Source organism: Priestia sp. YIM B13486, from assembly GCF_042787865.1.
GTDB classification, from domain to species: Bacteria; Bacillota; Bacilli; order Bacillales; family Bacillaceae_H; genus Priestia; species Priestia megaterium.
In genome coordinates this window covers 57,672-112,364 of the sequence record NZ_JBHZOZ010000013.1, presented here as the reverse complement: position 1 = coordinate 112,364, position 54,693 = coordinate 57,672, and the positions used below count along the sequence as shown (strand labels likewise).

Below are 54,693 nucleotides of genomic sequence, written 5' to 3'. Positions count from 1 at the left end.
GTCACCGGTACAATACCGACAACTGGCTGTTTAAAAGGTGTTTTGATCCCTGTCTCGAAATCAGGGGTCAGTCCCATAAAGAGTTAGTCTTTTGCTTGATGAAAACGATCAATATTCAAAAAGCTGCCTCAAAGGATTGCTTTTTATATCTATTTTAAGAGTTAGGTTTATTGATTCTATCCATTGCTTCTTGAACTGCATTTACAACAAAAGGATCTTTTTCCTTCAAATCATTCACGCTGATTTCACCTGATTGTAAACCTCTGCAGATTTCATGGATATCTTCTTCAATTGTAATCGGCAGCTTATTTTCTGTAAGCATGTTACTTAATTCATTTGCTAACATTTTTTGTTGATCCATGGGATGCCCTCCTCGTCATGTAAAAGTATAAATTGATCAAGCTTATTTCTTTTCTTTTCCTTCTTGCTGATTCTGTACTTTTTCAATTCCAGTGTTTGATTCAAATCCAACTCGATAAGTTCCAGATTTTTGTTGTTTTACTGAATCTGGCATTTGATACTGCTTTAAATCATCCTGAAACTGTCTTGTGCTTGGATTTCCTTCCACTTATATTCCTCCTCAGTAAAGTAAGTTTTGACGCTTTAGTTTCCCCAGTTCGTAAAACAATTAAGCATGTTGTACATGGCTCTTTGCAACAAATATCTAATTAATTCTCGGGAAATAAAAATATAACTTAACCTTCCACTTATTTTATCTTCAAATTTTCAAACAATAGGGCTAGGAGGTGTTTTTATGCCAAAGAAAGACTTTACAGGCGTTGATAATTCAGGAATTGCAGAAAGAGTTGATTATAACAACTATAAAAATAAAGATAGCAATAATGACCCTACGCTTAACCGTATTGTCGAAGAAGATGGGCGTGCTCTTGATCCGAGGGAAACCTTAGAAAATTTCTTCACTGACCTTGAAGGCGAAGATCCACAAGAAATTACAACTTAATAAAAAAAGTAGAAAACGGCGGATCTTTTTAAGCGAAAAGACCTATGAAACGCAGATATTTTCATTAAAGAACCTGCTGTAAACGAGTTAACATGATTTGAAAAAATGAGGGCTATTAATAGAGGTGAAGTTAATGTCGCACACAGAAACTGAACGAACAACGTATATGTATGATCCTTTCACTATACAAGGTCTTGAAATGAATATACCTAAAGAAGGCGAAGGCAGCCAACCGCTAATAAATCGTTCAGGACTGAGTACCTCTACGTTCAAAACCAACATGAATAGAAAACATTTTGAACGTTATATTTATTAGCAGGAATATCCTGCAGCTTTTTATCTTATAAAAAGATCCTTCTATTTTATACGCTAGAAGGGTCTTTCCACTAAATATTCTCATTTCAGTATAGTAAATCAACTGCTTATTCCTAACGTATTGGAGATTTTATCTTAGTTTTAGGTGTGAGTAGGTAACAAAAATGGTTAGTGTTTTTTCATATATACTGTCTGTACATCCATTGTAGAAAGGATTTAACGAAATGCAGAAGCAAACCTTACTTTTTAATTTAGACGATACGCTTGTTCACTGTAATAAATATTTTAGAGACACCATAAATGCTTTTGTGGCTCAATTGCAGGGATGGTTTGAGAATCTGACTAAGGAAGAAATAAAACAAAAGCAGTTAGAGATAGATTTAAAAAGTATCGAAAAGCATGGCCTTCACTCTTCCCGTTTTCCAGAATCATTAGTAGACACTTATTTATTTTTTAATGAACAAAATCATCAAGATATCCATGACGATAGAGTTGAAAGAGTCAAAAAAATTGGTCAAAGTGTATTTGAAGTACCGATAGAGCCTTTGCCAAATATGTATGAAGTATTAGATAAGCTTAAAGAACAAGGACATGATCTCTACTTGCACACAGGTGGAGACGAGGAAAATCAAGGTAGAAAAATTGTTCAGCTAGAGCTAGCTAAATACTTTGAAAAAAGGGTATTTATTTCTGAACAAAAAGATACATGTGCATTAAAAGAAATACTAAACCAAATTAAGTACGATCCAAAAAAGACTTGGATGATTGGCAATTCATTAAAAACCGATATAAGGCCGGCAGTAGAAGCTGGAATACATGCGATTCACGTACCTTCTGAACTGGAGTGGAGCTACAACCAAGTTAAAATTGATGTTGCGCCAAAAGGTAAATTGCTAACTGTTAATTCATTGCTGGAAGTTCCAGAAATCATTCAAAAGCATGCTCAAGAAACGGTTGTGTCCACCTAATATTAGGTCATATGTAAACACAATATACAGAAACAGCCAACCGTTGATTAAACCTTACCCAACGGTGGCCAGATAAAATTCTTATGTTTTTTCTAATCAACTCACATACTACACAGAGGAGGTGACTGATATGGCAGATCAATCCAAAGAATCAGAAAAGATGATATGTGAAGATCATAATTCTCCAGTTGACGAAAGAAGCTACGATTTATACGAAGCGACGCGTAATTCACTTTTACGTAATGAATTAGACGATAAAAACAAAACCATTTTAAATAATATTGATAACGCAGCGATGGATGTTAATCTTGAGGAATAATGGACATTAAAAAAACTTCTATTTCTTAGTCTCATAGCTATGTTACTAAGGATACACGTTTCTTTTTCTCTTAGTAGAAAAGACCCTAAATAATTAGGGTCTTTTTTAGGTATTTGTCCAAACATTCTATGGTTGTTTCACATACAGTAATAGGAGTCTACTAACAGAAAGGAGAAGATTTTTAATATGAGAAACAACTATCCTTATCAGCACTCTAATTACGGTGGTTATCAAGGGGCTATGTATCCTCAGCAAGGCAGCTGCGGTTATCCTCAAGCTAAACCTTGTGGCCAAGTGCCTCCTCAAACCATGCCTGCTCAGTATGACCCAGTTAAACAAAATACATCTTTTACTGGTCAAGATGTGTTTGTACCAGTGATGCACCCTAGTCATACCACAAATGTTTATCAAAAAAATTATAAATATATGCACTCATTCCCTCATACAGAATCCGTTCTATATCAAGAAACGCATCACCATTTTTGTGCTCCAAGCTGCCCTCCTAGACCTCGTCCTTGGTGCTGATAGCCAAAAAAGCCCCTTCATTTTAACAATGAAGGGTTTTTACTATGTGAAATTTAGGATGTTATTTAGCTATCGTTAAACAAAGTAGCCTATTTTTGACCAAAATCCAATCGATATGAGCTATGTCTACATATAATACCTTAACCCATGTATATTTAAAGTTTTTTCCTTTAGTTAAATACCACGAAAAGAGGTGTTTGCATGTCTAGTTATGGTGGAGCAGGTTCTGGTTTTGCTTTATTAGTTGTCCTGTTTATTCTTCTTGTCATTATTGGATGCAGCTGTTACGGCCGCGGATTTGGCTATTAATAACAATAAAAAAGTCTTTCTCTAATTTGAGAAAGACTTTTTTATTCTAGGTTGTGCGGGGTTGCTTTTATACGCAATAGAACTGATTGGGCGGAATTCAAACAATCTATTGCAGAGGGAGTAAAACTCATATATGGGATCTGAGGATGCTTCATTGTATGTAAAAGAAACTAAAAGGTTATTATTTTTTATTTATAGTGATATAAAACGTAGTCTATCCAGTTCGGGGAGCAAATTTCGTTTTTCATCATATGCTAAATGTATGAACGAGAAGGAGGTGAAGTTTATGTTCTTTGGCGGTTATGGCGGAGGTTGTGGCTATGGTTATGGCGGCGGCTGCGGTTACGGCGGTGGCAGTGGTTTTGCTTTAATTATCGTGCTGTTTATCTTATTAATCATTATTGGCTGTGCTTGTTGGGGAGGATTTGGCGGTTGCTAATTATTAGCCTGCCTTTATCTCTAACTTAAAAAAGTTAGCTTTATGCTAGCTTTTTTTATTTGTTAAATGAGGACATGTATAGTGATTAGTACTAATACCTGCTGTGTTAACCAATGGTTTACAGCTTGTTACTAAGCGTTTATGGAATTTTTTACATATTCATTGTAAGCTAAGCCTTAGAGGTGATGAAGGTGAATTTAGGGGAACAGCTGCAGAAGTGAAGCGAAGAGAAAAAGATGTCCAGGAAAGAATTAGCTGGGAAAATGAATGTATCTAGACAAGCTGTCTATAAGTGGGAAAATAATAAAGGGTATCCTGATATTGAGAACCTTATTAAGTTAAGCGAACTTTATAATGTGACGTTGGATGAATTGATTAAAGGGGATCAATCTTTTCAAAGCAAAATAGGAATCGATCGAAAAAAGAGTGAGGATTTATCAGACTCTGGTTTTATTATCGGAATCATTCTTGTATTTGCAGGACTGTTTTTAGATTTGGGTACATTTTCAGCTGGTGTTACCATACTAGATTTTCTAACGATGTTTTTTTATGATGATTTAAAGAAAACGTTTTGAAATATAAAAAAGGATTTTAAGGAAGAAAGGTAAGTAAACAGGCTTTAAGTTCTCTTAGAGCCTGTTTTTGTAACTTCAGTTTTCATTAAGAAACCTGCCAAGATGATAAAGACAGCAGATAAAAGCAATGCGGTTAATCCTTGTTTTAAAATAAATCCAAAAATTGTTATAGAAAATGATCCTAAAAAGAACATTAATTTGACTAAAATATTTCTTTTACTCATTTATAACCATCTCAATTCTACATACAGACAATCTATAAAGTTACTGATATTGCTTTCTTTGTCCAACACTCCACGCTAAACCTAAAATAGAAACAGTTATAACTATCGCTGTTAACATAACTATATTCACCTCTTTTTCCTTATAATTACATTGTAACATAGCCTCAGCGTGCTGTTTTAAAAGAGATGTGAGAATGACCAATATATTCACTACTTAAAGGATGAAAGTTATTATACTCAGCATAAGGACCATGAATATTTGAAATAAGTTTAGTTGAAAATTCACCTCTTTGTTTTGGGGAAATGATGTAAAATGATGATAAGAGGAGGGATGGAAATGAATGGAACAGATGCAATAGTATTAAATATAAAAGAGATTAGAAGAAGAAGTATAAAGGTTTGGCAAGCAATTCCTGATGATAAACTTGATTGGAAGCCAGATAAAGAAGCTATGACATGCATAGAAATGGTTCGTCATGTCTTGGAGTCAGAATACTATTATTATCTAGCTATCGAAAATTTGGGCAGCTTAAAGGAATTTGATTCTCCTTTTGAAAAAAGACCCTTACAATCTATAAAGGATGAATTGGAGTTTGCAGCATCCTACCACCAACAATTTTTAGACATGGTTACTACTTTTTCTGAAGAAGATTTAACTAACATTCAAATAGACCGTTCAGATGTTGGTTATATTCGTTCTTTAGGGGATATGTTGATGCGGATAGGCTATCATGAATCCGTACACGCTGGACAACTCTTACAGTATTTGAGGATCATGGAGGTTGATCGACCTAGAATATGGGATTAAATCAATTAACTATGGATCTATTGTTAATAAGGGTAGAATAGCGGGTACATAAAAAGTAAGGAGAAAAGATCTTAATGAAGGAGGAAAGCTCTATGAGTAAAAGTGTTATAGGTGTATATGAGTCGCCGGAAGAAACATTAACTAGAATTGAGAAATTAAGAATGATAGGGTATGAGGATAATGAAATTACAGTTCTAACTAATCAAGAGACCGCAGCGGGCAATCTAGCTTATAGAACGAATGTAAACGTGGATAAGCTATCTGCTGCTGACCAAGATAAAGTCACTCAGGAAGATATGACTGGAGGGGCCCAGCAGGATTCTTTTTTAGATAAATTAAAGAAATTTTTTGTGGTGCAAAATTACTCAAATGAAGAAGATCGTGCAACAAATTTAGGTATTCCCACAGAGGAACTGACCTCTCATAAAAAAGATTTGGATGATGGAAAGTTTGTAATTGCTGTGACTTCTCATAAATTGAATGAAAAAGGGTTAGACCTAGAGTGATATATTCGATTCAAAAAGGGGGTGTACGCGTACACCCCCTTTTGATATATAGAATTCACAAGAAAAATTGTTTGCAAAGAAGATTATTTATTCCGATAACCTTCCTTTAAATATTTTCGTAAGTGAAAATCGTGTACTAATTTAATCGTTGGACGAATGAGCAATTGCACGCTCCCAAGAATAAATAACCAAATCCCTATATTTTTTAAGGAATCATAGAAGAATAAAATACTGCCAATTAGGAACCAGATGCCTATCAAGAAGTCATTAATCGTATTTATAACTTTATAACTCTTTTTAAAGAACAATTCGTATTTACCTACTTCAATCTCCCCGTAGTCTTCTTTTCTTCCCATTTCTGCCATTGTAACTCCCTCTTTTTCTTGAATTTCTTTTTTAATTCCCTTAGCAAGTCATAAAAAACGTCTTTTGTGACAGGGATATAATGGCAAGGGAACAAGTGTGACTTTAGTGTATTTTTTTATCTTGAATTTCCGTTTTTATCCATTAATAATGTAAGCATTGGCTAGAATAGATTTCTGCTCTTCATAGATGCAATAAAAGAAAACAAAGGGATCCGAAAAAGGGTTGAATTGATGCCTTATTTAGAAAGCTGTTTTATAGGACGATTCATGTAGCTTCTTGGTAAAATAAATACTACGCTCAATACTAATGACAAGATCCCCACTAGTACGACGTATTCTGTACCCAGTCCTGATATAAATAGTCCACCTACAGCTGTACCAATCGTTGTTCCTAAGTTAACGGATGCTAAAAATAATCCATTTGCGAAATCAGGAGCTTCCGGAGCTGCTGATGAAATCCAATATTGATTAATATTCGTTCCTATACCAGCGAATATTCCCCAAACTAAAGTCATAATAGCCATAGGCCAATTGAACTGTCCGGTGAAGTATAAAATGATGTAAACGACTCCCAATGCGAAAGGGAAAACTACTACCGTTTTGATAGCATTTTTCGTAAGCAGCTTCCCTGCGATAATGTTTCCAATAATGTTTGCCACACCGAATAGAATTAACATGAAGCTGATTAATTTTCCAGAGATGTTCGTAACGGTTTTAAGATACTCAGCAAGATAGCTGTATACCCCAAATACTGCTGAATTCAGTAAAAGGACGGCCATAATAGAAAGCCAAGTAACGGGGTTTTTTAATACGCTGAGCTGGGCTCCGTAGGAAAGTCTTTCTTTAACAGGCATAGAAGGGAACAATGCCCATGTAGCAATAAATACTATAGCGTTAATAACAGCGAAAAATGCCATTGAAAGTTGAAACGAAACTGTGCTTGCAAGAAAGCTTGCGATGGGTACACCAAGCACCATACCTGCGGATACGCCAATAAAGACTTTGGAAACAGCTTTTGGAGCGTCTTCCTTGCTGACTGAGTTCGCAGCCATTGTAAAAGCTGCTGAAAAATAAATTGGATGAAAGATAGCTGGAATCACACGCGCAAGTATGGCAACAGCAAAGTTAGACGTAAAGATAGAGATAATGTTACCTAAAACGAAAATACCAAGTACAAGCAACATCGCTTTCTTACGATTAATTCCTGAAAATAATAACGGCATAGTTGGACCGGATATTGATACAGTAAGAGCAAAGAGACTCACCAGCCACCCGGCCTTCGATACACTGATATGAAAGTGATCCGCAATGTAGGGCAGTATCCCTATAACCCCCATTTCGGTATTTATAATCCCGAAAGCCCCTAAGGTTAAGACAAATATAAGTAGCTTATTTTGTTTAGACATACAATCAATTTCCCTCTTTCTAAAAGTGTTCTGTTCTAGCTGCTTCAAAGCGGGCTGTTTAAAGACAAATTGTTATGTTTTACTTAGTCACTTTTTCAATGGTAACTGTGAAATCACCATGAATATTTTCAAGGTTTTCTTTTCCTGATTCAATTTGACCTAGTATGATAAGGTCATTTGTGGCATCCTCAAAACCTTTATAAAAAATAGCAACATTGCCCCAAGGAGCGTAATAAGCAAAGTCGCCTTTTTTTGATAGATCTCCGGCTTGTACATCATCTGCTGATAATCTTTTTTGTGAAATACTAATTTTCTCTTTACCTATATAATCTTCAAAAATGACTGTTAAAGGCAATTGAGCTAGAAAAGCCATACTTGCTGGGTTATCATACATCCTAATCAAGACTTCTTTATCGTTAAACGTTAATTTTATTTTTGTATCTGAAATATGTTCTTCTTTTGGCTGTTCTGGTGCTTGGTTTAAAAGATTACTTGTATTATGATCTCTGTCCGCTGCAGATAAATTATTGTTGCTGCAAGCAGCGAGGCCAAGGCTTGCTACTAAGATAGAAGACAGACATAAAAGTTTTTTCATTTTAAGCTCCTTTCCACTTTGAATAATTAAAAATGGTGCTTTTGTGATATGAACTTCGTTGCTATTTATTCTACTGGCTCCTTTTAAATATAGAAAATGCTTATATCTTATATCGTGGTATGCTTGATAAGCATTTCTGAGACGTATACACTAAAGATTGTGAAAGGAGGAGGGGTATATGGAATTTCGAGTTTTACGCTATTTTCTTACGGTTGCAAGAGAAGGAAACATCACGAGAGCTGCTGATTTTTTGCATGTGACACAGCCAACTTTGTCGAGACAATTAAAAGATCTTGAACAAGAGTTAGGTAAAAAACTATTTGTTCGCAGCAGTCACAGTGTCATCCTGACAGATGAAGGAATGCTTCTGCGAAACAGGGCAGAAGAAATCGTTAATATGATGGATAAATTAGAGGCTGAGTTTAGTTCTATGGAAGAAACAATAGGTGGTGACGTCTATATAGGCGGCGGGGAAACTGAAGCAATGAAACATATTGCACGAGTAGCAAAAGATGTACAGGTACGTTATCCCAATATACGATATCACCTCTACAGTGGAAACGAAGAAGATATAACGGAACGGCTTGACAAGGGTCTGCTTGATTTTGGTATTTTAATTCAGCCAGCCGATATTTCAAAATACAATTATCTTAATATGCCTGCCAAAGATATTTGGGGCGTCGTTATGAAAAAAGACAGCTCCCTTGCCGTCAAAGAAAGCATTCAAGCTGCGGATTTAGTAAACGTTCCACTGATTTGTTCACGACAAGCCGTGAAACAGACTTTTTCAAAAAATGAATTTGCGGATTGGTTCGGCGAAGATTTTCATAAATTGAACATTGTCACTACATACAATCTTGCCTATAATGCGGCGATTATGGTTGAAGAAGGCGTTGGATATGCCATAACACTTGATAAAATCGTCAACACATCTACGACTAGCAACCTTTGTTTCAGACCGTTACAGCCAAGACTTGAATCAGGTTTAAATATTGTGTGGAAAAAGCATCATGTTCTTTCAGCTGCGGCGGCTGCGTTTTTAAAAGAACTGCAGGAGGAATTTGCACCATCTAGAAAATGAAATTTTTGATAGCAGTCTACTTTAAAACAGCTATAAAATTGGCTGTTTTTTATTGTTTGAAAATGTAAAATAACGGCTTCTTTTTTCTTTAATTTATTACAAAAAAATCAAATACACGTAAGACATTTCTATCAAATGCGATAACAGCTGTTAAATTTTATCTTAAAAGTGATATTCTTATAAACATTCAATCAGTATGCTTTTAAAGCTATTTATGGATTTAATGTTAGGGTATGAAACAAGTATGGAGAGCCAAGATTACTTTATTATTTTAAACGAAGGATGAGTGATGTATGAACAAGCTTATAATACCAGCCATACTAGTAATCTTCGCTTTATGGATCTTATTGCAATTGGCTTTAGACGGGGATATTTTCAAAAATCCGCTAAATTATTTTATCTTAATAACGGTTTTCTTTTTATTTATCCAACAAGCAAAAGAAAAATAGCCTGGCATGATTGCTGCTGTGTAGTCTATAGTTATAGGCTGCTTTTTCTTTTGGGTACGTTAAAATAATTTTATCTACAAGCTAATTAGAAAAGAAGGTTGAACCTTGCTTTATAAAAAACACCTTACGACTGTAAAAATGACTAAAATTTAAAAAATATTAAACAGTACCTTGCAATAAACAATAGCTGGTGATATATTGTAATTATTAGGAAGAAATTATAAATCAGTACTATACAATAAACAGTAGTGGACTGTGAAAAGAAAAGGGTGAAGAACAGTGAACGTACAATTTAAAAAAGGAGTTTTAGAGCTTTGTGTCCTTGTGTTGCTTGATAAAAAAGACCGCTATGGATATGAATTAGTTCAAAAAATCTCCGATCAAATTGAAATATCAGAAGGGTCAGTATATCCTCTTCTGCGCCGATTAACAAAAGAAGAATACTTCACAACGTACCTAAAAGAATCTACAGAAGGTCCCTCAAGGAAATATTATCAGCTTACCGATAAAGGAAGAGATTATTTATATGAACTTGTCGATGAATGGAATGAGTTTTCAAGAGGTGTTAATCAATTAATTAAAGAAGGTGTGAACAATGTCGAAGAGTAAATTTTTACAGCAATTAAATGAATCCTTAAAACCATTATCCGCAAAAGAACGGGCAGATATTTTACAAGATTATGAAGAACATTTTTCCATTGGCTTAGAAGAAGGAAAAACAGAAGAAGAAATTGTAACGTCGTTAGGTTCTCCGAATCAAATAGCTAAAGAATTGCTCGCAGATTATCACGTTGAGCAAGCAACAGCTAAGGCAACAACTCAAAATATCTTAAGAGCCACGTGGGCCGTAATTGGGTTAGCCTTTTTTAATGTAGTGATTGTTCTTGGACCCGCCGTCGCATTAGCTGGCTTCATTTTGTCAGCTTGGGCCATAGGTCTATGTTTCTTGCTATCTCCGATTCTAGTTCTTGGTGAGGCTATTGTACATTCGAGCGGCTTTTTTCTCTTTAATTTATTTATGTCTTTAGCATTTTGCGGAATTGGATATTTTATTATGTTAGGTATGTTAGTTGTGACGAAGCTAGCTATAAAAGGCTTTGTACGTTATCTAAAATACAATGTATCACTTGTGAAAGGCGGTTTAAAACGTGCTGAATAAAAAGAAACTCTCCATTCTTGCAGGCATTCTCATCCTTGTTGGGATTATAGGAGGCCTCCTTACGTATCGTGCTATTGATCCTGAACCTATTTCAAAAGAAAAAGTTATTAAAAGCAATCAAGTATCAAAGGTAAACATCGATACGGATAATACTCGTGTTCATGTATACCCTATCAAAGGCGATAATATCAAAGTAACATTAAAAGGCGAAACATCTCCTAATATAAAAAGAGACTTCACTACTGACGTTAGAAATTCAACGCTTTTTATCTCTTATAGTGAACAACAGCGCAGCTGGGTCAATTTTGACATTGTTAGTGTATTAAAACCGCTATCTATCAACGTTTATTTGCCTGAAAAACAGTATAATTCATTGGGGATTTCCAGCAACAATGGGTATGTGTCTGTTAAAAAATTACGCGCAGCAGATGTTTCCATTCGCGCAAACAACGGACGTGTAGAATTAGAGAACATTGATTCACAAAACTTGAACACCAGCGTACACAATGGACTTACAAGCATAAAAAATGCTGCAGCAAAAACGGTTCAAGCAAAAGGAAATAACGGGAAAATAACGCTTAGTAACGTGGAAGGTAGTTTAGAAGGCGAAACGCATAATGGAAGTATCGCCTTAGAAACAAAAGAACTTGATCGAGATATTGACCTTAAAACGAACAATGGAAAGATTAAAATTAAGACGGAAAAAGAACCAAGTAACGTTCAATTTAATGTTTCCGTGGACAATGGAAAAGTCGATATTCTAAATAAATATGATAGGGACGCTGTTATTGGAAAAGGAAAGAATATTATTAAACTAGCCACTCATAACGGCAGTATTTCCGTAACAAAGTAGCCTGTTAGCTCTACGGCATAAAGCTCATCTGCAAAAAAGCAGAGGCACAGCTAGCCGCAGATAATCAAAAAAAGGTTTCACTCATTGAACGTTGATGAGTGGAACCTTTTTTCTATGCAAGATTAATAAGGTAACAGCTTGTCATGACATACATAAACAGGTATTAATTTCAGATCCTTTTGAATTTTTATTCATTTTAATTTATACTTTGGTAAGTAAATGCAGAATAAGGTTCTATTAGAACAATCTCTTCAAAGTTTGTGTGTAGCAAGATAAGGTACATTTGCTTTAATCTGAATATTTCTAATAATTTCTTTAATCTTAAGATCACGCATGAAGGAGAGGCATTTACAAAAATGAATTTAGGGGGATCAACATGATATTTGGTGTATTAAAAGACAATAAAGTGGGAGAGTATCGAGTCATTATGACACCTTTAGAGGTTGCTACTATTAAAGACGATGGCCATACGGTCCTTGTTCAAAAAGATGCGGGCGCATTAGCGGGATTTACGAATGAACAGTATGAAAAAGAAGGGGCCGAAATAGTAGAAACAACAGAAGAGATGTATGAAAGATGTGACTTTATAGCAAAAGTTAAAGAGATTGAAGAAAATGAGTATAAGTTGCTCAAGAAAAATCAAATTATCTATACGTGTATACATCCAGCTGCACATAAAGAGCAGGTACAAGCTATCCTCGATAGCAAATGTATCGCGTTCACTGCGGAAGATTCACATCGATTTGGTTCAGTAAACTGTGAAGCAGCAGGAAAACAAGGCGCACTAATGGGGCTTCAAGCCATGCTGACGATTAACGGAGGAAAAGGAAAATTTGTTAGTGGCTTAGCTGGAGCTCCCGGTATGAAGGTACTGATCCTTGGAGGAGGACTAGTGGGGAGGTCTGCTCTGCAAGTTTTACATTCATTAGGTGCGTGGTGTACGGTTATGGATATAAATTACGGAACATTAAGAGATATCGGCAAAACGTATAATGAAAAAGTGAATACTCAGCTATCAACTAAGCAAAATATTAAAAAACTGCTTCCTGAAACTGATATGGTAATTAACTGTGTGAAATGGCCAAAGGAACGCAAAGATTATTTAATAGAGTGCGATATGCTCAATTTAATGGAAAAAGGATCAGTTATTGTAGATATTAGCAATGACACTGACGGTGCAATTGAATCTTTCCGTGAAACAACTCATGAACATCCTACATATATTGAAAATGGTGTCGTTCATTACTGTGTCAGCAATATTCCTGGAGCGATTGCTAACTCTACTTCTGTAGCTTATGCAGCGTCCGTGCTGCCACATATTCAGTCCATCCTAAATTCGGGTGTAAAATCAGCCTGTATCAAAGATGGATTTTTAAGACGCAGCTTAACCGCTTATAAAGGATACCTCACACATGAAGAAACAAGTTCTATACAAAATAGACCTTGGATCAGACCAGAGAACGTATTACATATACAAGGGGAAAAGCTAGACCTAGCACCACCCGCTACATCAACAAGATCAGCTAATTTGTTAAGCATTTAAAGTTGCAAAAGGAGGATATGAATGACTGTATATACGATACTAGTAGATTTTGCTTGTGCCAGTGTTCTGATTTTGATAGGCATGCTGCTTCGCGCAAAATTTAAATTTATCCAAAGAAGTTTTATTCCAGCAAGCTTATTGGCAGGTTTTTTAGGTTTAGCATTAGGACCTAGCTTTTTAAACATCCTACCTTTTTCTGAAGATATTAGCTCCTATGCAGGGATTATTACCATTTTTGTATTTGCGGCAGTTGGAATAAACGGGTTTTCTTTTTCACCCGGCAATATGAAAAAGGATATCAATCGAATGGGCGCATATGCCACTTATAAAATTCTTTGTATAGGCCTTCAAATGTCTATTCCGATTGTCTTTTCTATTTTAGTGATTTCAAAGTTTGCTCCAGAAATTAATAACGGATTTGGTTTACTTTTAGCAGCCGGATTTTATGGAGGACATGGAACAGCGGCAGCGGTAGGTACAACCTTTGAAAATCTAGGCTGGGAAAATGCAACGGACTTAGGGATGACCGCTGCTACCGGCGGTATTTTAGCAGGTATTTTTGGTGGACTTATTTTTATAAAATGGGCAACTCGAAAGGGATACACTCATTATGTAAAAGACTTCTCGGAAATTTCCGAGGATTTAAAAACGGGATTAGTTCAGCCTAAAAATAGAACAGCAATGGGGGATGACACTATTTCACCAATTGCGATGGATCCATTAGCCTTTCATTTAGCATTATTAGTTGTGCCATCAGGTTTGGGATACTTATTAAACAATTATATTGCGACTGCTTGGGGACTAGAATTCCCAACGTTTACAATAGCATTTTTGATAGCGCTGCTTATGTACATATTGCTAGGCAAAGGAGAAAAAGGGGTTTATAAATACGTTGATAGTAAGGTAGTCGATCGTTTAGGCAGTGCAGCAACCGATTTTCTTGTATTTTTTGGAGTAGCTTCAATCAAATTACCTATTGTTGTGGAATATGCACTTCCACTGGGTTTATTAATGCTTTCAGGTATAGCAATAGTAGTGGTGATGCTAGTCGTAATTGGACCGGCCATGAACTATGAAAGCTGGTTTGAACGTTCCATATTTGTGTATGGCTATTCAACAGGTGTGTTTGCAATTGGGCTTACATTACTAAGAATTATTGACCCTAATAACAAATCAAAAACACTTACAGATACAGCGGTAGTTGGACCGCTTAATACACCGTTAGAATTATTTGCGTGGTCAGCAGGGCCTGTTATGCTCTTAAGCGGACAGCACTGGACGTTTGTTGGGATTTTTGCAGGCATATCGATTCTATGTTTCGTCATCGCTAGAATCTTCAAATGGTGGCACTGGAAGGTTCCTTTAGGGGCGCGTCCTCCTGTTCCATTAGATAGAAATGAAGGGGTTATTCGAATAACTGGAGAACATATTGAAAAATAACGTAGGTTAAATAAAATATGCATACTAAACTCATTCTATTTATATCTTATGAATGAGAGACAAGAGCCCGTAAACGTATGTTTACGGGCTCTTACAATGCAATGAGAAGCTTGTGATAGAGAAGGGGAATTCTTTAGTTTTCTAACAGGATTTTTCTCTTGTCTTTCCTCCTGAACGAATTGTTCGCAAGGGACTTACATTAAGCTCGTGATAAGTCCTATTGTACTCTCCGTAAGCAGAAAACTTTAAAAAATATACCTTCTTTTATGCTGAAAAAGGAATATTTCTTTAAATAAAACGATACTATTTTCTGATACAACCTATTCCTGCGAAAGGAGCAAAAATAAATGAAACGATATGTTGCGTACGGCTTGTTACTCACAGTGTCTTTAGTATTTGCAGTTTTTTTAATTGTTGATTGGCGCCAATACGAAACTGGGTTAGAACATGCTATTAAGCCTGCTGCTAATAACTATGAGAACAGCAAAAACTATGTTTCTGACAAACGTATGATAGATGTCATTGTAAAGCTAACGAAAGAAAGCCCTGCAACATTTGGAACAAGATTAAAAAGTGCGCAAAGAATAGATGAGGGGCGTGTCCATGTGAATACCAATAAGCTAGAGGGCATTATTGAGTTAAAAGATATAGAAGGCAAGACCTTGGTATGGCGTGTACTAGACAACACATCAAATCATTTAATTATAGAAAGCAAGAACTGGGGAAATGAATAAGGGACCTGCGGATGGTTTCTTTCCTAATTAAAAGAGGGTGAGACAAAAGTATGTTAATGATGTCTCAACCTCTTTATGTCCTTCTTATAAGCTGTCATTGCCAATTGTTCTTGGAAAATTTAGCTAAAACAGAGGATGAAAGATATTTTTGATTTAATACTCATTAAAGTAGGTTTGAATCTTTTGAGGGTCCTTTGTTTTCGTTAAAGCAAGCATTAAAAGAATACGGGCTTTTTGTGGATTTAATGAATCGGATGTAACAAACGTATCTTTATCATCTGATTCTTCATGTGTCACAACTCCGCTTCCTACCCGGCTAGATCTGACCATAACTACGCCTTTTTTTACCGCATCTCTAGCACCTGTTAGAGCAGCATCGGATAGCAGTCCATTTCCTGCTCCTGCAACGACGATTCCTTTTGCTTCAGTTTTTACGGCTGTGTCATAAAAATCCCTAGAATCGTTTTGATACCCATATATGATGTCTACTTGAGGAAGCTTATCTAATTTTGATACATCGAATATTGATTGTGTTGTATGCTTGCGAGTTGGTTTGTTATAAAATATTATCTTATCTCCAGCTATTTCTCCTACATATCCTTGTTCAGGGGATTTAAACGTATCTACTGCCGTTGTATGTGTTTTTGTTATATAACGAGCTGCACCAATTCGATCGTTAAGCGCTACTAAAACGCCGGTATTTCGTGCGTCTTTTGTAGAAGCAATTTTCACTGCATTATACAAGTTTAGCGGTCCATCTGCACTTATAGCGGTAGCTGGTCTCATTGAACCAACCACAACCACAGGTTTGTCACTCTTTACTACTAAATTTAGAAAATAAGCCGTTTCCTCCATCGTATCAGATCCGTGTGTCACGACAATTCCATCAACATCCTTAGAAGCTAATAGTGTATTAATCCGCTTCGCTAACTTTAACAAAATACTGTTATCTATATTTTGACTTCCGATATTTACGACCTGTTCTCCGCTTACATTCGCTATTTTTTTCAACTGAGGAACAGCTTTGATAATTGTTTTAATGTTAAGAGCTCCTGATTCATATCCAGTTGTGTCTGTGCTGCTTTCAGAAGAGCCTGCAATCGTACCTCCAGTGGCCAAAATCTTTATATTAGGCTGCTCTTCTTTCACTGAATGTTTTACAGTCATTTTAGAATCATTTACCGATGCATTGACCAATGATAAAGGTCCCGAAAATAAGATAACGCTTGATAAAAAGGTGATGCCTATTATTTTTTTCAGTTTCATCTTTATTTAGCTCCTTTTGTTGAAAATACATGTAATGATATTATTGGTGATTTAATTTTAAAATATCCAATCATTTGTCCATACGAAGAATAAATAGATAAATGAATTATTTTTATAAGCTACTTTACTATCAAACGGATTATAAGAATGGGAAACCCTTAATGAAAAATGTGCAAACCATTTAAATATGTTAAGATTGATTTCATCATTTACATAACTTATAGAAGAAGCTCGTCAAAAAGAAGCCTTTGCTATGATTAGCAAAGGCTTCTTTTTGACAAGAATTATGATGAATATGACTAGCTTAAAAGAAATGCACCCAATACTGCTTTTTTTATTTCTATCTGTCAATATTAGGGGTCCTAAAAGCTAACTCACAGTAGAATAGAACTCAAAAATATACAGTTCTTTTTCTTCATATTAGTATGTTAGCAATGGAAGAACAAATAAATTATTTGTTCTCTTTGTACCTGAAGTTTCCTCCTAATGGGATGGGTACGTCTATTTATGATATAACCGACATAAAAAAATGCTTAATACTTTGATTCAATATCACTCCTGCAAAAGCTTATTTACTGCATCTTTTAACTTTCCATAAGTTTTCAATTTGCTCATATCTATTCCTAATTGAACAGCAGTTAAGGCTATTTCCGGACGGATACCTGTGATAGTTGTATCAATGCCAAGTAGGTCCAACATCTTTATAACCTGAAATAATTCATTGGTCATCATAGTATCAATCGAAGGTGCACCTGATAAGTCAATAATTAAGCAAGACAGATTTAGCTCTTTTGCTTGCAGCATAACTTTCTTTGCAAAATCACTATTTTTATAATCATCAACCTGACCAATTAGAGGCAGCACACCCACTGTATCGGAAATACTGATGACAGGCGTGCTAAGCTCAGAAATCAACATTTTTTGAGCTTGAGACTGCGCTTCTGAAACTTGTCCGTAATAAAGCGTAAAAAGTTCTATCATCCGATCAAACGCTTCATTTACTACTTTATTCCATAAAAAAAGCTCTTCATATGTAATGCTAGATGAATGAAGGTGAAAAAAAGATTCAATCTGTTTAAAAAAGATTAAACGAAACTTTTTAAAATGATGAATACTATGATAAAGAGAATCGCCTCTTTGAGCCCTTTTTGAGGCAACTTCCTGTGCCCAGTCACTAAGAGTATCTAATGACTCTCCTATAAGAACTTTTACAATTTTACAAGTGAAATATTGATTTTGTACTCGAAGATATTCGGTTGTTTGGGAAGAGGCATCAGCTGTGTAGATTGAATCCTTTTCCACTTCCCGTGAGTCTAGCCATTCTTGAGACATTTCATCAATATGTTCTAGTAAAAAGTCATGTAGCTTTTCTGTCATTTCCTGCATAACATGTTCTCCTTTATTGTTATCTAACGTTCCGTTTCCCGGTTTACTTGTATGAAAAACTTCTACTTGTTTATGAAGCATCTTGGATATGTAATTGGTAACTATTTATTTAACGTTTCGTTATTATTTAATGTCAGAGGACTCTCTTGATTTTTAATATCTCTTTCTTTTTCCTTTTGATATAGAAAATGGTTTATATAAATAGACTCATTTATGCTAGTTGTAATACCTGGGCATATTTTTCTGAAACATTAAAAAAATTAGATAATTACTGTTTAAATGGAAACAAGCTGGGAATATAGTTCACAAGCCAGAAAATTCTAAGGAGGAATTGAGATATGTCAAAAAAATTAGCTATGCACGAGACGCTAGAAGTTCATGAAATCTTAACGCTTAAAACGTCATGTGTAACAAAAGGCACAGCAATGCTGGAATTGGTAGAGGATGAAAAATTAAAAAAGATTCTGGAAGAAGACGTCCAAACGTCTACTGAAGCAATTAATGAATTAAAAAAAATCTTAAAGAAAGCTCAATAAACAGGAGGGATTTAGGAATGGCTGCTAAAAGTACGCTTAACAAAACATTAGATGATCTTGCTATTGCAACTGATTTGTTGTTATCAGCGAAAAACGGTGTACGAACATATGCCGTAGCTCTCACGGAAACAGCAACTCCAGAAGTTCGGAAAGTATTAAAAAAACAATTGGATGAAGCCATCGAACTTCATGAAAAGATTGCTCAATATATGATTGATAATGAAATGTATCATGCCTATGATGTTGAAGAGCAAGTAAATCACGATTTAAAAAAAGCAGATAAAGCGTTAGAGTTAGCAAAAGGTTAAAATCAATATTCGTAGATATATATTTTCTATAAAAAAGAGAAAGTCTAATTCAAATAGACTCTCTCTTTTTTTATCTATATTAAAGACTTTTTGAATTAAGATTATAAAATAATACAAGTCCACATATCGAAGGCTGTATTCCTCATATAAGTATGAACTTTAAATAAATGGAAATCCTGATAACACTACTATCAAAATATTGAATGGAGGTCGTAATGTGACTCATAATGAACACAAGGGAGAACAGCTTCCGCAGACGCCTGAACCATACTGGAGAGATTTTATTGATTTGCCGGAGTTTCCCGCTTTAGATAATGACATGGATGTAGATGTTGTAGTTGTAGGCGGAGGGATTACAGGTCTTACTTCTGCGTACCTCTTAGTCAATGAAGGTCTAAAGGTAGGCGTTTTAGAAGCTGAAAGACTATTGAATGGCACAACGGGGCATACGACAGCAAAAGTTACTGCCCAGCACGATTTGATCTACGATGAGTTTATTCGGAATTTTGGAAGAAGTAAGGCAAGATTATACTATGAAGCTAATGCGGATGCTTTGAATTTTATTAAGAAAACAGTTGAAGAACATCAAATTGATTGTGATTTCATCATGCAAGATGCTTACATATATGCTACTACTGATGAGTATGCTCTAAAACTTGAAAAAGAGGCAGAAGCTTATAAGGAACTTAACATTGATGGTGAATTGGCAGACCATATTCCTTTTAACGTAAAAATTAAAAAAGCCCTTGTGATGAAAGACCAGGCACAGTTTCATCCCATTAAATACCTCGTTCACCTCGTTCAAGCTATTAAGCAAAAAGGCGGACTTATTTTTGAACATACAGCGGCAGTGAATATTGAATCTGGGGATAAGCAAACAGTTCTTACACGAGAAGGGATGCGTGTTACAGGAAGCTACGTTCTTTCTTGCTCGCATTTTCCTTTCTATGAAGGGCTGGGCCTTTACTCTGCTAGAATGCACGCTGACCGCTCATATATCCTTGCTGTTAAAGCCAAAAAAGCTTATCCAGGTGGAATGTATATTAGCGCTGATCAACCAACACGTTCCCTGCGTTCTACAGTCATTAACGGTGAAGAAATGGTTCTTATAGCGGGAGAAAGCCATCAAACAGGCCAAGGAAAAGATACAATGGAACATTATAAAGCGTTAAAGAATTTTGGTGAACAAGTTTTCGACATAGAAAATATTGTATATCGCTGGTCAGCACAAGACTTAGTCACGCTTGATAAACTTCCTTATATTGGAGAAATCACCTCTAGTCAACCTAATATACTCGTCGCTACTGGTTATAGGAAATGGGGAATGACAAATGGAACAGCAGCAGCCCTCTTATTCAGAGATATAATTCTAGGCAAAGAGAACGCCTATCAACATTTATATTCGCCATCGCGTTTCTACGCAAACCCCAGCTTGAAAAATTTCTTAGTAGAAAATGCTGATGTCGTAAGCCATCTCATCAAAGGTAAGCTTGAAATCTCTGATGTAAGAGCTGAAGATCTATCTAATGATGAAGGGGCGGTAATTACGGTTCGAGGTCATCGAAAGGGAGCCTACAAAGATCAAGAAGGAAAAATCCACATTGTAGATACAACCTGTACTCACATTGGCTGCGAAGTCGAATGGAACAGTGGAGATCGTTCTTGGGATTGCCCTTGCCATGGATCTAGATTTTCTTATACAGGAGAAGTTATAGAAGGCCCAGCAGAAAAGCCTCTGCAGAAATATGATTACACAATGCTCGATAACCTTACATCAGAGGATTCTGGGTATTAAAGACATTCTTTCTTTATGAAAATTATTTAAAACGGCAGGCTAGATCATGAACTCTCAGTTGGATTTGAAATCTCTGACTGCAGGGTTCTTTTTTTACTGTTTTACTAAAGGCATGATAATGATGAACTACAATTTCTTTTATGTAAACCTCCTATAATTAATTTGACTTCTTCTATAATAAATATCACATACTTTTTTCCATTTTAATTCACACTGAATATATGTTTTTATTCCTCACAATCAGCAGAAAACCATACAAAATAAACATTTTTCTACCAGTTATAATAAATAGCTTGCGAACAAAAAATTGTTCATTTTTGCCAAACATTTTTCTTAAAGGAACAGACGATTATAAACAAGTACGTTCTATCTACTTTAAGGAGGTTTTTAAGAATGACTAAAAACAATCAACGCTATAAGCAAAAAGATGCTCAGCTACTTGGAGGGAATATTACTGATACTGAATTAGGACAAGAACTGGGAAGCATTCATCAAGCAATTTCCCAGCTAAGTCAAAACTTTTCTCAACTACTTGCCGTGGGACTTATTTTTATTACCCATCTCCATGATATTTTTTATACAAGTAAAGCCTAAAATTAACCCCGTAATCAAAGCACTGATTTATTCAGCAGTAGGTGCTTTTATTGGCCTTCCACTACTTAATTGGATTGGTATTTATAAACCGCTGCACTGGAGGTACATTTATTCCTTTCCTATTCTAATTATTATTTACTTAGCTGCATCTTACATAGCTTCTAGAGGAAAGTTTGAAAAATTATAGGTGGAAATGTTAAGGCTAATGTTTAATAATTAGAGCAAGCTACTCAAGATGCAATAGAGCATCCGCTAACGATTATTGTTAATGCAACTTATAGAAAAAGACTATCCCTTATAGTTGAAAAGAGATGGTCTTTTTAATTTATAAAAAACAGGAAGAGGCAAAAACAGGAGATAGAAGATACTAATTTTATAATTCAAATTACTCTTTTTTAGTAATTAACCAAGTCGTCAATCCCCCTATAAAAATTGTTGAACATGAAAAAAGAAACGTTTTAGGTCCTAGTAAAGGAAGACCTGCTGTTATAATCAAACCGTCTATAATTAAAATAACCATCCCTATGTTCAAAGAAAAAGCTTTTGATATTAGTTGAGCTAGTAAATCTGTTCCTCCAGTGCTTGTCTCATATCGAAGCATAAGACCAACTCCTGTCCCAATAAATATCCCTCCAAGGATTACACTAGAAAAAATAGAAAATTGAAACTGGTTTTTAATAGGTTCTAGCCAGTCAATCAATAAAGAAGAAATAATTAGCCCATAAAAACTATTATAAAAATAATGCCGTTCATAAATCCAAGCAAACCAACATAGTGGGAGACCTAAAATGATCATCGTTACACCTGTGGGGAATTCAAAATAATAGTGAAGGATGAGAGCAATTCCAATTGTTCCTCCATCCAACAAATAATGAGGAACTAAAAATCCATTAATTCCGATGCTTAGCAATAAGCTTCCCACAAAAACAACCGGTATTTTTCGAAAAATAATAATCACCTTTTTAGTCAATTTATCTCTTACTATATTTATATGTTTTTATTACCTGTTATGAATTTTTTTTTGTAAATGAATAAAGGCTTATCTCTTGAGCAAACTAGCCAAGACGCCGTGAGGGCATCATAAAATAGCTCTCCACTCCTTACGAGGAAAGAAAATGCCACTCATTAGAGGGGAAATCCCTAATTAGTGGCTTCTTTATTTTTAAACTGTTTAGATCTTTACTTATTGTTTTAAACCTAGATAATTTACGAAGTGATAGAGTTCATACAACTTTTTGGCTGTAAAGTTTAAGTGAGGAGTTCGGAGAAAGAAAAATAAGTTTCATAAGTCAGTGTTATCAACTTGCTTTATTTCTTCTAACGAAGGAAAATTTCTAGGGAGCCAGAGACCCAGTCTATTATGTCCTGCTAGATACAACCAAAATGTTCACAGGCCTTCTTTCTTGATTTCAGTAAAGTGGTTATTTTTATATCCCAACTGTTGAAAAAATGGAAAACCTAATGTATTAGACGAAAAATCTATTGCTCTACTCCACTTAATTACCAATCAAAAAAAGCTTTTAACGCAATCATTGTAGCGGCGTAGACAAGAGATGAGATTAAAAAGGTTGGCAAGTGCGCGTGTTTTTCAAAAGGGAGTTCTTTACTGATAACGTTAAATAACATTGCACCTGAACTAAATGCAATCATCGACTCAATAAGCAGGCCGGATGAGGGCCCGAAGACGCCCATGATTGATCCAAGAAAAGTTGCCCCTGCAAGCATATAGCGACCTCTGTTTTTGTGCAAGCGATGATGTTTTTTTCCTAGATGGTAGGACCACCCCATAAAGTGAAGGCTGATAGCCAATCCATAGAATAGTGATTCAACTCGCTTGACATCGGTTGAGAACACAACATAAGAAATGATAAAAGAATAAACCATAAAGAAACTCGCCTGTACCATATAAACGGTCAGTTCCTTCAGGTGTGTGGCTGCCTTCGTCTGAGCAAATGAATACACAGAAAAATAGACGAGTAAGCCGAGAAGACCAAGAAAATATAGTTCAGTATCAAGGGCCAAGGATCCTCCAAACTCTTCTTGTTTTTTATGAAGTGTCGGTAAGATATAAATAAACACATAAGCAATAGCTACACCGCCTGATAATGAGAGCAGCTTTTGCTCCCCGATTGGAGAACGTTCGACAATCGTTAATGCGTATAGTTGAATGAGGATAAATACAATGCCTATTATAATTGATTCAATTGTAACCATGATTGTCTCCTTTTAAGGTTGAACTTTACGGTTTAGTTCCCTTTAAAAGAAAAAGAGAAACCATACTTTGAGTAGATACTTCTTAAAAAGGCGCATTCATTAAGGGAATATTGTACCTTAATTATTTTCTTAAAACGTATTATCTCTATACTAAATGCGATGAAAAGGGTTATAAAAACTCTATCTGAGATTTAAATAAAAGAAGCAAACTCCTAATGATAGGGAGTTTGCTTTTTGGTTTCTATAAATATTTCTGCAGGGGAACTAACATCCTTTTTCCAAAAGTTTTCGATTTATTTACACGTATGATACGAATCTAGCAATTTTATCTGTTTTGCTAGACACTTCATATTGATTATCCTATTTTTCTTGGTTATAATATTGTTGTTACATTTGTAATAATAATGTAATATTATTGTAACTTATATACATTTGTATGGTGTTATATGAGTTGATTGCTAATTTAAAAACTGAAAAAGTTGTTTATGGATAAACTCTTAAGTGTTGTGGTAACAGCTATGAGGGTAAAAGTTTGAATAAAAAGGTGAGGGAAATGTTGAAAAAAATATTTATTTTAGTTGTTTTGGGATATATATTCTTGAGTAGCAAGTACTTTCTTCAAAATTATGTGTATGCGGGCACGTATGAGCAAGATATAAAGGTTAACGATGACTTGGTGTCGAGTCTTCTTTTAGAAAAAGCTGTTTTTTAACGGCTTTTAAGACGCTAAATTTTATATAAAGAGGTAATGGGTAGAGTTGTGATTTCTTAATATTGTCAGTCTCTTTCCTTATCTTCAAAGGTAAAAAGCAGGCGGTAGTTAAAATGATTGCAGGACTTCGGATCCTGATAGATTTTTACATTGCCTAGACAACAACAAAGTAGAGAAGAACGGTATAATTGAGAAGAGAAGGCTGAGGGAGTAAGAAGAAAATGAAAAACTATTTAAATGTGGAAGAAGGAAAAAATAGCTGGAAGCGTTATGTAAGTACAACAATCCTTGCTTCTGTGTTTATGCTGTTAGGATCAGTTATTTATATTATTGCTGAAATGATAATGGTTGCAGCTGATGAAAGTGGAAAATCATATTTTGATTTTGATAGCGGAGTAGCTGTAGGAATCAATGCTAATCTTGATTTTTTGTTGTCTCATATTATGTACATATGCTGGATTTTTGGTTTATGGATCGGGATTCGTTTTATTCACAAACGAAAAATGAAATCATTAATCACTGCTAACAAATGTGTGAATTGGAAGAAAGTAATATGGTCTTTTGGAGCTTTTAGCCTGTTACTAATCGTTTCACAATTAATTGATGTCGTGTTTAACCACTCGGATTATTCATGGAATCATGTAAGTTTAAAAGAGTATGCCCTGTTAGTACTGATCACGCTTTTATTAGTACCTATTCAAACAACAACAGAGGAGCTGTTTTTTAGAGGGCTTCTTCTTCAATGGGTGAGTAAGAAAGTGAAGCGTCCAATCTTACTTGCGATTATTGTCGGACTAATGTTTTCAATAGGACATTTTGCTAATCCTGAAATGAATAAATCCATTATATTAGTCGGACTGGATTACATTGTAGCTGGTTTTGCTCTTACATATATCGCGATTAAGACAAAAAGCTTAGAAATTACCATTGGCGCACACGCAGCCAACAACATGTTTCTCGCTCTGTTCCTTACAACGGACGATTCTGTTTTCGGATCTATACCGAGTTTGTTTAAGGTAGCTAACACTGAGCCAGGAGCGAATCTTATTTGGTCGATTGTTATGTTTAGTGTTTTCTATATCCTATGTAGAGGGAAGATAAAAAAGGAAGAAGCAGCTGACAAAGAACAGCTTATTGCTTAAATTGGCAGAACCAATAACTAAACAGGATAGGAGATGTAACAGAGTGAGTGGAAATCACGATAAAAAGAAACCATTGACTCGTGTAGAAATGAAGCGAGGCCACTTAGCTACTCAACATCGCATTTTGAATGTACTTATCGTTCTTGCATCGATTGCTGCAGTTTATCTAGTAATAAAAACCATACTTTAAAAGAGCAGCCTTTAAGGCTGCTCTTTTTATTCCTGCAGTATCTTAGCTAAGAATATATATAAAATCAAGATATAAAATATAGAAAAAATGTTATTATATAGATATTGATTTAAAAATAAAATAATGTATAGGGGATATCAGCTAATATGTTTTTTGTCATTATAGGATTTATAGCCGTCTTTATCACGTTATGTTCGTTAGAAGCTAAGCTAAGAACGATAGTGAATCAAAATAATAGATTAATTAAATTACTTGAAAAAATGAACAGGTACTAGCACAAAAATTATCTAATAGGGTATTTGGGAACTTTTGTACTGTGTAGGAGGATTTAAATTGAAAAGGAAGTTTTTGTTTTTAGGAATTATATCTATTTTTTTATTAGTATTGGGTAGCTGTGGTAGCAAGGAAGAAAGTGTGCGTTTCGAAGGTGAAGGAGATCATTGGAAAGGTTTATATCTTTTAAATAAAGGAGAGAATACTCAAAACGGGCAAGGAAGTATCATTTATGAAGGAAAAGACAAGGAGAAAGTAGGAAAAGTTTCTTATGTTGTGGAATCGGAAACAAGTAAATTATCAGGTACGGATGACGAGACAGAAGGGAAAATTAATTTAAATGGGAGTTGCAGCGGGTGTTCGACTCAAAGCAGTAACGCTCCTTTTCACGTGACAATAAAATGGCATGGTAAAGAAGATAAATTTGATTTAACATCAAAGTAGAACGGTAAAACGTTGTATGTATATGAAACTACAAATCTGGCCACACTAATAACGTATTCTCCCTATTCTAATAAAGTTAAAAATCCTTTGCCTACATCAGGGAAGGATTATTTTTTTATAAATCCTGCTTTAATTGGTTGTTAATCTAAATAAAGGGGAATTACATCTATTAAGAGCACACAAAGGGGATAAATATTAGTGACAAATCATAGGTACTATACGGGATCCCTGTTCGCCAGTGAATTAGAACGCTTAAAAGAAGAATATATTCAACTTGATTTCGACGATGTGAAAAGAATGGTTGAAGAAGATATTTTACTGTTAGAAAAAGCGGTGAATATGTTGTCTACGAATACAGTTTATTAAATTAAGCAACTTACTCAAGATGCAATAAAGCATTATCTAGCGACTACTGTAAATTCAATTTTAACAAAAGCTACCTCTTTTGACTGGGAAGAGGTGGTCTTTTTCAATTTCTAGACTGGATAAGATATACTAAGTAAAAAAGCGTTTGAAAGTATTCTATAATATTTCCTAGTTTCTAAGAAATGTTGCCCAAACAAAAAAGGACATTTCTTCTATGTCCTGTTCCCTCGTATCAGCCCCGCCTACGCTAAATACTATGACAGCCACTCATGCCATCCAACCTATACTTAGTATAAACGAAAGCGTTTACAAAGTATAGGTATTAATGAAATATTCTGTCTATTTTTATATGAAACTTATCTATTTCGAAAAATATCAAATATGATAGGTGACGTTTTTAATGTCTGGAGATTAACTCACTCATTAATCTGTTTAAAGCAATGTGTAATATATCATGTTCTGTATACTCTTGTTCAAAAGCTAGACTTCTTTTTTCTTTTTTCTTCAGCAACTTTTTAATTTCATCACATAAATAAATTTGAGAATCCAAAAGTTTTATTTCTTTTCTATCCTTTATTTGTTTAGACATGAAATCAACTCCTTTATGATTCTTTAAGGAACTATTCTATTTTAAAAAGTAAAATCCTTCTTCTATTACATCGGAATAACGTAATAGGGTTTATCAGAAGGAATCATCTTAGATTAGAGAAAAATGGATCCTGTTTTTTGCTTTTCAGAATTGAATATGTTTTTATAATTTGAGCAACCTACTCAAGCTGCCATAAGATATCATTAGATAAAGTCGTGAAACAGAAAAACCTACCTTTTTAACAGAAAAGAGGTAGGTCTTTTCTGTTTTCACTCTGTATATCGCGTTCAATCTGAGTTACTATAATCATTTTTAAAGGAACCAATCAAGTAGAAGAACCCTTGGATCAGTTCTGTTCACTGTCCAGGGTTCTTTTTCCGGAATAAGCAGCTTTGCATCATACATTCTTGATATGCAAACGTTTCTCTGAGAAGCGAGTAGTGAGAGACATTACGCTTACAAGCAGCACGAGTGAAATGATATATTTAGAATAATAATATTATTGGTGAAAATGATTTAGGAGAGAAAACTATGGAACTCAAACAGTTAAAAATTTTTCAAGTTGCTGCTCGAGAACTAAACTTTACTCGAACAGCTGAAATCCTTCACTATGCTCAATCAAGTGTAACAGCTCAGATTAAATCTCTTGAGGAAGAACTTGCTGTCCAACTTTTTGACCGGTTAGGGAAGCGAGTTATCTTAACTGACGCTGGAAAGCGCTTTAAGCTATATACGGACAAGGTGCTTGATTTAACCGAAGAGGCAAAGGAGACTGTAGGTGGGAGTGAAGAGCCTAGTGGGACGTTAACAATATGTGCTTCAGAAACCCAATGCACCTATCGCTTACCAGCTTTGCTGAAACTATTTCAAGCTCGTTTTCCAAAGATAAAACTGATTTTTCGACCTGGAATTTCTGAAAATGATTTTGAGGATTTACTTGCTCAAGGTCTCATAGATGCTGTTTTAATATCTATGACTCGCATTAACTCGGACAAGCTGATTGCCGAGAAGCTTGTCGCGGAACCTATTGTTATAGTAAGTCCGCTGAATCATCCTTTAGCCGATAAATCTGAAGTAAGACCCGCGGACCTGAATGGTCAGCCGCTGCTTTTTACTGAGAAATGCGATTATCGAAATATATTTGAGGCATCACTTGTTGATGCAGCCGTTCAACCGTTATGTGATCTTGAACTTGGTGATATAGAGGCCATTAAAAAATGTGTAATAGCTGGAATTGGAATAGCGGCATTACCTAAGCTAGCAGTGGAGAAGGAAATAGAGGAAGGGAGTATGAGTGTATTAAGATGGAAAGGTCCAGAGTTTCCAATTGTAACTCAGCTGGTCTGGCATAAAGACAAATGGGTATCTCCAGCTTTGAGTGCTTTTTTAGACGTAGCTAGAGAAGTAATACTGGATCGTTAAGGGGATTAGTATTTGAATCTATTTTTATTGAACGTCAAGATTGGTTTGCATAAATAAATTGATTACATATTATAGAGGTTACTAATCGGTTTTTTAGATAGTAACAATCTAAATATTCATCTGTAATGATTGGGGCGGGGCTTGTATTATATATGATAAGAAGTTTGTTGGATATACATATAGTTTATTTATGTTCTCTACTACATTACTATTCTGTATGTGTATTGTCTAAACTACCATAAATATAAGTTACCCGCAGCCTAACAGTTGAATCTACTAATTGTAGAGGTAGAGAAGGTTAAAATTTAATTAAGATATGTATTTGATTTTAGATAATGGGAGGGGTATAAATGAAATCCTATAACTATTTTTGTTCTACTCAAATTGAGGTAGGGATGGGAAAAGCTAAAGAATTGCCAGAAATGCTAAAATCCCTAAATATTGGTTCATCCATTTTAATTGTGAGTGATCCAGGTGTGGTCCGTACAGGACTAGTTTCACCAATTATAACGGCCCTGGAGGCTTCTGGATATCGAGTATTGTTATTCGACTCCATTGAACAAAATCCTCGAGATAAGAATTGCTTGGAAGGTGCTAAATTATTTCGTGACTTTGGTGCAGATGCAGTTGTTGCCATTGGTGGTGGAAGTGCAATGGATACTGGAAAAGCTATTGCACTGTGCGGTCCAAACGGCGGGGAACCATCTGACTATGCAGACGGCCGACTCCTGTATTCAAACATTGCACCAGTTATTTGTATTCCAACTACTTCAGGCACGGGATCAGAAGTTACTCGTTCTGCTGTTATTACGGAAGCATCTACACACCGAAAGATGACACTCAAACATAGTTTGTTAAGACCTGTCTTGGCGATTCTTGATCCTGAACTAACATTCAGTCTTCCGCCTTCTGTTACTGCCGCTACTGGCATTGATGCACTCGTTCATGCGATTGAAGGTTATACATGTAAAGTAACAAATCCTATTTCACAAGCGCTCGGAGCTCAAGCAATGAGAACCATTGTTTCGGCATTGCCTATCGTTTTCCGCGATGGCAAAAATGAAGCGGCTCGTCAAGATATGCTGGAAGGAAGTCTCTTAGCAGGCCTTTGTTTTGGATCTGCAGATGTTGCCTCGGTACACTGCTTAGCAGAAGCGCTTGGAGGACTTTATGATACCCCGCATGGAGTTGCCAATGCAGTATTTTTACCATATGTATTAAGGTTCAATTCTATGGAGAATAAGCAATTACATGCGACATTAGCAAGGTATATGAGCTTTGCCAAGGACTCAGATTCAGATGAAATAGCTGTTGAAAAATTAATTCAAGGAATTATAGAATTAACAGAATCATTAAACATTCCTAAATTGAAAGATTTAGAGGGTGTAAAGAAAGAAGATTTTCCCAGCATTGTAAGGTTGGCCATGCAAAATAACTCAACATCAAGTAACGTCCGTTTAATTACCGAGGGCGATTACATGCAAATTCTTGAACAAGCTTACTTTAACCGTGTAGATCAAAATTGGGATTCTGAAGTAGAGAACTTAAATTAAAAGATAAAGATTAAATACTGGCCCCCAATCATCAGGCTGTGTCTAACGATTGGGGGCCAGTTTATAAATAGTATCTATTTATTTTTAATCAGAAGATACGTAATACCAGTTTTTGTGTACTTTTTTATTGAAAATAAAAAGCCCTACTTTGACTGAGGACTTTTTTTAGGTTTATACTTTTTACTTATTTTCTAAAACATACTTTTTCCTCGTTTCCCTCATGCTCAAAACTACACCCAAAAGTACAATGATTCCACCAATAAATTGGTTTATGCCTACCACTTCATGAAGGAGTAGAACAGAAAATAACACACCAAAAATAGGAACAAGATTCATCAGCGTCATCGCAGAACTAGAAGATAATTTGCGTAATCCAAAATTATATAATAAAAAAGCGATAACCGAGCAGAAAACGCCTAGGTACAATAAGGTTAGAAATGATCGTATATCTGGTGTTTGCCAGCTTGACTTCTCTATAAAGGCTAATGGAATAAACGTAATAGCTCCCGCCAAAGTTTGATAAAAAGAGATAGTAATCATGGAATATTTTTTGACAACTTTACGAGTTGTGAAGTTATAGAGAGCAAAAATAAAACCTGCTACAATTAATATAATATTACCAATTAATTGCTTATCATCTGTCTGAGTTTCAGGACTATAGGATATTTGATATACACCTATCATCGCTACTCCAATTCCTAGGGCCTTTACCCATGATGTCTTTTTTCTAAAAAAAAGAAATTCCATCAAAACCGTTATAGCAGGATACGACGCTACAATAATAGCGGCATTAGATGCTGTTGTTAGTTCAACTCCTATGTTCTCCAGAGAAAAATAAAGGGTAGTACCTAGTACACCACTCATAGACATTAACCCCATATCTTTGAATGAAGGCTTTGTTTTATCTTTCCTGATTAAGAGAATAAGCCCTAAAATAACAGCAGCTATAACAAAACGAGCCGCTCCTAATGTAAGGGGTGGAAAAGAGGTATAGGCTATTTTTGTTCCAACAAACGATGTACTCCATAGAAGGACGGCTATTACGGAAGCGCTTATGTATAAACCATTTCCACTTCTAACCTTTCTTATTTTTAAGCTTTCTTGTTGTTTCGCTATCATTGTATCCATTATTACACCTCCAAGTAGGATTAAAAACTATATAGTAGCTACTTTTGTAGCAACTAGAATTAAATTATAATTTTTAACCCAAACTGTCAAGGGTACTAATGGTATACTTAATTTAAAATTATTGACTTTATCCGGGTATTATCAAGGAGGACCAATCATGACACTAGATATAATAAAAATTTTGAAAGATGTAAATTTTACTGAATATGAGGCAAAAGCATATTTAGCTTTACTAGAAAAATCTCCTCTTTCAGGGTATGCTATTTCGTTAAATTCTGGAGTGCCAAGATCTAAAATTTATGAAGTATTAGGAGGACTAGTGGATCGAGGAGAAGTCATGATCAGTCATGAAAATCCCGCTCTATATACACCGTTACCTCCTAATGAATTAATCAACTTGAAAAAACGTAAAGCTGAATCCTCGTTTGAAGTAGCTGAAGAAGCTCTCGAAAATTATTCTTATGTATCTTTAAACAGAGAAAACATCTGGAACATTACAGGTTATGAGCCTATACTAAATCGTACAAAGGAAGCTATAAAAGAAGCTACAGGGCGTATTCTATTGGAAATATGGGCAGAAGATGCCCAGGAACTAAAAGAAGAATTACAAGTAGCAGCCAAAAGAGGCGTAGAAATTTTAATTGTATCCTATGGAGATTTAGTATTTGACTTTGCGCAGGTTCATCAGCATGATGCAAGCGAAGAAATAACCAATGAATATGGCGGACGATGGATTGTTCTAAGTGCTGATGATCGAGAAGTAGTTGCAGGTATATTATCACTTGGTAAGGATAGCCGTGCTGCCTGGACGATGCATCCGGGATTAGTTATGCCAATTACAGAAGTTATCATTCACGACTTGTATATCTATGAAATGATGAAAAAACATCGAGAGATCCTAGAGTCAAGCTTTGGTCCGAACCTTATTGAACTTCGTAATCGATTTAAATTTAACTCATCAGGTTATAGCGTAGCAGCAAAATTAGGTTTGATTAAATAGCCAGTATTAATGCATATATACTAATAATAAAATTACTTATCATATGATTTTTGGATAAACTACTCAATATAGATGAAGCATTATTTGGCTACCTTTTAATAAACAGAAAAACTACTGATTAAGGTCAGTAGTTTTTCTGTTTATTAAAAGGTGTATCGTATACATCTTTAGTTACCATAATGGCCTATTTAGGAACGTATGTAAAAAAGAATCCTTACTGCAGTAGGCAAGGAGTCAGTATTGGTATAAGAAATGCTTGATCTTTATACGGCGAGAGTTGTCTTATTTACTAAGATTTAGTCATATGATGTTTGTTTAAAGTCACATATTACTATAGTTTTTTTTTTTTTTTGAAATTTAATTTTAACATTTTAAAATAATTGTTGAAATTAAATTTCAAAAACGTTATTCTGTATTTGAGAACGATTTCAAACAAAAACCAAGATAGGATGATAAGAAATGCTTGAACATTTAACTACTGAGACTCGTAATGAAAAAACAATGAATCTGGATGAAATGTCCATTTTTGATTTTCTTACAACCATGAATGAAGAAGATGAAAAAGTTGCGAGTGCGATAAAAAAAGAACTTCCTTCTATTGCGAAAGCTGTAGAAGCTATTATAAAAGCTAAAAAACAAGGTGGTCGTCTTATTTATATAGGAGCAGGAACCAGTGGCCGCATCGGCTTGCTAGATGCTGTTGAGTGTCCACCTACATTTGGTACAAACCCAGATGAAGTAATAGGCTTAATTGCTGGCGGGGAAAAAGCCTTTATCAAAGCAGTAGAAGGGGCAGAAGATAGTAAAGAGTTAGGCATGGAAGACTTACAAAACATTCACCTTACTAAGATGGACATTGTTGTGGGGATCGCAGCAAGTGGGCGTACACCTTATGTCATTGGAGCATTAGAATATGCTAACTCAATTGAAGCTCAAACAGTAGCAGTTAGTTGCAATAAAGGTTCTGATATTGGAAAAGTAGCAAACATTGCAATTGAAGTAGTAAATGGTCCTGAAGTATTAACAGGTTCTACTCGCTTGAAAGCTGGAACAGCACAAAAATTGGTTTGTAACATGCTTTCGACAGCTTCTATGGTAGGTATCGGAAAAGTGTATGGAAATCTAATGGTAGACGTTCAGCTGACGAATGAAAAGCTCGTAGAGCGCGCAAAACGAATTGTGATGGAAGCAACTTCATGCACGTATGATACGGCAGAAGAGTACTTAGCAAAAGCAAATTGTAATTCTAAGGTTGCTATAGTCATGATTTTAACAGGACTTTCATATGAGGAATCTTTACATCGTTTAGAACAAACACAAGGATTTATCCGTCAAGCAATCGTGAATTAAGTAGCGAAAATATAAGGGAGATGGGAACAACTATGAGTAAACATCATCAAACAGCTAAAGAACTGCTTCAAGCTCTTGGAGGAAGTTCTAATATAGCGAATTATACACACTGTATGACAAGACTCCGAGTCACCCCAGTGAATCATAATAAAATTGATGAAGCGAGTATAAAACAAGTGAAAGGAGTGGTAGGGGTTGTCGATGATGATACGTATCAAATTATTCTAGGACCAGGAGTAGTTACTAAAGTTGCTGAACAATTTGGTATTGTACTTCAAGAAGATTCTGCAGCTCCTTCATCTGAAGATTTGACTTCAAAAGGTGCAGATATGAAGTCTGAGCTAAAAAAGAAAAACAATACGCCATTCAAAAATTTTTTACGAAAAGTTGGAAGCATTTTCATACCTCTAATCCCAGCATTCGTAGGTGCAGGTTTAATAGCTGGTATTGCCTCTATTTTAGCAAATAGCATAACTGCAGGAGATCTTGATAGAGACACTTGGCAACAATACGTTACGATTCTTAATGTGATTAAAAATGCAATCTTCAGCTATTTAGTTATTTATGTAGGTATTAACGCAGCAAAAGAGTTTGGGGCTACCCCGGCCCTAGGTGGGGTTATCGGAGGTATTACCCTTTTAACGGGAGTTACAGAAGAGTTTCCTATTATGAATATCTTTACTGACCAGCCTCTAACTGCTGGACAAGGTGGGGTTATCGGAGTTTTGATTGCTGTATGGTTACTCTCATTTTTAGAAAAATTCTTACGTAGATTTATTCCCGATGCAATCGATATTATTGTTACACCTACAATTGCTCTTCTAATTGTCGGATTGCTAACGATTTTCTTTATTATGCCTTTTGCAGGTCTAATTTCTAGTAATTTAATTGGTGGAATAGATTGGACACTTGAACGTGGAGGGGTTTTTGCAGGTTTTGTACTAGGAGTGGCATTTTTACCATTGGTAATGCTAGGTCTGCATCAAGTATTAATCCCTATTCATATTGAAATGATTAACACAGCTGGTATGACCATCTTGCTTCCGATTCTTGCAATGTCTGGTGCTGGACAAATAGGTGCAACTTTAGCACTTTGGGTTCGTTGTCGTAAAAATAAATCACTTGTTACCATTATTAAAGGGGCTCTTCCTGTCGGAATATTAGGTATTGGAGAACCACTTATTTACGGAGTTATTCTTCCATTAGGACGCCCCTTCATTACTGCTTGTATCGGTGGAGGAATTGGAGGAGCTGTAATTGGAATGTTCGGAAATGTTGGTTCCATTGCTATCGGTCCATCCGGTCTAGCTTTAATTCCATTAATTGCTCACGGTTTATGGCTGAAATATATCATCGGCTTACTTGCAGGATATGCTGGAGGATTCATCTGCACATATTTCTTTGGCATACCAAAAGAGGCTATTACAGAAGGCTCTAATAACAAAGAAGTACCTGAAGCGAAGACAAAGACTGAAGTTGCTGCAACAGGTGAGAAAAAAGAAATGAACTACACAACTTTAGGAAGCGCATTCAAACTTCCGTTTGATGGATATATTATGCCTCTAGAAGAAGTCCCTGATGCCGTTTTTTCTTCAAAGATGATGGGAGATGGTTTTGCCATCGAACCAACTAATAATATTCTTGTTTCTCCTATAAATGGGGAGGTTGTTAGCATCTTTCCTACAAAACATGCCATAGGTCTAAAAACAGATCAAGGTCTAGAGTTATTAATTCACGTAGGGTTAGAAACAGTGAACTTGAATGGGAAAGGGTTTACATGTCTAATTAAAGAGGGAGAAAAGGTTACACAAGGAACCCCGCTTTTAAAAATAGACCTAAACTACATTAAAGAAAATGCTAAATCACTTGTTACACCAATCATTTTTACAAATTTATCTGAACATATTCAAATACAGTTATTAAAAACAGGGTACAATGAGCAAGGTATAACAAATATTATTGAGTTAGTTTCTAAAAAACAGTAAGTTAATTAAATCTAATTGATTATTTAAGGGTACTTTTCTAAATAGAAGAGTACCCTTTTTTACTGGCGGCAATCCATCACTTCTAGAGAGTAACCAGGTCAGGATTAGCTATTGGTTCGTTTTTGTAATATTAAACATTAAGCAATGATAGGTTGCTTTTACGCCATTTTCGTCACGATGATTATTTTCATATAAATTGATTAACTGACGAAAAAACGAAGGGCGCTGACAGTAGCTTTCCTCGTTACTATTACTTGCTCCAATTTTTTTTATTGATGTAAAAAATGCCTGAACCGTCGGAAAGTATTGAACCTCTAGTTTCTCCATTTTTGATAGTTTAAATGGATGCTCTCTCAATGGAATTAATGCTCGTTCACAAATTTGAGACAACTCTTCAAGAGAAAAAAACGATTGGCCAGGTGAACTGTTACTGAAAAGACCAAGCTTTTGTTTCGCATGACTGTAGCATGAATGAAGCTCTTCAAATGTACGATTACCAAAGGTTGAAAATAGCAGGCTGCCTGTAGGCTTAAGTTGTTTATACAATTTTTTTATTGTCGTATGAAGACTATTAAACCACTGAAATGTTGCATTCGAAATAATAAGGTCATAACGTCTTTCTATACTTACCTCCTCGATATCTCCGCATATGAATGAAACTCGATCTTCCATTACTTTTTTCTTTGCTAACTCAATCATTCCTGATGACAAATCAACTGCTGTAATAGCAGCCTTAGGAAATTGTTCGCACAATAATTGTGTTAAATAACCCGTGCCGCAGCCAACTTCAAGAATAGCTATTTTCTGGTTAAAGAAATTAGTGGGAAGCTGATCTATTAACTGGTTTGCCATGCTTTTTTGTACATCGGCATAAGCATCATAAGTTTTAGCATGATTATTGAACCTTTTCTTTAAAAGTTGCTTATTAATCATAAATGAGCTCCTTTTCGAGAAATTTTTCTATAAGTTGCGTACATTGCTGAGGCTTCGTAAAAAAAGGAATATGACCAGCTTTTTCTAGAATGCACAGCTGCGCTTTTCCACCAATTCTTTCAGCTATGAAAGAAGAAGACTCAGGTAAACATATTTGATCATCTCTTCCATGGATCAACAAACAAGGAGTTTGAATTTGATTTAGTTGCATTCTAACATCTTTTTGAAGTAAATAATCCAGCCCTGTAAGGAGGGAGTACATACTGTCTCCTTGATAATCACGCTGAGCAACTTCCATAAATTGATGATGAAATTCTTCTTCTTTTTCAGATTTAGTGAACATAGCGTTATAAAATGCAGTAAGGGTTTTTTCTTTATTACACTGTACTTGTTTTTTCATACGTTCCACGATGCGCTGTTCCCATCCAAATGTATTATGCATGTCGTTTGTAAAGCGACTAGTTCCGCCAATTAATATGAGTCCTTCTATCTTGTTAGGGTATAAACTTGCAAGTTCAAGCGTTACAAGGGAACCTAATGACCAACCCATTAAATAAACAGTACCTTGAGTAGAAGTAAGCAATTGGATTGCTCGTTCTCTAAAGTCACTTAGTTCTTTTACACCTCTCCAGTCTGTACACAAAACGTTACATATAGTAGACAATGGTTTTATGATTGGATGAAACGCTGCTTTTTCCATTCCCCATCCGGGAAATATTATAATAGTGGCTTGTTTCATTGAATCACACTCATTTCTTTTCCAATTAGAGAAATTCTCTTTATGGCCCAATTTAAATCTTCTCGAGTATGATCAGCTGTTACAGTAAAACGAATTCTTGCTTTATTTTCAGGAACAGTAGGAGGCCTAACTGCAATAGCAGCAATTCCTTCTTTCTGTAAACGCTCTGCAAACTGCATTGTTATTTTGTTTTCTCCCGTCAAAATTGGAATGATTTGAGATTGACTCTTGCATGTGTTAAATCCTTCGTATGTAAGGGCCTTCCTGAAAAATAGTGCATGTTGTTGAAGAAGTGCGCGACGCTCTGTGTCTTGTTGCACCTTTTCAATTGCAGCCGTTATTGCACCGAGTATAGCAGGGGGAAGAGCAGTTGAATAAATGAATCCTCGCATTCTATTTTTAAAATAATCTATGAGCCACTGTTTTCCGGTAACATAAGCTCCAAATGACCCTAGCGCTTTACTAAACGTTCCCATTTGAATATCAATTTTATCTTGCAGATTGAGAAAATGCGCATATCCTTCACCATTTCTTCCGTATATACCGCTTGCATGAGCCTCATCAACCATTAGTAGGGCGTTATACTGCTCTTTTAATTTAACAAGCTCCTTGAGCTTGGCGAAATCACCATCCATGCTGAAAACAGTATCTGTTACAATTAACTTCCGTGACTCCAAGGGAACTTTTTTTAATAAATTTTCTAGGTGGTTCATATCGTTATGGCGATAGCGCTGAAGTTTTGCACGGCTCAGTAGGGCCCCATCAATGATACTTGCATGATTTAACTTATCGCTGAAGATGAAGCCATTACGCGGAACCAAGGCTGAGATGATTCCTAGGTTTGCATTATAACCACTATTGATAATAAGTCCTGCCTCAGCTTTTTTCCAATTAACAAGTGCTCTTTCTGCTTTCTCGTAAAGAGAGTGATTTCCTACTATTAAGCGTGAAGCTGTTGCTCCTATTCCATATGTCATCACAGCATCACTCATTGTTTTCTTCAGCCCCTTATCTCCTGCGTAGCCTAAATAGTTATTAGAGGCAAGGTTCAACATCCTATGTCCATTGACTGTAAGCCATGGTTCTTCAGCAAATTCTGTAGTAACAAGGTGCCGTTTTTGAAAAATCTCATCTAAATAGGCAAGTTCTCTCTTAATATCTTCTTCCCAATACAATGCACTTTCACCACCGAAAATAAATATATGTTAACTTTTATTAATATAAAGTTAACAATTATATCTAATCACGCCTTTAGAATAGTGTCAAGATAAAATAATTTAAAGAAGAGATACTAGATAATTGTCTCCACATAGCTTCCTACAGTTCATTTTTTTGATCTTATGAGTACACATGTAACTTACTTCGGTACTTAAATAAAACGTAAAGAATCAATATTTTGTCCACTACTCGTATTTATTAATTAACATCTTTTCTTAATGAAAAAAGCTGCCAAACAGGCAGCTAATAATACAGCTCTAATTTTCTTTTAAGGTTTTGCGTTGCCCGGAGGCTTATTAGTTGGAAAGATTGCTTTTTCCACGTCTTCTGCTGCGATTACTGGATCTACCGTATTGCTAGTTGATTTGCCTTTTTGACTATTGCCTTTATCGCGTTTCTGACTCATTTTTAAATCTCCCTTCAATATATAGTTACACTGTTAAGATGAGTTAATAGAGCGGAGCTTATTCAACCCATTGTCCTTTTTAAATAACATTCTAGAACTTGAAATTTCTTTTACCAGGACCTATCAGACAATATGCTTCCTTAGATAGTTAGATCGGGAATTTGTTTTCTTAAACCGAATATATATTAGGTAATTAAAATAAAGTAAGGTGGATTAGACATGGATAAAAGAGTCATTTTTGACTTTGAAGTCGATTTTACTAATGGCGGTGGAATACAAGGGCAGGAATTTCGTCTCGATATTGAGGCTGCTGATGGTGGGTAAGGTAAGGATACTGAACAAAAAAATTATTAGTGAGAAACATAAACGAAAACCTGCCGAGGAAGATAGTGAAAAATAAAACAATTATATGTTATTTGTTTTAATCACATATGCATAGTAAAAAAAGAAGTTACCAAAAGGTGACTTCTTTTTTTACTTAACCTTATTTTCACTCTTTTTAAGCCTTAAGACATAGGGTTCATTAGCTTCCCGAGGTAACTACATAGTATCTAAAAAATCATAATTCCACTTAGCAATCAGTATCTATTTCATTAATGTTTTTCTTTAATATACTCCCATTTATAGACATTTTGTTTTGTTTTTTGTATCTTAGACTGCAAAATTTATAAGGACGAATTCTTTGATAGATGGCAACACTTTTCATAAACAATCTGAAACCCATACAGCACAAACGTTTTTATTAAAAAAACAATGGATAATTGAAATCTAGTCAACCGGGCTAAAGAGACGTATCCTATTTTTTTTAACCATTTTAGTCCGAAGTAAGTAAAAAAAGAATCAATAAGTATATTTACTAAAAGATATAAGTTGAACTTTCCGTAAGTATATTTTAATATCCACAAAGCTCCAACTAAAAAGGGGCCAAATATTAACGGTAATTCTGCTAGAACATTGGGCTTGATGGAGTACGGAAACCACCACCATTTTTTCTTCTCTGCAAACCTGCCTTCGGCAATAAGATATAAACTCATAAAAAGACTTCCTGGAAGGAATCTTTTTAGCGTTCTTTTACCAATAAACGGAATACTAAGCCAAGGTAAAATGGTCATTAAAATGATTAGCAATTTCTCTTTTTTCTTCAAATGATATTCTCCCTTTTTAAAAATATGGATATGTATATATATTCCCTTTTTCGTGAGTGTTTATGTGATGAAATAAGAGATCCTGTTTTTTATTACTTTGGTTCATTTCTTCTAAAGCTTCTAATAAACATGTAGTAATAAGAAAACCGAAGGGGGAGCTAGTAATGATTTCATTATGGGAGGAACATTTATTTTGGTTAGAAATAATTCAGGACCATACTTATTTTGTTCGAGATCACTTATCGGTGAAGGAAGCCGAATACGTCCGAACAGCTAAGCAATATATTCATTTGTTTGATGACTTGCTAAAACAACTGAACTATTTATCCCCTGATGTTATGCATAACGATCCTGCATTAATAGAATTCTCAAGAAAGGCCTGGCCAATTGCCAAAGGGTATTTTGATTTTGAAGGGTCTCTTCAGGCTCTTCGAATTGAAAACGCAGTGAATCTAAACTTATCTCCTACTTATCTTAATGGTACGTTAAGTGAAAATCAGGAATATTTAAGATTTCTATCTTATTTAGTACAAGGAAAGGAGCCTGTTCCTCTTAGCTTAGTCAAATTAATGGATTTATGGCTGGAAGATCAGCTTGGACATGCAGTTTTGTTTAAAAACCTGCTTGACCCGATTGAGATTATGATATCTAAACAAGCGGATTCATATATCGGAAAGTTTCAAACATTCATTGTGCAAAACCATCATTTAAAAGGTTATTTACGATTTAAGCAGCCAGGTTTTGCAAGACAAACAGAGTTTGCCTTAGAAGTAGGGAAAACCACTATTGAAATGAGCCGGTTTGTTTATGCTATGACCGAAAAATATAAGGAGAACAAGCTTTTAAATAAGGAAACGTTAAGGTTTCTGATACATCATTTCCCTGAGACTTGTTATTTCATTAAAAAATTGAGTTATTACGCTCCCGAATTGCAGCAAGAAGCCAACCAATGCTCATTAAGAAGAATTTCTTATCTTTAAGATAAGCTAAAACATTTCATAGGACCTAAATCCATTCCTATTTTATATTTCTGTAAGCTTTATTTATAGGCATATAAAAGAAGAGATTGAGACATAACTATATCCATTCAATCTAAAGATGAACAAATGGGATAAATGAGCTAGTAGAGATCATTTGTTACACGGAAATCAACAGCTAGAAGAAACAGCATATATGAAACCTACGTTTACCCTACCAATGAAAAAATCCAAACGCGTTTGATTCTTAATCAAGAATCAAACGCGTTTGGATCTTCCTTGAACAAAAATACTTTTGCCCCAGTCTCTGCTTTTTGAGTAGTTTGCTATGTAAAAGCTGCCTCAATAGTCCAATCTCCAGCTTATTTATAAAAACCCAGTACTTTTTACATCGTCAGTTATATCTTTTAGTTCTTTTTCTTTCATTACAAAAGATTTTGCTCTTACGTTAACGCCATCCATATCTAACAACCAAATGATTCGTTCTTAGTCAGTTTTTGATATTGACAGATTGATTATATTTTGTGAGACTTAATATACATAATGTTCATTAGTTTACATCATGTGCAGAATGTATGTTGTTGATACAGGGTAGTTTAATTTAAATAGTCAATCATCAGAAAAGGCCTAAATGGCTGCACCTATACAAGTCATAATCATATGCCTGAGACTCAATAAAAGTTATACAAGGAGACGAACAATGTCTAAAAAAGCAAAAGTAGATCCTAGGATAAAAAGAACAAATAAATACTTAAGAGACGCTTTAGTTGAACTTCTTAAAGAGAAAGACGTTACATCCATTACGATTCAAGAAATTACGGAAAAAGCGGAATTAACGCGGGGAACCTTTTATTTGCATTATCAAGATAAGCAAGACTTTCTCATGCAGAGTATGAATGAAGTTCTAGAAGAGCTAATAGAGAAAGTGAAACCAAAACAAAATAATGAGGATTCTTCAGAAGTAGAAGAAAAAAATGAATCCGTTTCTTTCTTAAAGCTTTTCGAATTCATCTATGACCATGCCGATTATTTTAAAGTCATGCTAAGTGATCGAGGATTACCTCAATTTAGAAGTCATATGACGGAAATTGTAAAGAAAAGAGTGTATGGAGAGCTAATCTCTTCGATTGGAGAAGCAGAGGATGGACTTGATATCCCTAAAGATATCCTGATTAGCTATATCACATCAGCTCATATAGGTGTCATTTGTTCTTGGTTAGAAAGTGATATGAAATTTAGCCCTGCATTTATGGCTGAAAAATTAACCAGTCTAACACTTTTAGGGCCAATTCGAGTGGCAGGTTTAGAAAATAAAATAAAGCTTCCTTACTGAAGCTTTATTTTTTAGTTTGTTCAAATGCGGATAAATATCTTTCTTCTTTACCATAGCTACTGTGATGGTTGGAAGAAACGTGAGCTTCGCATTTTTAGCCTTTTACAATCATGAAAGGCAGAAAGGAATTGTAGTATGAAAATAGAAAAACACTGGGGGATTTCCTTACTGGCAGTTTTAGCTATTGGTCCTGGTTTAATGTTAAACACTTCATTAAATTCTATACGTGAAATTCTCCAACAAACGTTTAACGATCAATCTTATATTTCGATAACACCGGTTTTAATAGGGGTTATAAGCTTTGCATTTTGTATTCCTTTTGGACCTATCCTTCGACATAAGATAGGGGAGAGAAGGACGTATGTTCTTTCGATGTGTTTGTTTCTTATAGGAGCTATTGTAAGCATTGCTTCTAACAGCTTCTTAGGAATGGGCATTGGTCGTTTTTTACAAGGAACAGGAACGGGCTTAGCACTTATGATGATGATTCCAATGCTGGTTCTTTCTTTTCCGATTCAGAAACGGAACTTGGCATTACTGATTCTTATCGGCGGATTTTATGGATCTAGCGTTGTGGGCATTTTTCTCGGAATGTTAGTGAACAGCTACGGACACTGGAGATGGTTATTTTATATAGCAGCCGTCCTTTCCTTACTGGGAATAGGATTCAGCTACAAATTTCTAACAAATGATCATACTAAGCAACAGCACAAACATCAGGAACCGTTTGACATCATCGGTGTAGCGTTAATGTTTATGGTTACCGCATTTATTACGTTTACATTACTTAATCTCCAAAAGTCAGGGTGGACATCTACTTATGTATGGATAGGCATAGTAGGAAGCGTCATTTTTTTATGCTTTTTATTTATAGCAGAATGGCATATTAAAAATCCGTTAATTCCCTTTAGATTAGTGGCTTCTCGAAAACCAGCTCTCGCTATCTTAATTGCTGTTATAGGCAATATTAGTATGAGTTTAACTCTTTTATCTCTACAAGGATTGCTTAAAAGCGGATCTAGTTTTGATAAAGGAGACATTTCACTGATCTATATCGGGCTTTTTGCGGGAATAGTGATTGTGGCCATATTAAGTGCCGTATTATATGATAAAGTTGGACCGGGCGTATTAGGTATTATAGGAGCCGTCATTATTATGGGAGTGAACATACAGTGGATGTATTTAGACGGTCATGCTTCTGCATTCCTCTTTGTTAGCAGCTTTGCCGCTTTAATCGCAGGAGTAGGGTTCACAGTTGCTGCAGGTCTTATGGGTGCTGCTTTAGGCGGACCACTACCAAGCTTAGTCCCTCGAATGGTCACGGTTCAATTTATAAGAGTTACAGTATCTGCGGTCATCCCTGTAATCAGCAGTATCGTCTTTGCAAAGGTGTATAAAGATCACCTTGCAACAGTAAGCGCAGAGAGCCAGGTGGCTAGTAAAGAAAATTTCACTCAATCTCTACATGTAAAATCTGAAATCATTACGTATCATACATTTTCTACGTTTTCGTGTGTATTGAGCATTGTAGTATTAGTTCTTTCGTTTTTGATGTTCCTAACAGGTAAAGGCCACAAGCTGGCTCATAAGCCGCATGACAAAGAAACACATAAAGAAAAGCTGAGTACGGAAGAGCTTCCCAATAAAAAAGCTACTCCCGTTGTTGAACGTTCACTTAAAGAGGCTGTTTCAACTCAAGTCATTGGTGACAGCGAGTATAGAGAAGCTTTAAAAAAATTTGGTCAGCCTAAACCTTCTGCTGATAAAATGCTGCATATGAGAGATCAAGAATACAGAAAAGCTCTTAAAAGGATGAAGGATATAGGACAATAAGTTAAACTCGAGCAATTTGAGTGAAGAATTGAAAGAGCAAACTCGCATGGCAGTGAGTTTGCTCTTTTAATTTCTACATGTACGCTTTGCAGATATGTTGTTAATAAAAATATTGTGTGTGTTGGACCGCCGTGTAGGGAAAAGAATTTTACGTAAAATGAAAGAATTCATTTTAGAAGAAAATACATTAGTTCAGGATTTTTATAAATTACGTTGTGACGCAGAAAATATACATAATAGTGAATAAACAAAACAGAGCTTTCATAAAATAGGGAGTTCTGTTTTTACGCTTAATATCAATATTAAAATTTGATGGAGCCTTTTGTTTAGATGAATTTAGTATGTGAATTCGAGTTGTTTGTCTCAAAAAACAATTTCCTCAGAGAGCGTTTGTCTGCACATTAAATGCATGTATTTAGCTTGTTTCTTACTTTATCTAAAAAGTATGAAATAATGAATTTTATCCAAAAAAGAAAAATTAGTAGACTAAATTAAAGGTACGCTTAGAGGGCGCAAAATCTATTTTGGCTTCAAGTCGGAGAAAAATTTTAGTGACTAGAACTAGAATAGAAAAAAAGAGACTACCCTATAAGATATTGTATGGATAGAAAAGGACATTACTTTTGTAGATAACGTCCTTTTACATAGCTAATTATTCTTTTTCAACTACTGTAAAGTATTGGACGTTTCTTTTAACAATGACCAACTCATTTGATAAATCCAATATTTTACTTTTATCTTCAAACCTATACTGTATGTAGTTCTTTGCACGAATAAGTGATTTAGCTTCAACTAAATGACTTATTTCACCGTTAATTAGATGAAATGTTACTTCATACTTTTTCATAAGAAAACACCTCCATAGTATCAATTTTTACTATTACTTCATTTCTGATACTATTTCTTTTGACTGATGATTAAAAAGTTAGTTGTGTTTTGTTAGGGCAAACGGAACAAAAATCATATAACAGAAACAAATTTTAATTGTCACAGGGCACTAAGTTAGGTATATAGCTATTGGTATTTAGTATATTTTAGATAGAAACAGTACTTATAGCTGTGTTACAATATTCCTGTTATGTAGAGTGAAATTCATTTTATAGTTCTATTTCGTTTTAACTTACTTATTAAAAATTCCATATTATGAGTGGAAATTAGTTTACATAGGAAGGTTTCTAAAGTTGATTTAGAAATGAAATGGAGAGGTATCTGTGGAAAGAAACGAATTTAGAAGACAAAAAGCACTTCGGTCAAAAGAGAAGAGAAAGAAAAAGCTTAGTCAACATAATGCCTTAAACTTATCCCTAATCTTTATATCAATATGCATTGTTTGTCTGCTAATCAACCTATCATTGAGATAGAAAAATGTTCACCAAAAAGAGTATGTACAAGAGAGGAAGACAATTTAATATGAGTAATCAACAAGCAGTAGCCGAAAGCTCTAATATCAAAGTGCTGCCGATTATAACGTCGTTTCTTATTGCTGGATTTATCGGTTTATTTAGTGAAACAGCTTTAAATATGGCGTTAAAAGAGCTAATTTCTGGCTTTGGCATTCACGAAACAACCGCACAGTGGCTGACAACAGGGTATCTGTTAACGTTAGGAATTTTGGTGCCTATTTCAGGTTTTATTCTTCAGCGGTTTACGACCAGACAGCTTTTTATAGCATCTCTAATTTGCTCCATCATTGGAACATTTATTGCGGCTATTGCACCAACATTTGGGGTACTCATGATTGCCCGTGTCGTGCAGGCCGTTGGAACTGCTTTACTTTTACCGCTTATGTTTAACACGATTCTTGTTATTATCCCGCCGCATAAACGTGGAAAATCAATGGGGATTATCGGTCTTGTTATTATGTTTGCGCCAGCTGTTGGACCAACTGTATCAGGCTTAATCTTAAAAACATTAACATGGCACTGGATTTTCTGGATTTCACTTCCGCTGTTATTTGTTGCCTTAGTGTTTGGAGCTTTCTTTATGCAGAACGTTACCACACCAACGAAGCCAAAAATCGATATGATTTCTGTTGTTCTTTCAACAATCGGTTTTGGCGGAATCGTGTTTGGATTTAGCAGCGCCGGAGAAGGCGGAGGCTGGGGAAGTCTACAGGTTATTCTAACTCTTGTGATTGGAACTATTGCGTTAGTTGCGTTTTCTATTCGTCAAACGAAGATGGAAGAGCCAATGTTAGATCTTAAAGCCTTTAAGTATCCGATGTTTACAATCGGTCTTCTGCTAATTCTAGTTTGTATGATGGTACTATTGTCTGCGATGATGATTTTACCCCTATACTTACAAACATCACTAGCTTTATCAACCTTTGCTGCTGGCCTAATGCTTCTTCCTGGAGGAGTGATTAACGGAATTCTTTCACCGGTTATGGGCGGGTTATTTGACCGTTTTGGCCCTAAATGGTTAGTTATCCCTGGACTTGTGATTGTAGCCGGCACCATGTATGGTTTCTCAACCGTAACGCTAGAAACATCAACAGGATTTATCGTTGCTCTGCACATTGCGCTTATGATCGCCATTTCGATGATTATGATGCCAGCTCAAACAAATGGATTAAACCAGCTTCCACCTGAGCTGTATCCGCATGGAACGGCGATTATGAACACCTTACAGCAGGTTTCTGGCGCAATTGGAACAGCTGTTGGAATTTCTATTCTGTCATCGGGTTCAAGAAGCTTCCTTGAGACGGTATCAAATAAAATGGATCCATTAAACCAGGTTCTTGCCTTCACCAACGGTGTTCAGCGCGCGTTCGTCTTTGCGATCATTGTTTCCATTGTTGGATTGGTTATCTCGTTCTTTATCAAGAGAGTCAATGTGGAACAAAAAGCACATTAATAAAAAACACAGACCATTGTATGGTTTGTGTTTTTTTAGGTTTGGGGAAGGTTTTAAGGTACTCTTTTTTGTATAGCTGTATGTGTCTTTTTAAACCTCAAGCATCTAATTCAGCAAATATTTATTAGTTTTCATTGTGCGTAATTTAAAATGTTTTATTGATTTTTTTAAAGTATAAATTATTATATTTAATTTTTTATTTAAAATTATTTAATTTTATTGTTTTTAATATTGAATATTTGTTATATAATCAAATTAACTAAAAGAAGGGGATTTGATTATGGCTTATAAAGTACTTACAAATTGTCCTGTCTGCAGTGAAACGTTAAAAATCACAAAGCTGCAGTGCAGACATTGTCACACGACGATTGAAAATGAGTTTGAATTATCTAAGCTGGCATCCTTATCAAGTGATCAGCTTCATTTTGTAGAAGTGTTTTTAACATGCAGAGGAAATATCAAAGAAGTGGAAAAGGAACTGGGAGTTTCGTATCCAACCGTCCGAGGCAAGCTTACTGACATCATTTCATCTCTTGGATATGTAGAAAAGAAGAAAAATGAAGTAGACGAGAAGAAAGTTGTGTCTATGCTAGAAAATGGTGAAATTACAGCAGAAGAAGCCATCAAGCTCTTAAAAGAAGAATAGGGGGGATTTTTGTGAAAGAGGAAATTACAAAAGTGTTAACAATGGTTCAAGAAGGCAAAATTGATGCAGAAAAGGGATCAGAACTGATACAAGTATTAAAGGAAAAAGAAGAAACAGGAAATAAGCTTTTGAAGAAACCGAATGCGTATCTAGATAAAATGTTGAAAATTCGAGTTGTGTCGACTGAAAACGATAATGTAAAGGTTAATTTGCCGATCAAGCTTGTCAAGCTGGTATTAATGGCGGGACACAGCATCGCAGCAAGTATTCCTCAATCAGAAAAATATGTAAAAGATATAGATATAAACCTGATTGTTGAAGCAATCGAAAACGAGTTAGATGGCCAAATTGTTGATATTAAATCGGCGAACGGAGATACCGTTTCAGTCATCATTGAATAATGGTTTGCTTATGATTCATGTAAAAGTGAAAACAAAAGATGTTCGATTTAGCGTTCCAGTTCCATATGCTCTTTTAAACATTGCTATTAGCGTTGCTTTTTCAAAATTTATACAGAAGCATGCGGATAAATGGACAAAAGAACATTTTAAAAGAAAAGGGCTGAATTTCACTTTTCCGATAGTAGATAAAAGCATGCTAAAGCCTATTGTTAAGGAACTGAAGAAACATAAGGGAATGATACTAGTAGATGTCAAAGCTACTGACGGTACGGAGGTAAGAGTTAAACTATGATGTAGCTTTGCAAAGTGCCTACCCGCGTGTAAAAATAAAACCTTATTCGTCTAAATAGATGTAAAAAAGGCTGAAAAAAGAGATCATACAGTTTGCTATCGTGCTGTATGATCTCTTTTTTTCTCTGCTTTTTTCCTTTTCTTATCTAACCTATATCCGGAGTGTGCCCCCAAATATGGCAACAAACATAGCAATCCATATTCCTATCCACACTGACATCGTATTAAAATGCCCCTTTGCTACTTGATATTATTAAGTATTTCTTTTTATTAAGCAGCTCCGTAGTTGATTTTATCTTTTTTTGAAATCCAAAACTCACTATATAAGCTATTACTAACAAAGTAACAGAATACTAATTTTTACGTAAAAAGCTTTAAAGCCCAGGGACTATATCTATGCGAATTAAAATGTAATATATTACATTTTTGTCTTTAGAAAAAGAAGTAATAAGTCATAGAAGAAATAAGGTTTCCTTCATAAAGTAAATATTTTTGCATCAAAATGGGTCATTGACAAAGAAAGTTCAGAAAAATATAATACTTATTATATTCTAATATTTTAATGCTTAAATGTTTAAAAGCAGCTAGGAGTTTACATATGACTCATACATTATCCTTAAATTCTTTATGCAGGCTCCATACAAATCTAGCAGAAGTCGATATTCAAAAGATTGATGAAGTTGCTAAAAGTTTGCCGCTTATTGCTGATTTAAACCGAGCAAATGTGTTTATCGATTGTTTAACAAAAGAAGGACAGCATGCAGTTGTAGTGGCAGAAGCTGCACCAGAAACTGCACCGTCAGTTTATGAACGTCCAGTCGCAGGGAAATTTGTGTACGAAGCGTTTGAACCAGCAGTATTTTACACGCTGCGAAATGGAAAACCGATGTCTTTAAATCGTGCCTTAACACAAGAAGGAAAAACGGTAGAACAAAGTGTGGTTCCTATTAAAGGATTTAATAATCGTGTAATTGCTACATTGATTATGGAGAAAGATATCAGTGAAGTAGTTGAACGTCAAGAAAAAATGAAAACGTTATCAAATACAAATGATACGTTAAGCGAAATTTTAATGGAGATGACAGAAAATGCTTCGCTTATTCCAGAGTTTATTGGAGAGGCACTTTTCTTTATTGATCCTAATTTAAACATTCTATATTTTAATTCTGCTGCTTTTAATTTGGTTTCTGAAGTCTGTTCCTCAGAATGTAAGACAGGCAATCAAATCATCGAATATTTTCCTTGTTTAGAAGAGTTATTTTATCATCCAGAAAAGTTGTTTATGCATGAAGTGACCATCTTAAATAAGGTATTTCAAGTCAAAAAAGTTAGTTTAAAACAAGAAAATCCAACGAATGGCGCTTTTATTACATTTCGAGATATGACTGAACTTAGAGAGCGAGAAAGAGAACTTGTTGTCAAATCAGTTATGATTCAAGAAATTCATCATCGCGTCAAAAATAATTTACAGACTATTGCGAGTTTATTAAGGCTTCAGATGAGAAGGGGCCTTCCTGAAGAAAGCAAGGCTCATTTTGTCGAGAGTCTTAACCGGATTTTAAGTATCGCTTCTGTGTACGAGATTATTCTTTCCAACTCTAGTGTAGACAATGTAGATATTCTTAGTTTGATTGAGAAAATTGGTAATATGCTAGTGTATAGCTCTACGGATGAAAATAAAAATATTTCAATTGAATATTCGGGCACTCAGCTTTTTACAGAGTCGGATAAAGCTGTCTCCATAGCATTAATTATTAATGAGCTCATTCAAAACTGTATGAAACACGCGTTTAAGGGAAGAGAAGAAGGTAAGGTTCACGTTTCTTTTCAACAGAATAACTGCGAGATAGAGGTTACAATTAAAGATAATGGTATTGGGTACTCAAAAGAAGCCAAACCATCTTTAGGATTAGATATAGTTACCATGATGGTCACTCACGATTTATCTGGTCAATTTTCGATTGAGAGAACTGCAAATGGCACCATGGCATCAGCTAGGTTCCCATTAGAAAGAGGCGGACACCGTGACTAAACGAATTATGATTGTTGAAGATGAGTCAATTGTACGACTAGATTTATCAATGATGCTCTCTGATAATGGTTATGAAATAGTAGGAGAAGCTGGAGATGGAGAAAAAGCGGTTGAATTAGCTTTTGCACTAAAGCCAGATCTGATTATTATGGATATAAAAATGCCTAAGTTAAATGGACTGAAAGCAAGTGAAATTATTTCAAATAAATATAATATTCCTATTCTGCTGTTGACAGCATACAGCCAGAGGGAGTTTATTGATAAAGCAAAAAAAGCGAATATAGTAGGCTATTTAGTAAAACCGATAGCTGAATCAAATTTAATTCCAGCAGTTGAAATCGCTCTACAGCAAGCAGAAAATGCAAAAATGTATGAGCAAAAAGTTCAGGAAATGAATAATGAACTGAAGAAACGAAAAATTGTTGAAAAAGCAAAAGGAATCTTAATGGATAAATATAATTTAACAGAAGATCGTGCTTTCAAAAAAATGCGGACGATTAGCATGAAAAAGCAGGTTACACTAGAGAAGTTAGCAAAACACATCATTGAGAAATATGGAACTTAACCTCACTGTACAAGTAAATAGTTTGAGCAAAGGTGCTTAGTGGTTTTAAGTGATAAAAAACCACCTGGCACCTTTTTGTCTTTTTTAAGGGAACAATTTTAAACTTTCTCTAGTAGCAAAGCTCTTAACAGGTTACTTCATACGCTTTAAATAGATAGAAATAGTTAAACTATTATCTATTTAAATAAAAATTATCATATAGGGGGAATTGGGTGTGGTTATCATTGGGAAAATCGTGATTTATATTATCATGACTTGTGCAGTGTGTGGGGCTATTGCTGCGATTAGAAACAGTGATGAAGGGTTAGGAAAGCAATTTATGGAGGGCTTGCATTCTATTGGGTACATTTTTATACCAGCAGCTGGTATCATGGCTGCAACTCCATATCTTTCGTGGTTTATTAGTACGGTATGCGGTCCTTTTTTCTCAGCTATTGGGGCAGATCCTGCTATCGCTGCAACCTCTATCTTAGCAACGGATATGGGAGGATATCAATTAGCACACGTATTAAAAGAGTCGTATGAAGGATGGGTCATGGCCATGATAGTAGGATTTATGGCCGGAGCAACCATTGTATTCTCAATTCCAGTAGGACTGGCCATGCTTGATAAACGCGACCACAAATATATGGCGCTCGGCGTCATGTCAGGTGTGTTAACGATCCCAATTGGGGCTTTTATTTCAAGTGTTTTAATTATGGTAACCAACTCTGATGTGCGTAAAATTATTTCAACTACAAGTGATTCAACATACGAATTTACGATAAGTTATTTGAAAATTATTTTGAACTTATCTCCACTTTTATTATTTGTTGTGCTATTAGCGGTAGGACTATATTTCTTGCCAGATTTAATGATTAAAGGATTTATGTGGTTTGGGCGTATTATGGATGCCGGAATTAAGCTAGTTCTTGTTTTCTCCATTGTTGAAATTTTTACGGGCCTATTCTCTCATTTATTTGGAAGCTGGGGATTTCATCCGATCATGGCTGATAAAACGGATCAATTCCGTGCGCTAGAAACAGCAGGTTATATTGGCATCATGCTTGCTGGTGCATTTCCAATGGTTTATTTGCTTCAAAAATATGCAGGAAAGCCGCTTGAAGCTGTAGGGAAAAAACTCGGACTAAGTAAAGAAGGAAGTGCAGGTATTTTAGCTACAATTGCTAATATTTTAGCGATGTTTAAGCTTATTCGCAGTATGCCTCCAAAAGACAAAGTTATTAATATTTCGTTTGCGGTTTGCTCGGCATTCTTATTAGGAGATCATTTGTCTTTTACAGCCAATTTCCAGCCGACATTAATTCTTCCAGTTATTATCGGGAAGTTCTCTGCAGGTGTAATAGGCATTGGTTTAGCATATTGGCTATCTGTTCCAAAAGCCTTGGAGCTAGAAAAGAAGGATCGCGAAGCAGGCATTATTGGAAAAGACGAGTACTTAAGTTCAGCAGCTGAAGAAAATGAAAAGGTAGAAGAAAAAAGCAGTAAGACACAAGTGATGTAAGCATTGTATAGAATTTGTACGATAAGGGAGAGGTAATTTTTTATGAGTGAAGAAAAAAAGCGTTTTATTCAAGAGTTTGTGCCGGGAAAACAAATTACATTAAGCCATTTAATTGCAAATCCAGATCCGGAGATGTTTGAAAAATTGGGTATACAGCAAGAAGGAGCTCTAGGCATTCTAACATTGACTCCGAGTGAGACGGTTATCATTGCAGGTGATTTGGCTACAAAAGCTGCACATGTTCAATTAGGTTTTTTAGATCGTTTTACAGGAAGTCTTGTTATTGTGGGGAGCGTTTCAGAAGTAGACATGGCAATGAGAGAAATCAATCGTTTTCTCTCCGAAACATTAGGTTACACACCTTCAATTATTACAAAATCTTAATTGTATAGTAGGGAGGGGAGAGTTATGCATAAAAAAAACAGAGCCATGCTTATTGGTTCAATTGGTGCAGGCAAATCGACATTAACAAATGCTCTGCTTGGAAAGCCGGTCGAAGCAGTTAAAACCCAAGCATTAATTTATTATGATTGGATCGTTGATACACCTGGAGAATATGTTGAAAATCCTTTTTTTTATAAAACTATTATGGCAACCGCTCTTGAAGTTACACATGTGTTATATTTGCAGGACGCCACAAAGAAAAAGACAGTCTTTCCACCTAATTTTAGTACAGGCATCAATAAGTTAGCTATTGGGGTCATTACAAAAAGTGATGCAAAAGATGCTGATGTGAGCTTAGCTATTAAAAAAGCAAGGCAAGTAGTTGTAAATGGACCTATTGTTGTCACTTCTTCCCGCAATAAAGAAGGGCTTGAAGAGGTTCGAGCTTTGGTACAGTGTCAGTCTTTACAAGAGATGAAACAGTATACTGATAACTGGAAATCGAAATATATTATTTTTTAATGAAAACCTTTACATTATGTAAAAAATCAGTTATATTCTAAATATACAAAAAAATCACGGGCAAAGGCGCCTTATACAGCTATCTTTCAGGAGATAGTTCGTATGAGGTGCCTTTTTTATTTGACTAAAACACGACTAATTAGCAATCAGTAATGAATAAAACCTTTTGCTGATTGAAGGTTGATGAGGTGGAGGGATATGAAACAATACGAACCGCTAAAAGAGGAGATTATCAGCGCAGGAATTGATATAGGAACAAGCACAACCAAAATTGTGTTAAGCCAATTTTCTCTGATGAATATGGCAGGAGGAACACACTTGCCGCGTATTGAGATTATTGATAAAAAAATTATTCATCGCAGCCCGATTTATCGAACACCACTTCTCACATCAACAACAATCGATATTGAAGCAATAGAGAAGCTTGTTAGAAATGAGTATGATAAAGCAAACGTTGGTTCTGAAGATATTAAAACAGGTGCTGTGATTATTACAGGTGAAACAGCAACTAAGCAAAATGCCGAAGAAATGATTCACCATCTATCAAATCATGCGGGGGAGTTTTTAGTTGCAACTGCGGGTCCTGATTTAGAAGGAATTATTGCAGCAAAAGGATCAGGAGCTTATCAATATTCTAAAAAAATGAGCAAAACTATTGCCAATGTAGATATTGGCGGGGGAACAGCTAATGTAGCAGTTTATCGAATGGGAAGGCTGTGTGGAACCTGCACACTGCATATAGGAGGCAGGCTGATAGAGTTTTCGGAAGATAAAATCAGCAGCATTTCGCCACCGGTTAGAAATCTATTAAGAGGGTGGAATAGTACTCTTGTAAAAGGTGACGTACTGGTGGAAGAAGAGATAAAGAATATAACAAATTATATGGCCGATGTGATTAGTAGAATGCTAACACGTACCATGACAGCAGAAGACAAGGTACTGCTTTTAGGTCATGAACCAAATTGGAAAGAAGAAATTGATGTCATTATGTTTTCTGGTGGAATCAGTGAGTGCCTCTATCAATATGAGTCTAAAGATTTTGAACAATCTCCTTACCACGACATAGGAATGATGCTTGCGG

63 protein-coding genes and 3 pseudogenes (1 of these 66 cut by a window edge) are annotated in these 54,693 nt (G+C 35.3%); 48 read left to right on the top strand and 18 right to left on the bottom strand.

All coding sequences use genetic code 11. The features are described 5' to 3' along the window. Nucleotides 1-154 precede the first annotated feature (154 nt). Nucleotides 155-361 (bottom strand): hypothetical protein, encoded by a 207-nt coding sequence (locus tag ACFX4G_RS24175; protein WP_016766362.1) that lies wholly within the window; start codon nucleotides 359-361, stop codon nucleotides 155-157. A gap of 42 nt (nucleotides 362-403) precedes the next feature. Further along, entirely contained in the window at nucleotides 404-568 is a 165-nt protein-coding gene (locus ACFX4G_RS24170; RefSeq protein WP_016766361.1) for a hypothetical protein, read from the bottom strand. 186 nt (nucleotides 569-754) lie between these two features. On the opposite strand from ACFX4G_RS24170, the gene ACFX4G_RS24165 reads away from it, so the two are divergent. From ACFX4G_RS24165 to ACFX4G_RS24130, 8 genes are all read left to right on the top strand, one after another. Then, a complete protein-coding gene (locus tag ACFX4G_RS24165) occupies nucleotides 755-961 on the top strand; it encodes a hypothetical protein (RefSeq protein WP_025749973.1) in 207 nt (68 codons plus the stop codon). A 133-nt stretch (nucleotides 962-1,094) separates the two neighbouring features. Beyond that, on the top strand, nucleotides 1,095-1,277 hold the full coding sequence (locus ACFX4G_RS24160) for a hypothetical protein (protein ID WP_025749972.1): 183 nt from the start codon (nucleotides 1,095-1,097) through the stop codon (nucleotides 1,275-1,277). Nucleotides 1,278-1,500: 223 nt separating this feature from the next. Then, nucleotides 1,501-2,244 (top strand): HAD family hydrolase, encoded by a 744-nt coding sequence (locus ACFX4G_RS24155; protein WP_377577470.1) that lies wholly within the window; start codon nucleotides 1,501-1,503, stop codon nucleotides 2,242-2,244. A 130-nt stretch (nucleotides 2,245-2,374) separates the two neighbouring features. Continuing rightward, entirely contained in the window at nucleotides 2,375-2,563 is a 189-nt protein-coding gene (locus tag ACFX4G_RS24150) for a hypothetical protein (protein ID WP_013058440.1), read from the top strand. Between the two features lie 186 nt (nucleotides 2,564-2,749). Beyond that, nucleotides 2,750-3,088 (top strand): CotD family spore coat protein, encoded by a 339-nt coding sequence (locus ACFX4G_RS24145; protein ID WP_377577467.1) that lies wholly within the window; start codon nucleotides 2,750-2,752, stop codon nucleotides 3,086-3,088. A gap of 201 nt (nucleotides 3,089-3,289) precedes the next feature. Then, a complete protein-coding gene (locus ACFX4G_RS24140) occupies nucleotides 3,290-3,397 on the top strand; it encodes a YjcZ family sporulation protein (protein ID WP_016766356.1) in 108 nt (35 codons plus the stop codon). 286 nt (nucleotides 3,398-3,683) lie between these two features. Continuing rightward, complete coding sequence (locus tag ACFX4G_RS24135) at nucleotides 3,684-3,836, top strand: YjcZ family sporulation protein (protein ID WP_013058439.1); 153 nt, start codon at nucleotides 3,684-3,686, stop codon at nucleotides 3,834-3,836. Nucleotides 3,837-4,072: 236 nt separating this feature from the next. Beyond that, the gene (locus ACFX4G_RS24130; protein WP_377577464.1) at nucleotides 4,073-4,411 is read left to right on the top strand and encodes a helix-turn-helix domain-containing protein; all 339 of its coding nucleotides are present in this window, start codon (nucleotides 4,073-4,075) and stop codon (nucleotides 4,409-4,411) included. 44 nt (nucleotides 4,412-4,455) lie between these two features. Here ACFX4G_RS24130 and ACFX4G_RS24125 read toward each other — a convergent pair whose 3' ends face one another. Then, a complete protein-coding gene (locus ACFX4G_RS24125; protein WP_162214785.1) occupies nucleotides 4,456-4,635 on the bottom strand; it encodes a hypothetical protein in 180 nt (59 codons plus the stop codon). Between the two features lie 337 nt (nucleotides 4,636-4,972). Between ACFX4G_RS24125 and ACFX4G_RS24120 the strand changes: the two genes are divergently transcribed. Both ACFX4G_RS24120 and ACFX4G_RS24115 read left to right on the top strand, forming a co-directional pair. Beyond that, nucleotides 4,973-5,443 (top strand): DinB family protein, encoded by a 471-nt coding sequence (locus ACFX4G_RS24120; RefSeq protein ID WP_097823103.1) that lies wholly within the window; start codon nucleotides 4,973-4,975, stop codon nucleotides 5,441-5,443. 92 nt (nucleotides 5,444-5,535) lie between these two features. Beyond that, nucleotides 5,536-5,949: a general stress protein gene (locus ACFX4G_RS24115; RefSeq protein ID WP_097823102.1), complete on the top strand. Its 414-nt coding sequence runs from the start codon at nucleotides 5,536-5,538 to the stop codon at nucleotides 5,947-5,949. A gap of 83 nt (nucleotides 5,950-6,032) precedes the next feature. On the opposite strand, the gene ACFX4G_RS24110 is transcribed toward ACFX4G_RS24115, so the two are convergent. From ACFX4G_RS24110 to ACFX4G_RS24100, 3 genes are all read right to left on the bottom strand, one after another. Next, nucleotides 6,033-6,314 carry a YrhK family protein gene (locus tag ACFX4G_RS24110; RefSeq protein WP_377577460.1) on the bottom strand — a complete coding sequence of 94 codons (282 nt, stop codon included), beginning with the start codon at nucleotides 6,312-6,314 and terminating at the stop codon, nucleotides 6,033-6,035. Nucleotides 6,315-6,550: 236 nt separating this feature from the next. Next, the gene (locus tag ACFX4G_RS24105; RefSeq protein WP_377577457.1) at nucleotides 6,551-7,720 is read right to left on the bottom strand and encodes an MFS transporter; all 1,170 of its coding nucleotides are present in this window, start codon (nucleotides 7,718-7,720) and stop codon (nucleotides 6,551-6,553) included. 79 nt (nucleotides 7,721-7,799) lie between these two features. Continuing rightward, entirely contained in the window at nucleotides 7,800-8,315 is a 516-nt protein-coding gene (locus tag ACFX4G_RS24100; RefSeq protein ID WP_377577454.1) for a cyclophilin-like fold protein, read from the bottom strand. 178 nt (nucleotides 8,316-8,493) lie between these two features. Between ACFX4G_RS24100 and ACFX4G_RS24095 the strand changes: the two genes are divergently transcribed. The 8 genes from ACFX4G_RS24095 (at nucleotide 8,494) to ACFX4G_RS24060 (ending at nucleotide 15,574) form a co-directional block, all read left to right on the top strand. Next, entirely contained in the window at nucleotides 8,494-9,396 is a 903-nt protein-coding gene (locus tag ACFX4G_RS24095) for a LysR family transcriptional regulator (RefSeq protein WP_097823098.1), read from the top strand. A gap of 293 nt (nucleotides 9,397-9,689) precedes the next feature. Then, the gene (locus ACFX4G_RS24090; RefSeq protein ID WP_377577451.1) at nucleotides 9,690-9,845 is read left to right on the top strand and encodes a hypothetical protein; all 156 of its coding nucleotides are present in this window, start codon (nucleotides 9,690-9,692) and stop codon (nucleotides 9,843-9,845) included. Nucleotides 9,846-10,124: 279 nt separating this feature from the next. Next, nucleotides 10,125-10,454, top strand: coding sequence for a PadR family transcriptional regulator (locus ACFX4G_RS24085; RefSeq protein WP_014458816.1), 330 nt, complete (start codon nucleotides 10,125-10,127; stop codon nucleotides 10,452-10,454). Further along, on the top strand, nucleotides 10,441-11,004 hold the full coding sequence (locus ACFX4G_RS24080; protein WP_097823097.1) for an HAAS signaling domain-containing protein: 564 nt from the start codon (nucleotides 10,441-10,443) through the stop codon (nucleotides 11,002-11,004). The genes ACFX4G_RS24085 and ACFX4G_RS24080 overlap by 14 nt, the downstream gene beginning before the upstream one ends. Continuing rightward, complete coding sequence (locus tag ACFX4G_RS24075; RefSeq protein WP_377568475.1) at nucleotides 10,994-11,857, top strand: DUF4097 family beta strand repeat-containing protein; 864 nt, start codon at nucleotides 10,994-10,996, stop codon at nucleotides 11,855-11,857. The genes ACFX4G_RS24080 and ACFX4G_RS24075 overlap by 11 nt, the downstream gene beginning before the upstream one ends. A gap of 376 nt (nucleotides 11,858-12,233) precedes the next feature. Next, nucleotides 12,234-13,400, top strand: coding sequence for an alanine dehydrogenase (locus tag ACFX4G_RS24070; RefSeq protein WP_097823095.1), 1,167 nt, complete (start codon nucleotides 12,234-12,236; stop codon nucleotides 13,398-13,400). A gap of 21 nt (nucleotides 13,401-13,421) precedes the next feature. Continuing rightward, on the top strand, nucleotides 13,422-14,840 hold the full coding sequence (locus ACFX4G_RS24065) for a sodium/glutamate symporter (protein ID WP_097823094.1): 1,419 nt from the start codon (nucleotides 13,422-13,424) through the stop codon (nucleotides 14,838-14,840). A gap of 347 nt (nucleotides 14,841-15,187) precedes the next feature. Continuing rightward, nucleotides 15,188-15,574, top strand: a complete 387-nt coding sequence (locus ACFX4G_RS24060) for a hypothetical protein (RefSeq protein ID WP_097823093.1) — start codon at nucleotides 15,188-15,190, stop codon at nucleotides 15,572-15,574. A 153-nt stretch (nucleotides 15,575-15,727) separates the two neighbouring features. Here the strand turns inward: ACFX4G_RS24060 and ACFX4G_RS24055 are convergent, their stop codons facing one another. Next, the gene (locus ACFX4G_RS24055; RefSeq protein WP_097823092.1) at nucleotides 15,728-16,840 is read right to left on the bottom strand and encodes a type II asparaginase; all 1,113 of its coding nucleotides are present in this window, start codon (nucleotides 16,838-16,840) and stop codon (nucleotides 15,728-15,730) included. 552 nt (nucleotides 16,841-17,392) lie between these two features. Next, a complete protein-coding gene (locus tag ACFX4G_RS24050) occupies nucleotides 17,393-18,226 on the bottom strand; it encodes an STAS domain-containing protein (RefSeq protein WP_097823091.1) in 834 nt (277 codons plus the stop codon). A gap of 338 nt (nucleotides 18,227-18,564) precedes the next feature. Here ACFX4G_RS24050 and ACFX4G_RS24045 point away from each other — a divergent pair, with 338 nt between their 5' ends. From ACFX4G_RS24045 to ACFX4G_RS24025, 5 genes are all read left to right on the top strand, one after another. Next, complete coding sequence (locus ACFX4G_RS24045) at nucleotides 18,565-18,762, top strand: hypothetical protein (RefSeq protein WP_043978700.1); 198 nt, start codon at nucleotides 18,565-18,567, stop codon at nucleotides 18,760-18,762. Nucleotides 18,763-18,779: 17 nt separating this feature from the next. Then, complete coding sequence (locus tag ACFX4G_RS24040; RefSeq protein WP_060747271.1) at nucleotides 18,780-19,070, top strand: spore coat protein; 291 nt, start codon at nucleotides 18,780-18,782, stop codon at nucleotides 19,068-19,070. Between the two features lie 217 nt (nucleotides 19,071-19,287). Beyond that, nucleotides 19,288-20,865 carry an FAD-dependent oxidoreductase gene (locus ACFX4G_RS24035; RefSeq protein WP_377577447.1) on the top strand — a complete coding sequence of 526 codons (1,578 nt, stop codon included), beginning with the start codon at nucleotides 19,288-19,290 and terminating at the stop codon, nucleotides 20,863-20,865. A 393-nt stretch (nucleotides 20,866-21,258) separates the two neighbouring features. Then, nucleotides 21,259-21,459: a hypothetical protein gene (locus tag ACFX4G_RS24030; RefSeq protein ID WP_097823089.1), complete on the top strand. Its 201-nt coding sequence runs from the start codon at nucleotides 21,259-21,261 to the stop codon at nucleotides 21,457-21,459. After that, the gene (locus ACFX4G_RS24025) at nucleotides 21,431-21,646 is read left to right on the top strand and encodes a hypothetical protein (protein WP_368484537.1); all 216 of its coding nucleotides are present in this window, start codon (nucleotides 21,431-21,433) and stop codon (nucleotides 21,644-21,646) included. Before ACFX4G_RS24030 ends, ACFX4G_RS24025 begins: the two co-directional genes overlap by 29 nt. 198 nt (nucleotides 21,647-21,844) lie before the next feature. Here ACFX4G_RS24025 and ACFX4G_RS24020 read toward each other — a convergent pair whose 3' ends face one another. After that, nucleotides 21,845-22,429 (bottom strand): YitT family protein, encoded by a 585-nt coding sequence (locus tag ACFX4G_RS24020; protein ID WP_080781595.1) that lies wholly within the window; start codon nucleotides 22,427-22,429, stop codon nucleotides 21,845-21,847. A 530-nt stretch (nucleotides 22,430-22,959) separates the two neighbouring features. Next, the gene (locus tag ACFX4G_RS24015; protein ID WP_097823088.1) at nucleotides 22,960-23,673 is read right to left on the bottom strand and encodes a hypothetical protein; all 714 of its coding nucleotides are present in this window, start codon (nucleotides 23,671-23,673) and stop codon (nucleotides 22,960-22,962) included. Between the two features lie 933 nt (nucleotides 23,674-24,606). Between ACFX4G_RS24015 and ACFX4G_RS24010 the strand changes: the two genes are divergently transcribed. The 4 genes from ACFX4G_RS24010 to ACFX4G_RS23995 all read left to right on the top strand — a co-directional run bounded on the left by ACFX4G_RS24010 (nucleotide 24,607) and on the right by ACFX4G_RS23995 (nucleotide 26,800). Continuing rightward, on the top strand, nucleotides 24,607-25,527 hold the full coding sequence (locus ACFX4G_RS24010; RefSeq protein ID WP_230185428.1) for a CPBP family intramembrane glutamic endopeptidase: 921 nt from the start codon (nucleotides 24,607-24,609) through the stop codon (nucleotides 25,525-25,527). Nucleotides 25,528-25,570: 43 nt separating this feature from the next. Further along, nucleotides 25,571-25,717, top strand: a complete 147-nt coding sequence (locus tag ACFX4G_RS24005; RefSeq protein ID WP_377568494.1) for a hypothetical protein — start codon at nucleotides 25,571-25,573, stop codon at nucleotides 25,715-25,717. A 333-nt stretch (nucleotides 25,718-26,050) separates the two neighbouring features. After that, entirely contained in the window at nucleotides 26,051-26,434 is a 384-nt protein-coding gene (locus tag ACFX4G_RS24000) for a hypothetical protein (RefSeq protein WP_377568497.1), read from the top strand. 198 nt (nucleotides 26,435-26,632) lie between these two features. Continuing rightward, nucleotides 26,633-26,800, top strand: a complete 168-nt coding sequence (locus ACFX4G_RS23995) for a hypothetical protein (protein ID WP_377577443.1) — start codon at nucleotides 26,633-26,635, stop codon at nucleotides 26,798-26,800. A gap of 397 nt (nucleotides 26,801-27,197) precedes the next feature. On the opposite strand, the gene ACFX4G_RS23990 is transcribed toward ACFX4G_RS23995, so the two are convergent. Beyond that, on the bottom strand, nucleotides 27,198-27,389 hold the full coding sequence (locus tag ACFX4G_RS23990) for a hypothetical protein (protein WP_013058411.1): 192 nt from the start codon (nucleotides 27,387-27,389) through the stop codon (nucleotides 27,198-27,200). 531 nt (nucleotides 27,390-27,920) lie between these two features. Between ACFX4G_RS23990 and ACFX4G_RS23985 the strand changes: the two genes are divergently transcribed. Next, the gene (locus ACFX4G_RS23985; RefSeq protein ID WP_377577440.1) at nucleotides 27,921-28,811 is read left to right on the top strand and encodes a LysR family transcriptional regulator; all 891 of its coding nucleotides are present in this window, start codon (nucleotides 27,921-27,923) and stop codon (nucleotides 28,809-28,811) included. A gap of 350 nt (nucleotides 28,812-29,161) precedes the next feature. Continuing rightward, nucleotides 29,162-30,364: an iron-containing alcohol dehydrogenase gene (locus ACFX4G_RS23980; protein WP_098326180.1), complete on the top strand. Its 1,203-nt coding sequence runs from the start codon at nucleotides 29,162-29,164 to the stop codon at nucleotides 30,362-30,364. A gap of 180 nt (nucleotides 30,365-30,544) precedes the next feature. Here ACFX4G_RS23980 and ACFX4G_RS23975 read toward each other — a convergent pair whose 3' ends face one another. Beyond that, nucleotides 30,545-31,492: a DMT family transporter gene (locus ACFX4G_RS23975; RefSeq protein ID WP_013058408.1), complete on the bottom strand. Its 948-nt coding sequence runs from the start codon at nucleotides 31,490-31,492 to the stop codon at nucleotides 30,545-30,547. A 157-nt stretch (nucleotides 31,493-31,649) separates the two neighbouring features. Here ACFX4G_RS23975 and ACFX4G_RS23970 point away from each other — a divergent pair, with 157 nt between their 5' ends. The 4 genes and pseudogenes from ACFX4G_RS23970 (at nucleotide 31,650) to ACFX4G_RS23955 (ending at nucleotide 35,827) form a co-directional block, all read left to right on the top strand. After that, on the top strand, nucleotides 31,650-32,492 hold the full coding sequence (locus tag ACFX4G_RS23970) for a TrmB family transcriptional regulator (protein ID WP_097823079.1): 843 nt from the start codon (nucleotides 31,650-31,652) through the stop codon (nucleotides 32,490-32,492). A gap of 459 nt (nucleotides 32,493-32,951) precedes the next feature. After that, a complete protein-coding gene (murQ, locus tag ACFX4G_RS23965) occupies nucleotides 32,952-33,842 on the top strand; it encodes an N-acetylmuramic acid 6-phosphate etherase (RefSeq protein ID WP_377568509.1) in 891 nt (296 codons plus the stop codon). Nucleotides 33,843-33,874: 32 nt separating this feature from the next. Beyond that, nucleotides 33,875-35,266, top strand: a pseudogene (locus tag ACFX4G_RS23960) (PTS transporter subunit EIIC); the annotation flags it as partial. A 78-nt stretch (nucleotides 35,267-35,344) separates the two neighbouring features. Continuing rightward, nucleotides 35,345-35,827, top strand: coding sequence for a PTS sugar transporter subunit IIA (locus ACFX4G_RS23955; RefSeq protein WP_377577474.1), 483 nt, complete (start codon nucleotides 35,345-35,347; stop codon nucleotides 35,825-35,827). 108 nt (nucleotides 35,828-35,935) lie between these two features. Here the strand turns inward: ACFX4G_RS23955 and bioC are convergent, their stop codons facing one another. The 4 genes from bioC to ACFX4G_RS23935 all read right to left on the bottom strand — a co-directional run bounded on the left by bioC (nucleotide 35,936) and on the right by ACFX4G_RS23935 (nucleotide 39,123). Next, the gene (gene bioC / locus ACFX4G_RS23950) at nucleotides 35,936-36,760 is read right to left on the bottom strand and encodes a malonyl-ACP O-methyltransferase BioC (protein ID WP_377568512.1); all 825 of its coding nucleotides are present in this window, start codon (nucleotides 36,758-36,760) and stop codon (nucleotides 35,936-35,938) included. After that, nucleotides 36,753-37,499 carry an alpha/beta fold hydrolase gene (locus ACFX4G_RS23945; RefSeq protein ID WP_377568515.1) on the bottom strand — a complete coding sequence of 249 codons (747 nt, stop codon included), beginning with the start codon at nucleotides 37,497-37,499 and terminating at the stop codon, nucleotides 36,753-36,755. Before ACFX4G_RS23945 ends, bioC begins: the two co-directional genes overlap by 8 nt. Continuing rightward, nucleotides 37,496-38,674 (bottom strand): 8-amino-7-oxononanoate synthase, encoded by a 1,179-nt coding sequence (gene bioF / locus ACFX4G_RS23940; RefSeq protein WP_377577436.1) that lies wholly within the window; start codon nucleotides 38,672-38,674, stop codon nucleotides 37,496-37,498. The genes ACFX4G_RS23945 and bioF overlap by 4 nt, the downstream gene beginning before the upstream one ends. Nucleotides 38,675-38,985: 311 nt before the next feature. Beyond that, the gene (locus ACFX4G_RS23935) at nucleotides 38,986-39,123 is read right to left on the bottom strand and encodes a hypothetical protein (protein ID WP_013084380.1); all 138 of its coding nucleotides are present in this window, start codon (nucleotides 39,121-39,123) and stop codon (nucleotides 38,986-38,988) included. Between the two features lie 219 nt (nucleotides 39,124-39,342). Here ACFX4G_RS23935 and ACFX4G_RS23930 point away from each other — a divergent pair. Beyond that, nucleotides 39,343-39,523: pseudogene (locus ACFX4G_RS23930) on the top strand (cyclase). A gap of 265 nt (nucleotides 39,524-39,788) precedes the next feature. Here the strand turns inward: ACFX4G_RS23930 and ACFX4G_RS23925 are convergent. Next, entirely contained in the window at nucleotides 39,789-40,268 is a 480-nt protein-coding gene (locus ACFX4G_RS23925) for a hypothetical protein (protein WP_063672426.1), read from the bottom strand. Between the two features lie 164 nt (nucleotides 40,269-40,432). Between ACFX4G_RS23925 and ACFX4G_RS23920 the strand changes: the two genes are divergently transcribed. The 4 genes and pseudogenes from ACFX4G_RS23920 to ACFX4G_RS28200 all read left to right on the top strand — a co-directional run. Beyond that, nucleotides 40,433-41,248, top strand: coding sequence for a DUF2935 domain-containing protein (locus ACFX4G_RS23920; protein ID WP_013058397.1), 816 nt, complete (start codon nucleotides 40,433-40,435; stop codon nucleotides 41,246-41,248). Between the two features lie 697 nt (nucleotides 41,249-41,945). Beyond that, nucleotides 41,946-42,578 (top strand): TetR/AcrR family transcriptional regulator, encoded by a 633-nt coding sequence (locus ACFX4G_RS23915; RefSeq protein ID WP_055990508.1) that lies wholly within the window; start codon nucleotides 41,946-41,948, stop codon nucleotides 42,576-42,578. A gap of 135 nt (nucleotides 42,579-42,713) precedes the next feature. Beyond that, nucleotides 42,714-44,411, top strand: coding sequence for an MFS transporter (locus ACFX4G_RS23910; protein ID WP_377577433.1), 1,698 nt, complete (start codon nucleotides 42,714-42,716; stop codon nucleotides 44,409-44,411). Between the two features lie 97 nt (nucleotides 44,412-44,508). Continuing rightward, nucleotides 44,509-44,658 (top strand): annotated as a pseudogene (locus tag ACFX4G_RS28200) (SF0329 family protein); the annotation flags it as partial. A gap of 405 nt (nucleotides 44,659-45,063) precedes the next feature. Here the strand turns inward: ACFX4G_RS28200 and ACFX4G_RS23905 are convergent. Then, a complete protein-coding gene (locus ACFX4G_RS23905; protein WP_043978207.1) occupies nucleotides 45,064-45,258 on the bottom strand; it encodes a hypothetical protein in 195 nt (64 codons plus the stop codon). Nucleotides 45,259-45,821: 563 nt separating this feature from the next. Between ACFX4G_RS23905 and ACFX4G_RS23900 the strand changes: the two genes are divergently transcribed. From ACFX4G_RS23900 to ACFX4G_RS23855, 10 genes are all read left to right on the top strand, one after another. Then, nucleotides 45,822-47,267, top strand: a complete 1,446-nt coding sequence (locus ACFX4G_RS23900; protein WP_377577430.1) for a DHA2 family efflux MFS transporter permease subunit — start codon at nucleotides 45,822-45,824, stop codon at nucleotides 47,265-47,267. A 280-nt stretch (nucleotides 47,268-47,547) separates the two neighbouring features. Next, nucleotides 47,548-47,913, top strand: coding sequence for a DUF2089 domain-containing protein (locus ACFX4G_RS23895; RefSeq protein WP_097823056.1), 366 nt, complete (start codon nucleotides 47,548-47,550; stop codon nucleotides 47,911-47,913). Nucleotides 47,914-47,924: 11 nt separating this feature from the next. Further along, on the top strand, nucleotides 47,925-48,314 hold the full coding sequence (locus ACFX4G_RS23890; RefSeq protein WP_043978240.1) for an SHOCT-like domain-containing protein: 390 nt from the start codon (nucleotides 47,925-47,927) through the stop codon (nucleotides 48,312-48,314). 10 nt (nucleotides 48,315-48,324) lie between these two features. After that, nucleotides 48,325-48,606 carry a hypothetical protein gene (locus tag ACFX4G_RS23885; protein WP_377577426.1) on the top strand — a complete coding sequence of 94 codons (282 nt, stop codon included), beginning with the start codon at nucleotides 48,325-48,327 and terminating at the stop codon, nucleotides 48,604-48,606. A gap of 597 nt (nucleotides 48,607-49,203) precedes the next feature. Beyond that, nucleotides 49,204-50,637: a histidine kinase N-terminal domain-containing protein gene (locus ACFX4G_RS23880; protein WP_377577423.1), complete on the top strand. Its 1,434-nt coding sequence runs from the start codon at nucleotides 49,204-49,206 to the stop codon at nucleotides 50,635-50,637. Next, complete coding sequence (locus tag ACFX4G_RS23875) at nucleotides 50,630-51,202, top strand: ANTAR domain-containing response regulator (RefSeq protein WP_013058374.1); 573 nt, start codon at nucleotides 50,630-50,632, stop codon at nucleotides 51,200-51,202. Before ACFX4G_RS23880 ends, ACFX4G_RS23875 begins: the two co-directional genes overlap by 8 nt. A 214-nt stretch (nucleotides 51,203-51,416) precedes the next feature. Beyond that, nucleotides 51,417-52,706, top strand: a complete 1,290-nt coding sequence (eutH, locus tag ACFX4G_RS23870) for an ethanolamine utilization protein EutH (RefSeq protein WP_080781589.1) — start codon at nucleotides 51,417-51,419, stop codon at nucleotides 52,704-52,706. Between the two features lie 42 nt (nucleotides 52,707-52,748). Beyond that, the gene (gene eutS, locus ACFX4G_RS23865; protein ID WP_230185547.1) at nucleotides 52,749-53,090 is read left to right on the top strand and encodes an ethanolamine utilization microcompartment protein EutS; all 342 of its coding nucleotides are present in this window, start codon (nucleotides 52,749-52,751) and stop codon (nucleotides 53,088-53,090) included. A gap of 24 nt (nucleotides 53,091-53,114) precedes the next feature. Then, nucleotides 53,115-53,612, top strand: coding sequence for a EutP/PduV family microcompartment system protein (locus ACFX4G_RS23860; protein WP_377577420.1), 498 nt, complete (start codon nucleotides 53,115-53,117; stop codon nucleotides 53,610-53,612). 198 nt (nucleotides 53,613-53,810) lie between these two features. Continuing rightward, nucleotides 53,811-54,693 carry the 5' portion of an ethanolamine ammonia-lyase reactivating factor EutA gene (locus ACFX4G_RS23855; protein ID WP_377577417.1) on the top strand. Its footprint extends 563 nt past the window's final position, so only the first 883 of its 1,446 coding nucleotides appear in the window; its start codon is at nucleotides 53,811-53,813; its stop codon lies beyond the right edge, outside the window.

What these genes read in the sequence shown, in the direction of transcription:
- ACFX4G_RS24175 (WP_016766362.1), bottom strand. Translation starts at nt 361, where the DNA reads ATGGATCAACAAAAAATGTTAGCAAATGAATTAAGTAACATGCTTACA.
- ACFX4G_RS24165 (WP_025749973.1), top strand. Translation starts at nt 755, where the DNA reads ATGCCAAAGAAAGACTTTACAGGCGTTGATAATTCAGGAATTGCAGAA.
- ACFX4G_RS24160 (WP_025749972.1), top strand. Translation starts at nt 1,095, where the DNA reads ATGTCGCACACAGAAACTGAACGAACAACGTATATGTATGATCCTTTC.
- ACFX4G_RS24155 (WP_377577470.1), top strand. Translation starts at nt 1,501, where the DNA reads ATGCAGAAGCAAACCTTACTTTTTAATTTAGACGATACGCTTGTTCAC.
- ACFX4G_RS24150 (WP_013058440.1), top strand. Translation starts at nt 2,375, where the DNA reads ATGGCAGATCAATCCAAAGAATCAGAAAAGATGATATGTGAAGATCAT.
- ACFX4G_RS24145 (WP_377577467.1), top strand. Translation starts at nt 2,750, where the DNA reads ATGAGAAACAACTATCCTTATCAGCACTCTAATTACGGTGGTTATCAA.
- ACFX4G_RS24140 (WP_016766356.1), top strand. Translation starts at nt 3,290, where the DNA reads ATGTCTAGTTATGGTGGAGCAGGTTCTGGTTTTGCTTTATTAGTTGTC.
- ACFX4G_RS24135 (WP_013058439.1), top strand. Translation starts at nt 3,684, where the DNA reads ATGTTCTTTGGCGGTTATGGCGGAGGTTGTGGCTATGGTTATGGCGGC.
- ACFX4G_RS24130 (WP_377577464.1), top strand. Translation starts at nt 4,073, where the DNA reads ATGTCCAGGAAAGAATTAGCTGGGAAAATGAATGTATCTAGACAAGCT.
- ACFX4G_RS24125 (WP_162214785.1), bottom strand. Translation starts at nt 4,635, where the DNA reads ATGAGTAAAAGAAATATTTTAGTCAAATTAATGTTCTTTTTAGGATCA.
- ACFX4G_RS24120 (WP_097823103.1), top strand. Translation starts at nt 4,973, where the DNA reads ATGAATGGAACAGATGCAATAGTATTAAATATAAAAGAGATTAGAAGA.
- ACFX4G_RS24115 (WP_097823102.1), top strand. Translation starts at nt 5,536, where the DNA reads ATGAGTAAAAGTGTTATAGGTGTATATGAGTCGCCGGAAGAAACATTA.
- ACFX4G_RS24110 (WP_377577460.1), bottom strand. Translation starts at nt 6,314, where the DNA reads ATGGCAGAAATGGGAAGAAAAGAAGACTACGGGGAGATTGAAGTAGGT.
- ACFX4G_RS24105 (WP_377577457.1), bottom strand. Translation starts at nt 7,720, where the DNA reads ATGTCTAAACAAAATAAGCTACTTATATTTGTCTTAACCTTAGGGGCT.
- ACFX4G_RS24100 (WP_377577454.1), bottom strand. Translation starts at nt 8,315, where the DNA reads ATGAAAAAACTTTTATGTCTGTCTTCTATCTTAGTAGCAAGCCTTGGC.
- ACFX4G_RS24095 (WP_097823098.1), top strand. Translation starts at nt 8,494, where the DNA reads ATGGAATTTCGAGTTTTACGCTATTTTCTTACGGTTGCAAGAGAAGGA.
- ACFX4G_RS24090 (WP_377577451.1), top strand. Translation starts at nt 9,690, where the DNA reads ATGAACAAGCTTATAATACCAGCCATACTAGTAATCTTCGCTTTATGG.
- ACFX4G_RS24080 (WP_097823097.1), top strand. Translation starts at nt 10,441, where the DNA reads ATGTCGAAGAGTAAATTTTTACAGCAATTAAATGAATCCTTAAAACCA.
- ACFX4G_RS24070 (WP_097823095.1), top strand. Translation starts at nt 12,234, where the DNA reads ATGATATTTGGTGTATTAAAAGACAATAAAGTGGGAGAGTATCGAGTC.
- ACFX4G_RS24065 (WP_097823094.1), top strand. Translation starts at nt 13,422, where the DNA reads ATGACTGTATATACGATACTAGTAGATTTTGCTTGTGCCAGTGTTCTG.
- ACFX4G_RS24060 (WP_097823093.1), top strand. Translation starts at nt 15,188, where the DNA reads ATGAAACGATATGTTGCGTACGGCTTGTTACTCACAGTGTCTTTAGTA.
- ACFX4G_RS24055 (WP_097823092.1), bottom strand. Translation starts at nt 16,840, where the DNA reads ATGAAACTGAAAAAAATAATAGGCATCACCTTTTTATCAAGCGTTATC.
- ACFX4G_RS24050 (WP_097823091.1), bottom strand. Translation starts at nt 18,226, where the DNA reads ATGCAGGAAATGACAGAAAAGCTACATGACTTTTTACTAGAACATATT.
- ACFX4G_RS24045 (WP_043978700.1), top strand. Translation starts at nt 18,565, where the DNA reads ATGTCAAAAAAATTAGCTATGCACGAGACGCTAGAAGTTCATGAAATC.
- ACFX4G_RS24040 (WP_060747271.1), top strand. Translation starts at nt 18,780, where the DNA reads ATGGCTGCTAAAAGTACGCTTAACAAAACATTAGATGATCTTGCTATT.
- ACFX4G_RS24030 (WP_097823089.1), top strand. Translation starts at nt 21,259, where the DNA reads ATGACTAAAAACAATCAACGCTATAAGCAAAAAGATGCTCAGCTACTT.
- ACFX4G_RS24025 (WP_368484537.1), top strand. Translation starts at nt 21,431, where the DNA reads ATGATATTTTTTATACAAGTAAAGCCTAAAATTAACCCCGTAATCAAA.
- ACFX4G_RS24015 (WP_097823088.1), bottom strand. Translation starts at nt 23,673, where the DNA reads ATGGTTACAATTGAATCAATTATAATAGGCATTGTATTTATCCTCATT.
- ACFX4G_RS24010 (WP_230185428.1), top strand. Translation starts at nt 24,607, where the DNA reads ATGAAAAACTATTTAAATGTGGAAGAAGGAAAAAATAGCTGGAAGCGT.
- ACFX4G_RS23990 (WP_013058411.1), bottom strand. Translation starts at nt 27,389, where the DNA reads ATGTCTAAACAAATAAAGGATAGAAAAGAAATAAAACTTTTGGATTCT.
- ACFX4G_RS23985 (WP_377577440.1), top strand. Translation starts at nt 27,921, where the DNA reads ATGGAACTCAAACAGTTAAAAATTTTTCAAGTTGCTGCTCGAGAACTA.
- ACFX4G_RS23980 (WP_098326180.1), top strand. Translation starts at nt 29,162, where the DNA reads ATGAAATCCTATAACTATTTTTGTTCTACTCAAATTGAGGTAGGGATG.
- ACFX4G_RS23975 (WP_013058408.1), bottom strand. Translation starts at nt 31,492, where the DNA reads ATGGATACAATGATAGCGAAACAACAAGAAAGCTTAAAAATAAGAAAG.
- ACFX4G_RS23970 (WP_097823079.1), top strand. Translation starts at nt 31,650, where the DNA reads ATGACACTAGATATAATAAAAATTTTGAAAGATGTAAATTTTACTGAA.
- murQ (WP_377568509.1), top strand. Translation starts at nt 32,952, where the DNA reads ATGCTTGAACATTTAACTACTGAGACTCGTAATGAAAAAACAATGAAT.
- ACFX4G_RS23955 (WP_377577474.1), top strand. Translation starts at nt 35,345, where the DNA reads ATGAACTACACAACTTTAGGAAGCGCATTCAAACTTCCGTTTGATGGA.
- bioC (WP_377568512.1), bottom strand. Translation starts at nt 36,760, where the DNA reads ATGATTAATAAGCAACTTTTAAAGAAAAGGTTCAATAATCATGCTAAA.
- ACFX4G_RS23945 (WP_377568515.1), bottom strand. Translation starts at nt 37,499, where the DNA reads ATGAAACAAGCCACTATTATAATATTTCCCGGATGGGGAATGGAAAAA.
- ACFX4G_RS23935 (WP_013084380.1), bottom strand. Translation starts at nt 39,123, where the DNA reads ATGAGTCAGAAACGCGATAAAGGCAATAGTCAAAAAGGCAAATCAACT.
- ACFX4G_RS23920 (WP_013058397.1), top strand. Translation starts at nt 40,433, where the DNA reads ATGATTTCATTATGGGAGGAACATTTATTTTGGTTAGAAATAATTCAG.
- ACFX4G_RS23915 (WP_055990508.1), top strand. Translation starts at nt 41,946, where the DNA reads ATGTCTAAAAAAGCAAAAGTAGATCCTAGGATAAAAAGAACAAATAAA.
- ACFX4G_RS23910 (WP_377577433.1), top strand. Translation starts at nt 42,714, where the DNA reads ATGAAAATAGAAAAACACTGGGGGATTTCCTTACTGGCAGTTTTAGCT.
- ACFX4G_RS23905 (WP_043978207.1), bottom strand. Translation starts at nt 45,258, where the DNA reads ATGAAAAAGTATGAAGTAACATTTCATCTAATTAACGGTGAAATAAGT.
- ACFX4G_RS23900 (WP_377577430.1), top strand. Translation starts at nt 45,822, where the DNA reads ATGAGTAATCAACAAGCAGTAGCCGAAAGCTCTAATATCAAAGTGCTG.
- ACFX4G_RS23895 (WP_097823056.1), top strand. Translation starts at nt 47,548, where the DNA reads ATGGCTTATAAAGTACTTACAAATTGTCCTGTCTGCAGTGAAACGTTA.
- ACFX4G_RS23885 (WP_377577426.1), top strand. Translation starts at nt 48,325, where the DNA reads ATGATTCATGTAAAAGTGAAAACAAAAGATGTTCGATTTAGCGTTCCA.
- ACFX4G_RS23880 (WP_377577423.1), top strand. Translation starts at nt 49,204, where the DNA reads ATGACTCATACATTATCCTTAAATTCTTTATGCAGGCTCCATACAAAT.
- eutS (WP_230185547.1), top strand. Translation starts at nt 52,749, where the DNA reads ATGAGTGAAGAAAAAAAGCGTTTTATTCAAGAGTTTGTGCCGGGAAAA.
- ACFX4G_RS23860 (WP_377577420.1), top strand. Translation starts at nt 53,115, where the DNA reads ATGCATAAAAAAAACAGAGCCATGCTTATTGGTTCAATTGGTGCAGGC.